Origin of the sequence: Citrobacter sp. Cpo148 (assembly GCF_030332375.1) — a bacterium.
In the GTDB taxonomy this organism is placed as follows: domain Bacteria; phylum Pseudomonadota; class Gammaproteobacteria; order Enterobacterales; family Enterobacteriaceae; genus Citrobacter; species Citrobacter portucalensis.
On the sequence record NZ_JAOWHY010000034.1, the window covers coordinates 343321 to 399753 of the forward strand.

59 protein-coding genes, 3 pseudogenes, 1 riboswitch and 1 other annotated feature (2 of these 64 cut by a window edge) are annotated in these 56433 nt (G+C 50.9%); of the genes and pseudogenes, 30 read left to right on the plus strand and 32 right to left on the minus strand.

Annotated elements, in window-relative coordinates; genetic code table 11:
• From OGY10_RS03390 to ugd, 6 genes and pseudogenes are all read left to right on the plus strand, one after another.
• Positions 1-811, plus strand: the 3' portion of a protein-coding gene (locus OGY10_RS03390) for a glycosyltransferase family 4 protein (RefSeq protein WP_286576266.1). It extends 272 nt beyond the left edge of the window; 811 of the gene's 1083 nt are visible here — the last part of the coding sequence; its start codon lies off the left edge, out of view; it ends in the stop codon at positions 809-811.
• Between the two features lie 11 nt (positions 812-822).
• Complete coding sequence (locus tag OGY10_RS03395) at positions 823-1923, plus strand: glycosyltransferase (RefSeq protein ID WP_286576268.1); 1101 nt, start codon at positions 823-825, stop codon at positions 1921-1923.
• On the plus strand, positions 1901-2977 hold the full coding sequence (locus OGY10_RS03400; RefSeq protein WP_286576270.1) for a glycosyltransferase: 1077 nt from the start codon (positions 1901-1903) through the stop codon (positions 2975-2977). Before OGY10_RS03395 ends, OGY10_RS03400 begins: the two co-directional genes overlap by 23 nt.
• 103 nt (positions 2978-3080) lie before the next feature.
• A pseudogene (galE, locus tag OGY10_RS03405) lies at positions 3081-4090 on the plus strand (UDP-glucose 4-epimerase GalE).
• 121 nt (positions 4091-4211) lie between these two features.
• On the plus strand, positions 4212-5618 hold the full coding sequence (gene gnd, locus OGY10_RS03410) for an NADP-dependent phosphogluconate dehydrogenase (protein WP_286576272.1): 1407 nt from the start codon (positions 4212-4214) through the stop codon (positions 5616-5618).
• Positions 5619-5853: 235 nt separating this feature from the next.
• Entirely contained in the window at positions 5854-7020 is a 1167-nt protein-coding gene (ugd, locus tag OGY10_RS03415; protein WP_286576273.1) for a UDP-glucose 6-dehydrogenase, read from the plus strand.
• Positions 7021-7080: 60 nt separating this feature from the next.
• Here the strand turns inward: ugd and OGY10_RS03420 are convergent.
• A pseudogene (locus tag OGY10_RS03420) lies at positions 7081-7376 on the minus strand (protein CapI); the annotation flags it as partial.
• A 159-nt stretch (positions 7377-7535) separates the two neighbouring features.
• Between OGY10_RS03420 and wzzB the strand changes: the two are divergent.
• Positions 7536-8519, plus strand: coding sequence for an LPS O-antigen chain length determinant protein WzzB (gene wzzB, locus OGY10_RS03425; RefSeq protein WP_286576274.1), 984 nt, complete (start codon positions 7536-7538; stop codon positions 8517-8519).
• 55 nt (positions 8520-8574) lie between these two features.
• On the opposite strand, the gene hisIE is transcribed toward wzzB, so the two are convergent.
• From hisIE to hisL, 9 genes are all read right to left on the minus strand, one after another.
• The gene (hisIE, locus tag OGY10_RS03430; protein WP_286576275.1) at positions 8575-9186 is read right to left on the minus strand and encodes a bifunctional phosphoribosyl-AMP cyclohydrolase/phosphoribosyl-ATP diphosphatase HisIE; all 612 of its coding nucleotides are present in this window, start codon (positions 9184-9186) and stop codon (positions 8575-8577) included.
• The gene (hisF, locus tag OGY10_RS03435; protein WP_000880132.1) at positions 9180-9956 is read right to left on the minus strand and encodes an imidazole glycerol phosphate synthase subunit HisF; all 777 of its coding nucleotides are present in this window, start codon (positions 9954-9956) and stop codon (positions 9180-9182) included. The genes hisIE and hisF overlap by 7 nt, the downstream gene beginning before the upstream one ends.
• Positions 9938-10675: a 1-(5-phosphoribosyl)-5-[(5-phosphoribosylamino)methylideneamino]imidazole-4-carboxamide isomerase gene (hisA, locus tag OGY10_RS03440; RefSeq protein ID WP_149607971.1), complete on the minus strand. Its 738-nt coding sequence runs from the start codon at positions 10673-10675 to the stop codon at positions 9938-9940. The genes hisF and hisA overlap by 19 nt, the downstream gene beginning before the upstream one ends.
• Positions 10675-11265: an imidazole glycerol phosphate synthase subunit HisH gene (gene hisH, locus OGY10_RS03445; RefSeq protein ID WP_008785165.1), complete on the minus strand. Its 591-nt coding sequence runs from the start codon at positions 11263-11265 to the stop codon at positions 10675-10677. The genes hisA and hisH overlap by 1 nt, the downstream gene beginning before the upstream one ends.
• Positions 11265-12332: a bifunctional histidinol-phosphatase/imidazoleglycerol-phosphate dehydratase HisB gene (hisB, locus tag OGY10_RS03450; RefSeq protein WP_003834194.1), complete on the minus strand. Its 1068-nt coding sequence runs from the start codon at positions 12330-12332 to the stop codon at positions 11265-11267. Before hisB ends, hisH begins: the two co-directional genes overlap by 1 nt.
• Positions 12329-13408 (minus strand): histidinol-phosphate transaminase, encoded by a 1080-nt coding sequence (hisC, locus tag OGY10_RS03455; RefSeq protein ID WP_048224388.1) that lies wholly within the window; start codon positions 13406-13408, stop codon positions 12329-12331. The genes hisB and hisC overlap by 4 nt, the downstream gene beginning before the upstream one ends.
• Positions 13405-14709, minus strand: coding sequence for a histidinol dehydrogenase (gene hisD / locus OGY10_RS03460; protein WP_191227050.1), 1305 nt, complete (start codon positions 14707-14709; stop codon positions 13405-13407). The genes hisC and hisD overlap by 4 nt, the downstream gene beginning before the upstream one ends.
• A 127-nt stretch (positions 14710-14836) precedes the next feature.
• Positions 14837-15736, minus strand: coding sequence for an ATP phosphoribosyltransferase (hisG, locus tag OGY10_RS03465; protein ID WP_003834191.1), 900 nt, complete (start codon positions 15734-15736; stop codon positions 14837-14839).
• A 45-nt stretch (positions 15737-15781) separates the two neighbouring features.
• Positions 15782-15904 (minus strand) — a sequence feature (His leader region).
• On the minus strand, positions 15880-15927 hold the full coding sequence (gene hisL / locus OGY10_RS03470; protein WP_100250077.1) for a his operon leader peptide: 48 nt from the start codon (positions 15925-15927) through the stop codon (positions 15880-15882). (Overlaps the previous feature by 25 nt.)
• Before the next feature lie 174 nt (positions 15928-16101).
• Between hisL and OGY10_RS03475 the strand changes: the two genes are divergently transcribed.
• The 4 genes and pseudogenes from OGY10_RS03475 to plaP all read left to right on the plus strand — a co-directional run bounded on the left by OGY10_RS03475 (position 16102) and on the right by plaP (position 19528).
• Entirely contained in the window at positions 16102-16926 is an 825-nt protein-coding gene (locus OGY10_RS03475) for an SDR family oxidoreductase (protein ID WP_136392093.1), read from the plus strand.
• A gap of 41 nt (positions 16927-16967) precedes the next feature.
• A pseudogene (locus OGY10_RS03480) lies at positions 16968-17952 on the plus strand (LysR family transcriptional regulator).
• Between the two features lie 162 nt (positions 17953-18114).
• Positions 18115-18177, plus strand: a complete 63-nt coding sequence (gene yoeI, locus OGY10_RS23700; RefSeq protein WP_099045591.1) for a membrane protein YoeI — start codon at positions 18115-18117, stop codon at positions 18175-18177.
• Positions 18167-19528 (plus strand): putrescine/proton symporter PlaP, encoded by a 1362-nt coding sequence (plaP, locus tag OGY10_RS03485; RefSeq protein WP_003834188.1) that lies wholly within the window; start codon positions 18167-18169, stop codon positions 19526-19528. The genes yoeI and plaP overlap by 11 nt, the downstream gene beginning before the upstream one ends.
• A gap of 58 nt (positions 19529-19586) precedes the next feature.
• On the opposite strand, the gene sbcB is transcribed toward plaP, so the two are convergent.
• The gene (gene sbcB, locus OGY10_RS03490) at positions 19587-21011 is read right to left on the minus strand and encodes an exodeoxyribonuclease I (protein WP_048215987.1); all 1425 of its coding nucleotides are present in this window, start codon (positions 21009-21011) and stop codon (positions 19587-19589) included.
• 399 nt (positions 21012-21410) lie between these two features.
• Between sbcB and phsA the strand changes: the two genes are divergently transcribed.
• The 7 genes from phsA (at position 21411) to OGY10_RS03525 (ending at position 28684) form a co-directional block, all read left to right on the plus strand.
• The gene (gene phsA / locus OGY10_RS03495; RefSeq protein ID WP_191227051.1) at positions 21411-23684 is read left to right on the plus strand and encodes a thiosulfate reductase PhsA; all 2274 of its coding nucleotides are present in this window, start codon (positions 21411-21413) and stop codon (positions 23682-23684) included.
• 14 nt (positions 23685-23698) lie between these two features.
• Positions 23699-24277, plus strand: a complete 579-nt coding sequence (gene phsB / locus OGY10_RS03500; protein ID WP_191227052.1) for a thiosulfate reductase electron transport protein PhsB — start codon at positions 23699-23701, stop codon at positions 24275-24277.
• Positions 24274-25041: a thiosulfate reductase cytochrome B subunit gene (gene phsC / locus OGY10_RS03505; RefSeq protein WP_286576279.1), complete on the plus strand. Its 768-nt coding sequence runs from the start codon at positions 24274-24276 to the stop codon at positions 25039-25041. The genes phsB and phsC overlap by 4 nt, the downstream gene beginning before the upstream one ends.
• 139 nt (positions 25042-25180) lie before the next feature.
• A complete protein-coding gene (gene dacD / locus OGY10_RS03510) occupies positions 25181-26353 on the plus strand; it encodes a serine-type D-Ala-D-Ala carboxypeptidase DacD (protein WP_032941959.1) in 1173 nt (390 codons plus the stop codon).
• 123 nt (positions 26354-26476) lie between these two features.
• The gene (gene sbmC, locus OGY10_RS03515; RefSeq protein WP_008785156.1) at positions 26477-26944 is read left to right on the plus strand and encodes a DNA gyrase inhibitor SbmC; all 468 of its coding nucleotides are present in this window, start codon (positions 26477-26479) and stop codon (positions 26942-26944) included.
• 107 nt (positions 26945-27051) lie between these two features.
• Positions 27052-28110: an FUSC family protein gene (locus tag OGY10_RS03520; RefSeq protein WP_008785155.1), complete on the plus strand. Its 1059-nt coding sequence runs from the start codon at positions 27052-27054 to the stop codon at positions 28108-28110.
• Between the two features lie 238 nt (positions 28111-28348).
• Complete coding sequence (locus OGY10_RS03525) at positions 28349-28684, plus strand: DUF496 family protein (protein ID WP_003834176.1); 336 nt, start codon at positions 28349-28351, stop codon at positions 28682-28684.
• Between the two features lie 40 nt (positions 28685-28724).
• On the opposite strand, the gene OGY10_RS03530 is transcribed toward OGY10_RS03525, so the two are convergent.
• The 21 genes from OGY10_RS03530 to pduA all read right to left on the minus strand — a co-directional run bounded on the left by OGY10_RS03530 (position 28725) and on the right by pduA (position 45485).
• On the minus strand, positions 28725-29591 hold the full coding sequence (locus tag OGY10_RS03530; protein WP_191227054.1) for an L-threonine kinase: 867 nt from the start codon (positions 29589-29591) through the stop codon (positions 28725-28727).
• 92 nt (positions 29592-29683) lie between these two features.
• The gene (locus OGY10_RS03535) at positions 29684-30898 is read right to left on the minus strand and encodes an acetate/propionate family kinase (RefSeq protein WP_191227055.1); all 1215 of its coding nucleotides are present in this window, start codon (positions 30896-30898) and stop codon (positions 29684-29686) included.
• The gene (gene pduV, locus OGY10_RS03540; protein ID WP_191227056.1) at positions 30883-31335 is read right to left on the minus strand and encodes a propanediol utilization protein PduV; all 453 of its coding nucleotides are present in this window, start codon (positions 31333-31335) and stop codon (positions 30883-30885) included. Before pduV ends, OGY10_RS03535 begins: the two co-directional genes overlap by 16 nt.
• A 4-nt stretch (positions 31336-31339) precedes the next feature.
• Positions 31340-31690: a propanediol utilization microcompartment protein PduU gene (gene pduU, locus OGY10_RS03545; protein ID WP_008785151.1), complete on the minus strand. Its 351-nt coding sequence runs from the start codon at positions 31688-31690 to the stop codon at positions 31340-31342.
• Positions 31690-32244 (minus strand): propanediol utilization microcompartment protein PduT, encoded by a 555-nt coding sequence (gene pduT / locus OGY10_RS03550; protein WP_057101331.1) that lies wholly within the window; start codon positions 32242-32244, stop codon positions 31690-31692. Before pduT ends, pduU begins: the two co-directional genes overlap by 1 nt.
• A gap of 2 nt (positions 32245-32246) precedes the next feature.
• Positions 32247-33602, minus strand: a complete 1356-nt coding sequence (gene pduS, locus OGY10_RS03555; RefSeq protein ID WP_191227057.1) for a cobalamin reductase PduS — start codon at positions 33600-33602, stop codon at positions 32247-32249.
• On the minus strand, positions 33599-34711 hold the full coding sequence (locus tag OGY10_RS03560; protein ID WP_125363435.1) for a 1-propanol dehydrogenase PduQ: 1113 nt from the start codon (positions 34709-34711) through the stop codon (positions 33599-33601). Before OGY10_RS03560 ends, pduS begins: the two co-directional genes overlap by 4 nt.
• Positions 34712-34721: 10 nt before the next feature.
• Entirely contained in the window at positions 34722-36107 is a 1386-nt protein-coding gene (gene pduP, locus OGY10_RS03565; RefSeq protein WP_032943900.1) for a CoA-acylating propionaldehyde dehydrogenase PduP, read from the minus strand.
• Complete coding sequence (gene pduO / locus OGY10_RS03570; protein ID WP_079935272.1) at positions 36104-37111, minus strand: two-domain cob(I)yrinic acid a,c-diamide adenosyltransferase PduO; 1008 nt, start codon at positions 37109-37111, stop codon at positions 36104-36106. The genes pduP and pduO overlap by 4 nt, the downstream gene beginning before the upstream one ends.
• 8 nt (positions 37112-37119) lie before the next feature.
• Positions 37120-37395: a EutN/CcmL family microcompartment protein gene (locus OGY10_RS03575; RefSeq protein WP_003030211.1), complete on the minus strand. Its 276-nt coding sequence runs from the start codon at positions 37393-37395 to the stop codon at positions 37120-37122.
• Between the two features lie 3 nt (positions 37396-37398).
• Positions 37399-37890: a microcompartment protein PduM gene (gene pduM / locus OGY10_RS03580; protein WP_174771383.1), complete on the minus strand. Its 492-nt coding sequence runs from the start codon at positions 37888-37890 to the stop codon at positions 37399-37401.
• Entirely contained in the window at positions 37887-38519 is a 633-nt protein-coding gene (locus OGY10_RS03585; protein WP_191227058.1) for a phosphate propanoyltransferase, read from the minus strand. The genes pduM and OGY10_RS03585 overlap by 4 nt, the downstream gene beginning before the upstream one ends.
• The gene (locus OGY10_RS03590) at positions 38519-38983 is read right to left on the minus strand and encodes a BMC domain-containing protein (RefSeq protein ID WP_191227059.1); all 465 of its coding nucleotides are present in this window, start codon (positions 38981-38983) and stop codon (positions 38519-38521) included. Before OGY10_RS03590 ends, OGY10_RS03585 begins: the two co-directional genes overlap by 1 nt.
• A gap of 24 nt (positions 38984-39007) precedes the next feature.
• Positions 39008-39283, minus strand: a complete 276-nt coding sequence (pduJ, locus tag OGY10_RS03595; protein WP_001057752.1) for a propanediol utilization microcompartment protein PduJ — start codon at positions 39281-39283, stop codon at positions 39008-39010.
• 19 nt (positions 39284-39302) lie between these two features.
• Complete coding sequence (locus tag OGY10_RS03600) at positions 39303-39653, minus strand: glycerol dehydratase reactivase beta/small subunit family protein (protein ID WP_003834139.1); 351 nt, start codon at positions 39651-39653, stop codon at positions 39303-39305.
• Positions 39643-41475 carry a diol dehydratase reactivase subunit alpha gene (locus OGY10_RS03605; RefSeq protein ID WP_286576286.1) on the minus strand — a complete coding sequence of 611 codons (1833 nt, stop codon included), beginning with the start codon at positions 41473-41475 and terminating at the stop codon, positions 39643-39645. The genes OGY10_RS03600 and OGY10_RS03605 overlap by 11 nt, the downstream gene beginning before the upstream one ends.
• A gap of 15 nt (positions 41476-41490) precedes the next feature.
• Positions 41491-42009, minus strand: a complete 519-nt coding sequence (pduE, locus tag OGY10_RS03610; protein ID WP_003030243.1) for a propanediol dehydratase small subunit PduE — start codon at positions 42007-42009, stop codon at positions 41491-41493.
• Positions 42010-42023: 14 nt separating this feature from the next.
• Complete coding sequence (gene pduD, locus OGY10_RS03615) at positions 42024-42698, minus strand: propanediol dehydratase medium subunit PduD (protein WP_003834131.1); 675 nt, start codon at positions 42696-42698, stop codon at positions 42024-42026.
• 10 nt (positions 42699-42708) lie between these two features.
• Positions 42709-44373, minus strand: a complete 1665-nt coding sequence (gene pduC / locus OGY10_RS03620; RefSeq protein ID WP_286576287.1) for a propanediol dehydratase large subunit PduC — start codon at positions 44371-44373, stop codon at positions 42709-42711.
• A gap of 18 nt (positions 44374-44391) precedes the next feature.
• A complete protein-coding gene (pduB, locus tag OGY10_RS03625; protein WP_003834129.1) occupies positions 44392-45204 on the minus strand; it encodes a propanediol utilization microcompartment protein PduB in 813 nt (270 codons plus the stop codon).
• On the minus strand, positions 45204-45485 hold the full coding sequence (gene pduA / locus OGY10_RS03630) for a propanediol utilization microcompartment protein PduA (protein WP_003030255.1): 282 nt from the start codon (positions 45483-45485) through the stop codon (positions 45204-45206). The genes pduB and pduA overlap by 1 nt, the downstream gene beginning before the upstream one ends.
• A 525-nt stretch (positions 45486-46010) precedes the next feature.
• Here pduA and pduF point away from each other — a divergent pair.
• The 12 genes from pduF to OGY10_RS03690 form a co-directional block, all read left to right on the plus strand.
• On the plus strand, positions 46011-46820 hold the full coding sequence (gene pduF / locus OGY10_RS03635) for a propanediol diffusion facilitator PduF (protein WP_086550129.1): 810 nt from the start codon (positions 46011-46013) through the stop codon (positions 46818-46820).
• A 203-nt stretch (positions 46821-47023) separates the two neighbouring features.
• Positions 47024-47935: a transcriptional regulator PocR gene (gene pocR, locus OGY10_RS03640; protein WP_191227061.1), complete on the plus strand. Its 912-nt coding sequence runs from the start codon at positions 47024-47026 to the stop codon at positions 47933-47935.
• 332 nt (positions 47936-48267) lie between these two features.
• Positions 48268-48442: riboswitch (cobalamin riboswitch) on the plus strand.
• Positions 48443-48530: 88 nt separating this feature from the next.
• Positions 48531-49910 (plus strand): cobyrinic acid a,c-diamide synthase CobB, encoded by a 1380-nt coding sequence (locus OGY10_RS03645; protein WP_079935269.1) that lies wholly within the window; start codon positions 48531-48533, stop codon positions 49908-49910.
• Complete coding sequence (gene cbiB, locus OGY10_RS03650; RefSeq protein ID WP_191227062.1) at positions 49907-50866, plus strand: adenosylcobinamide-phosphate synthase CbiB; 960 nt, start codon at positions 49907-49909, stop codon at positions 50864-50866. The genes OGY10_RS03645 and cbiB overlap by 4 nt, the downstream gene beginning before the upstream one ends.
• 10 nt (positions 50867-50876) lie before the next feature.
• Positions 50877-51509, plus strand: coding sequence for a cobalt-precorrin-8 methylmutase (locus OGY10_RS03655; protein WP_032943893.1), 633 nt, complete (start codon positions 50877-50879; stop codon positions 51507-51509).
• Positions 51506-52642 (plus strand): cobalt-precorrin-5B (C(1))-methyltransferase CbiD, encoded by a 1137-nt coding sequence (cbiD, locus tag OGY10_RS03660; protein ID WP_191227063.1) that lies wholly within the window; start codon positions 51506-51508, stop codon positions 52640-52642. The genes OGY10_RS03655 and cbiD overlap by 4 nt, the downstream gene beginning before the upstream one ends.
• Positions 52636-53241 (plus strand): cobalt-precorrin-7 (C(5))-methyltransferase, encoded by a 606-nt coding sequence (locus OGY10_RS03665; protein WP_003834111.1) that lies wholly within the window; start codon positions 52636-52638, stop codon positions 53239-53241. Before cbiD ends, OGY10_RS03665 begins: the two co-directional genes overlap by 7 nt.
• Complete coding sequence (locus OGY10_RS03670; RefSeq protein WP_008785138.1) at positions 53231-53800, plus strand: decarboxylating cobalt-precorrin-6B (C(15))-methyltransferase; 570 nt, start codon at positions 53231-53233, stop codon at positions 53798-53800. Before OGY10_RS03665 ends, OGY10_RS03670 begins: the two co-directional genes overlap by 11 nt.
• Entirely contained in the window at positions 53793-54566 is a 774-nt protein-coding gene (locus OGY10_RS03675; RefSeq protein WP_003030275.1) for a cobalt-precorrin-4 methyltransferase, read from the plus strand. The genes OGY10_RS03670 and OGY10_RS03675 overlap by 8 nt, the downstream gene beginning before the upstream one ends.
• On the plus strand, positions 54547-55602 hold the full coding sequence (gene cbiG / locus OGY10_RS03680; RefSeq protein WP_003834107.1) for a cobalt-precorrin 5A hydrolase: 1056 nt from the start codon (positions 54547-54549) through the stop codon (positions 55600-55602). Before OGY10_RS03675 ends, cbiG begins: the two co-directional genes overlap by 20 nt.
• The gene (locus OGY10_RS03685; protein WP_032943891.1) at positions 55602-56327 is read left to right on the plus strand and encodes a precorrin-3B C(17)-methyltransferase; all 726 of its coding nucleotides are present in this window, start codon (positions 55602-55604) and stop codon (positions 56325-56327) included. The genes cbiG and OGY10_RS03685 overlap by 1 nt, the downstream gene beginning before the upstream one ends.
• A protein-coding gene (locus tag OGY10_RS03690) for a cobalt-precorrin-6A reductase (RefSeq protein ID WP_286576293.1) crosses the window boundary here: on the plus strand, positions 56324-56433 show its 5' end (the start). The gene runs 676 nt beyond the window's last position; 110 of the gene's 786 nt are visible here — the first part of the coding sequence; the start codon lies at positions 56324-56326; its stop codon lies off the right edge, out of view. The genes OGY10_RS03685 and OGY10_RS03690 overlap by 4 nt, the downstream gene beginning before the upstream one ends.

A 56433-nucleotide genomic window follows, 5' to 3' on the forward strand; every position in this document is an offset into this window, starting at 1 on the left:
TGTTGAGTCAATGCTTTCTCTTTATTCTGTACCCTCCACAGCTAACATAAATATACAAACTATATGTTGGGAACACTTTAACTATAAAATAAATTTAAATAAAAGATCACGAGATTTATCGAGATACTTGGCTGCTCGCTATTGTGATACAGTAATTACTCTTACTAATCGAGATAAAAATTATTGGGAATCGAATTTAGATTGTAAAGCGAATATAAAAAGGATTTATAATCCTGTACCATTTGATAACAATGGCATACTGGATTTTTCATCATCGTCTCGCATAGCTTTAGCTGTAGGTAGACTAACTCATCAGAAAGGATTTGATTCTTTAATAAAAATTTGGGCTCAAACACATCCATATAATAAAGATTGGGTATTGAAAATTGTCGGAAATGGAGAGGATGAAAGTCAACTCAAAAAGCTATGCCAAAACTATAGTACTAAAAATATAGAAATTTTACCCGCAACAAAAAATATTGAGAAATTATATAAAGAAGCATCGTTATATTTAATGACTTCACGATATGAAGGATTCCCTATGGTTCTGCTGGAGGCTCAGGAATTTGGTCTGCCTATTTTATCCTTCGATTGTGAGACCGGTCCAGCAGAACTCATTGACCATGGTAATACTGGTTGGTTGATAAACGATCAGGATTATTCTGCATTTTCGGAAGAGTTGATAAACGTTATCAAATTATTCGATCAGGATTATGAATCCTTTTGTAAAATCCGTAAGAATTCATATAAGAATTCACAGAAGTATCATATTGATGCTATTGGTCCGCAATGGAAAGAATTATTGAAGTAAAAAGGAAAGTCATGAAAAATATTTGTCTGGTGGCTACGAGTTTGGGTATGGGGGGGGCTGAGAAACAAGTATGTGACTTGGCAAATAGTTTTTATAAAAAAGGGCACAATGTTACTATATTATGTTTGAATAATTCCATTCTCAATAAACCTATGAGCGATGATATAAAAATACATACCCTATGTTTAGAAAAAAATATGCTGAGCTTTTGTAGAAGTCTCCTTCTTGCTAGAACTATTTTAAAAGAATTTAAGCCAGATATTGTTCATAGTCATATGTTTCATGCTAACATTTTTTCCCGCTTCTTAAGATTAATATATCCTTTTCCTGTACTAATTAGTACTGCACATAGTACTAACGAAGGGGGAAGGCTAAGGATGTTCTTGTATAGAATTACCGATTTCTTGGCTACTATTTCAACAAACGTTAGTCACGAGGCAGTTCAGAGTTTTATTAATAAAGGAGCTGTAAAAGAAGGACGAATGTTAGCATTCTATAATGGCATTGATACAAATACTTTTAAATTTTCCCAGGAATCAAGAAATAATAAAAGGAAAGAGTTAAATTTAAAGGAAGATGATGTGCTTCTTTTGGCTGTTGGACGTTTAACTGAGGCAAAGAATTATAAAAATATGCTAAATGCATTGCGGAGTGTGATTGCTCAGAAAGTGGTACATCTTGCAATAATTGGAACAGGTCCCGATGAACAAGAATTAAATTCGTATGCTGAAAAAATAGGTGTATCAAAGTATGTACATTGGCTGGGTATTCGATTTGATGTAAAAGAATGGATGTCAGCGATGGACTTATACATCATGTCATCTTCTTGGGAAGGGATGCCTCTGGTCATATGTGAAGCGATGAGTTGTGAAGGGTTAGTGGTGGCAACAGATTGCGGAGGGGTAAAAGAAATTATTGGCGATGCAGGATATATTGTGCCAACCAATAATCCAGATGCTTTATCTAATACAATTCTTTCGGCGTTGGAATTGACAACCTTAAAAAGGAGATATTTAGTATCAGCTGCCAAAGAAAGAATAGAGAAAAAGTACTCTTTAGATAATATCTCGAATAAATGGTTGGAATTTTATGAAACAGTTAAAAATAAATAATTTAAATCCTGTCTTAAAAAATGTTGTATTTGTTATTAGTAAGTCTGAAATTGGAGGTGCTCAGGCATGGGTAACTCATTTAAAAGAAATACTAGAGTCAGAATATAATGTTTTCTTAGTCACATCAGATTATGGCTGGTTGACTGATTTTTTTGAACCTGAGCGAGTTATAATAATTCCAGGGCTTGCAAGTATGGGGCGGCCTGATACTATTTTTAAAATTCGAACTGCATTTAAAAAATTTAATGCACATGTTGTTATCTCTAATTCGGCATCAGCCGGATTATATTCGCGTATTGCTAAATTAATATACCGACATAAGCATATATATGTTTCTCATGGGTGGTCTTGTTTATATAATGGCGGTAGATTGAAACCCATTTTTTGTTTTATTGAGAAAATGCTTTCTATAATTACCGATAAAATATTGTGCGTTTCGGACAATGACCAATATAAGGCAATGAAACTAATAGGCATTAATCCGAGGAAAACACTTGTTATCCGAAACGGCGTAAAATCTTTTGAAAAGAAAAAATTTATTAATGAAACTAAAAAGATTTTGTTTGTTGGGCGAATGGTTCATCCTAAGCGACCGGACTTATTAGCTGAAGTTGCAGTGCGTTTTCCTCTCGTTCAATTTTACTTCGTTGGCGATGGACCTCTTTTACCAGAATTAAAAAGAAAGTATGAAAGCATAAAAAATATTTTTTTTCTTGGTGAGATAAAGAATTTTAAGAGTTTTAAGGAATATGATCTTTTTGTCTTATCTTCAGATAGTGAAGGATTACCAATGTCAGCCGTTGAAGCTGCTACGGCAAACTTGCCATTATTGCTGAGTGATGTTGGTGGCTGTTGTGAGTTGATATTGAGAAATTCAGAAGGGCGTACAAATGGACTATTATTTAATAATCATATAACAGATCTTACAGAAAAAATTAATATCATTTTAAATGATTATTTAAATTATTATAAAATGGCTAATGAAATTAGTCATCAATTTGAAATTACGAATAATAAAAATAAATATTTGGACTTAATACATCGTGTCGAATGAATAAAATTCTTATTTTTAGCGAACAACTCTACCTGATAACTATTCCAGTTTTTGTGAAAGTGTTAATTGATGTTTATCAATTTAAAAAAGAAGTAGAGAAATTATGGTATTTTTAATTACAGGCGGCGCGTGTTATATTGGATCGCATGCGGATTTATCATTATTAGAATCAGGATATGAGTTGATAATAATAGATAATTTATCTAACTCATGTCTTGAGTCTATTGAAAGATTACAAAAATTGGTAGGGGAAAGTGTAAAATCCTACATTGGAGACATTCGAAATGGATCCTTGTTGCAGGATGTATTTACTAATCATTATATTGAAAGCGTACTGCATTTTTTCAGGTTTAAAATCTGTCGATGAATCAGTAAGGTTATCTGTAAAATATTATGATAATAACGTGGTAGGGACAGTAAGTTTGCTTAGGAAAATGATGGAGTATAATATATCTCATTTCATTTTTAGTTCTTCTGCTACGGTTTATGGAAGTTCAGAAAATATTCCAATTATTGAAGGCTCAAAGGTTGGGGAAACGACAAATCCTTATTGCGCCTCAAAATTAATGGTTGAATAAATATTAAAAGATCTGACAAATGTTAATCCAGCACTTAGAGTGACCATTTTGCGATATTTTAATCCTGTGGGCGCTCATTGATGGGGGAAGACCCTAATGACATACCAAATAATTTGATGCCCTATATTTGTCAGGTCGCTATTGGCAAACACAAGCAAGTCTATGTATTTGGCAGCGACTATCCTACAAAAGATGGTACTGGTGTGCGTGACTATATTCATGTAATGGATCTTGCGGAAGGCCATGTTGCAGCATTAAAGCATATCAATGAAGGCCCAAATCATAAAATCTATAATCTTGGTACGGCACAGGTTATTCAGTTCTGGATATATTAAATGCCTTTGAACGTTTGACTTCACGTAAGGTTCCTTATGTGTTGAGCGAAAGACGCCCCGGTGATATTGCGGAATGCTGGTCTGATCCGTCTAAAGCACAAAAAGAACTCGGATGGAAGGCGAAGCGTGGACTCGACGAAATGATTCGTGACGCCTGGACCAGGCAGATGAAGGATCCAAATGGTTATAAAAGAGACTGATAATTAAAAGGCATTTTTCGGCAACACTAAAAATTATTCATTTTCTTTATCCTGAGTTAATATCTTAGCCACATTTCAAGCCGCGCCTGGCCGCGGTGACCACACCTGACAGGAGTATGTAATGTCCAAGCAACAGATCGGCGTCGTCGGTATGGCAGTGATGGGGCGCAACCTGGCACTCAACATCGAAAGCCGTGGTTATACCGTCTCCATCTTCAACCGCTCCCGCGAAAAAACTGAAGAAGTTGTTGCCGAGAATCCGGGTAAGAAACTGGTTCCTTATTACACGGTGAAAGAGTTCGTCGAGTCTCTTGAAACCCCACGTCGTATCCTGTTAATGGTGAAAGCGGGCGCAGGCACAGATGCTGCCATCGACTCCCTGAAGCCGTATCTGGATAAAGGCGACATCATCATTGATGGTGGTAACACTTTCTTCCAGGACACTATCCGCCGTAACCGTGAACTGTCCGCAGAAGGCTTTAACTTCATCGGTACTGGCGTATCCGGCGGTGAAGAGGGCGCACTGAAAGGCCCGTCCATCATGCCTGGTGGACAGAAAGAAGCGTATGAGCTGGTTGCGCCTATCCTGACCAGGATTGCTGCGGTTGCTGAAGATGGCGACCCATGTGTAACTTACATCGGCGCTGACGGTGCGGGTCATTACGTGAAGATGGTGCACAACGGCATCGAATATGGCGATATGCAGCTGATTGCAGAAGCCTATTCCCTGTTGAAAGGCGGCCTGAATTTGTCTAACGAAGAGCTGGCTACCACCTTCACCGAGTGGAATGAAGGCGAGTTGAGCAGCTACCTGATCGACATCACTAAAGACATCTTCACCAAAAAAGATGAAGAGGGTAAATACCTGGTTGACGTGATCCTGGACGAAGCGGCGAACAAAGGTACCGGTAAATGGACCAGCCAGAGCTCTCTGGATCTGGGCGAACCGCTGTCACTGATCACCGAGTCTGTATTCGCGCGCTACATCTCTTCTCTGAAAGACCAGCGTGTAGCGGCATCTAAAGTACTGTCCGGCCCGCAGGCTCAACTGGCTGGCGATAAAGCTGAGTTCGTTGAGAAAGTACGCCGCGCGCTGTACCTGGGCAAAATCGTCTCATACGCGCAGGGCTTTTCTCAACTGCGCGCTGCGTCTGACGAATACAACTGGGATCTGAACTACGGTGAAATCGCGAAGATTTTCCGCGCGGGTTGCATCATTCGTGCGCAGTTCCTGCAGAAAATTACTGACGCGTATGCTGAAAACAAAGGTATCGCGAACCTGCTGCTGGCCCCGTACTTCAAAAATATCGCTGACGAATATCAGCAAGCGCTGCGTGATGTAGTGGCTTACGCTGTGCAGAACGGTATTCCGGTACCGACCTTCTCTGCAGCAGTAGCCTACTACGATAGCTACCGTTCTGCGGTACTGCCGGCTAACCTGATCCAGGCCCAGCGTGACTACTTCGGTGCGCACACGTATAAACGCACTGATAAAGAAGGTGTATTCCACACCGAATGGATGGAGTAAGTCTTCTAACGTACACTAGCCCGGTTTTTTGACCGGGCTTTTTTTTATCTCAAATTCTATTGATTTAAGTTGATTGCTTAATATTTTCTTAATATTCCAGGCGTAATCTGATAAAGAAAATCTTAATTGTTTTAACCTTCGTTGACATGATATTCAAAAAAAAGTTAAAACATTATCCTCTTATCAAGATGTACGGCATCATGATTAAATATTAAGATAATACTGAGAGCATGAAATGAAAATCGCCATTTCTGGTACTGGGTATGTTGGTCTGTCAAATAGTCTTCTTATCGCCCAACATCATAAGGTCATTGCTCTGGACATTGTTCCCTCACGTGTCGAGATGCTAAATAATCGGATGTCTCCGATAGTTGATCAAGAAATTGAACAGTATCTGCAATCAAAAGATATAAAATTCGAAGCTACACTAGATAAATACTACGCTTATCAGAGTGCAGAGTTTGTCATTATTGCAACCCCAACAGACTACGATCCTAAAACTAATTACTTTGATACTGGCAGTGTCGAGTCAGTCATACAGGATGTTATTGAAATAAATCCAGATGCCTTAATGATAATAAAATCGACAGTTCCTGTCGGTTTTACTCAATCAATGCGTCAAAAATATAGAACAGATAATATCATCTTCTCCCCTGAATTCCTGCGTGAGGGTAAAGCTCTATACGACAACCTGCACCCGTCTCGTATCGTTATTGGTGAACGTTCTGAACGTGCCGAGCGCTTTGCCGGATTGCTGCTGGAAGGTGCGGTGAAGAAAGATATCCCGACCTTATTTACCGACTCGACTGAAGCCGAAGCCATCAAGTTGTTCGCTAACACCTATCTGGCGTTACGTGTGGCCTACTTTAACGAACTGGATAGCTATGCCGAAAGCCTTGGTCTGAACTCACGGCAGATTATTGAAGGCGTGTGCCTGGATCCCCGTATCGGTAATCACTACAATAACCCGTCATTCGGTTACGGTGGCTACTGCTTGCCAAAAGATACTAAGCAGCTGTTGGCGAATTATGCATCTGTGCCGAATAACATTATTGGCGCAATCGTTGATGCTAACCGTACGCGTAAGGACTTCATTGCAGACTCTATTCTTGCCCGTCAACCTAAAGTAGTTGGCGTATACCGTTTAATTATGAAAAGCGGTTCCGATAATTTCCGTGCATCATCCATTCAGGGCATCATGAAGCGCATTAAGGCAAAGGGCGTGCCCGTGATTATTTACGAACCCGTCGTGGAAGAGGACGAATTTTTCCACTCTCGGGTAGTGCGTGATCTTAATGTGTTCAAAAATGAAGCAGATATTATTATTTCTAACCGCATGGTGTCAGAATTAGCTGATGTTGCCGATAAAGTTTATACCCGCGATTTGTTTGGTAGTGATTAATCTCGTCTCCATAAAAAAGGCCTTAATATAAGGCCTTTTTTATTTTAATCAGGCCAGTAATCAAACTTTGTAGAAATCACGGTACCAGTCAACAAAGTTCTTCACCCCATCTTTTACCGTGGTTTCAGGTTTAAAACCAATTACCTCATACAGTGCTTTAGTGTCCGCGCTGGTTTCCAGCACATCACCTGGCGGTAGCGGTAGCATATTTTTCTTCGCTTCAATACTCAGTGCATCTTCCAGAGCCTGGATATAGTCCATTAGCTCAACCGGTTAACTATTGCCGATATTTTCGACGTGATAGGGCGCATGCTGGCCGTGGGCGTGCGCGTCTCTACGGTCCATTGCGTGTCTGCATCAGTACACTTTTTAAAACGTATCGTATTCCAGTAGTGTTTGAAATACCAATCAAAATCCCTGAAACAATTTGATTTTTTTATCATTAATCCTATGGCATTACCTCAATTTATAGCTAAACTGATTCCAGTTTAAGTCTTTCCTTATCTAGGGTTTCTATGTCTGTAAGTGATAACAACATGTCCGGGCGCAGTCACGATCCGGAACAGATTGATCTGATTGATTTACTGGTACAGTTGTGGCGTGGGAAAGTAACAATCGTTATCGCGATTGTTATTGCCATAGTGCTTGCTGTGGGCTATCTGGCAGTTGCTAAGGAGAAATGGACCTCAACAGCCATTATTACTCAACCGGATGTTGGTCAGATCGCCACATATAACAACGCCCTCAATGTGTTGTATGGTGCCAGTGCGCCTAAGACCACTGAACTTCAGGCAAATGTGATCGGGCGATTCAGCACCTCTTTATCCGCATTGGCTGAAATGCTAGATAATCAGGAAAAACCAGAAAAACTGACGATTGATCAGTCTGTTAAAGGTCAACCACTGCCGTTGGCGATTTCTTATGTGAGTGGCTCACCGGAAGACGCTCAGCGTCAACTGGCTGAATACATTCAACAAACAGATGAAAAGGTTGCTAAAGAGCTGGAGCTTGACCTGGTTGATAATATCAAGTTGCAAACAACCACGATTCAGGACTCTTTGAAAACTCAGGAAGTGGTCGCGCAGGAGCAAAAAGATCTGCGAATTAAGCAAATTCAGGAAGCGCTGCGTTATGCAGAGCAGGCTGGGGTGACTAAGCCGCAAATTCAGCAGACGCAGGATGTGACGCAGGACAGTATGTTCCTGTTGGGTAGTGATGCCCTGAAGTCCATGATTGAGCACGAATCTACACGCCCTTTGATATTGTCTGATAACTACTTTCAGACCAAACAAAAGCTGTTGGATATCGAAAATATTAAGCTTGAAGGGACTGAGTTGCACGCCTATCGCTATGTGATGAAACCAACGTTACCGATTCGTCGTGACAGCCCGAAAAAAGCGATTACCCTCGTGCTGGCGGTTTTGCTCGGTGGGATGATTGGTGCAGGCGTGGTGCTGGGGCGAAATGCTCTGCGTGGTTACAAAGCCAAAGCTGAGTAAGTCTAAAGCTGATAACAAAAAACCGGGCTCTGCCCGGTTTTTTTACGTCTGCAACTTACTGATGACGTTTGCGTAAATTCTCAATCACCGTCGTCAGGTCGAGGTCCTGGTCTTGCAGCAGCACCAGCAGGTGATACATCAGATCAGAAGCTTCATTTGTCAGCTCAAAACGGTCGTTAATGGTCGCAGCCAGCGCGGTTTCTACGCCTTCTTCGCCCACTTTCTGCGCGATGCGTTTGGTGCCGCTGGCATACAGTTTCGCGGTGTAGGAGCTAGCTGGGTCAGCGGTTTTACGTTCGGCCAGCAGTTGCTCAAGCTGATACAGGAACAGCCACTGGTGGCTTGCGTCACCAAAGCAGCTTGAGGTGCCTTTATGGCAGGTCGGGCCAATCGGGTTAACCAGCACCAGCAGGGTGTCGTTGTCGCAGTCAGGCGCAATGCTCACCACATTCAGGAAGTGACCGGAGGTTTCTCCTTTGGTCCACAGGCGCTGCCTGGTCCGTGAGAAAAAGGTCACTTTGCCGCTTTCGATCGTTTTATCCAGCGCCTCCGGGTTCATATACCCCAGCATCAATACTTCACCGGAAACCGCATGCTGCACGATGACTGGCATCAGTCCGTCGGTTTTTTCCCAGTCCAGTTCGCGGCATTGTTGCTTCGTTAACATATCCTGATCTCCACGCCCTGTGTTGCCAGGTACGCTTTTAATTCGCCAATATTGATAATTTGTTTGTGGAAGACGGAGGCGGCAAGTGCGCCGTCAACGTCGGCATCCCGGAAAGCTTCGAGAAAGTGTTCCATGGTGCCCGCACCGCCGGAGGCAATCAGCGGAACGTGGCAAACATCACGCACTTTTTTCAGTTGCTCCAGGTCATAACCGTTACGTACGCCGTCCTGGTTCATCATGTTCAGGACGATTTCGCCCGCGCCGCGTTTTTGGACCTCCTGCACCCAGTCCAGTGTTTCCCACTGCGTGACGCGGGTACGGCTTTCATCTCCGGTATACTGATTTACATGATATTTGCCGGTGTCGGCGTCATACCAGGTATCAATGCCCACCACTATGCACTGCACGCCGAAGCGGTCCGCCAGACGGGTGATAAGCTCCGGTTCGGCCAGCGCCGGGGAGTTGATGGAGATTTTGTCCGCCCCGAAGGAGAGAATGCGCGCCGCATCGTCGATGGATTTAATGCCGCCAGCTACGCAGAACGGAATATCGATCACTTCCGCCACGCGTGATACCCAGCTTTTATCCACTACGCGGCCATCGCTGGACGCGGTGATATCATAGAACACCAGTTCATCTGCGCCTTCATCGGCATAGCGTTTTGCCAGCGGGACGATGTCACCAATAATCTCGTGATTACGGAACTGGACGCCTTTTACCACCTGCCCATCACGGACGTCCAGACAAGGAATTATGCGTTTTGCCAGCATTGAATGGCCTCCTCAACGGTGAACTTACCTTCCAGCAGGGCTCGTCCGACGATCACGCCACGAACACCAGTCCCGCGCAGGGCCGCTACGTCCTCGATTCCGCCAATGCCGCCAGATGACTGAAATGCCACCTGCGGGTATTTGGCGCACACTTCTTCATACAGCGCGACGTTTGAGCCTGCCAGCGTACCGTCGCGGGAGATATCGGTGCACAGCACGTGCTTCAGGCCGACGGGTAAATAGGTCTCAACCAGTTCTTCCAGTGAAACCCCTGAATCTTCCTGCCAGCCACTGACCGCAACCTGTTTATTCCCGTGCTCGTCAATACGAACGTCCAGCGCCAGTACCAGCGCATCGGCACCAAAACGGGCAAACCAGCTCTTGACTATCGCGGGGGATTTTACCGCCGTCGAACCCACCACCACGCGCGCCACACCTGCGTCAAGAAGCGCCGCCACGTCTGCTTCCGTACGCACGCCGCCGCCAACCTGTACCGGAACATTGACGCCAGCGACCAGCGTTTTGATCAGCGGGATCTGGCGCTGTGCCGGGTCTTTCGCGCCGGTTAAATCTACCAGGTGCAGCACTTCAGCCCCCTGGGCTGCATAATCCTGCAAACGGGGGAGAGGATCGTTACCGTAATCACGTTGCTTAGCGTAATCGCCCTGATGAAGACGCACCACCGTGCCGTCGATTAAATCTAATGCCGGAATAATCATTACATCTCCAGAAAGTTTTTCAGCAACTGTGCCCCAGCCGCGCCCGAACGTTCCGGGTGAAACTGTACGCCAAAGAAATTGTCTTTTTGTACTGCCGCGGTAAACGGTTCGCCGTAATTGCACTGGGCGATGGTCCACGGGTTTACCGGCATAGCGTAGCTGTGTACAAAGTAGAAATACGCACCATCTTCAATACCCTGGAACAGACGGTTCCCCGCCTGCGGATAGACGCGATTCCAGCCCATATGCGGCAGCGGCAGACCGAAATCGGTCATCTTCGGGACGTCCTGCTCAATAATGCCCAGCAGGGAAACACCGTTACTCTCTTCGCTGCGACGGCCCAGTAGTTGCATACCTAAACAGATCCCCAGTACCGGTTGCGTACAGGCTTTAATCAATTCGATCAGTTCGCGCTCGCGCAACTGGTCCATAGCCGCCTGCGCGGTGCCGACGCCCGGCAGAAACAGTTTATCGGCGCGCAGCACTACGTCCGGGTCACGGCTGACAACCGGGTCGTATCCGTGGCGTGCGACGGCGGATTTTACCGAATGCAGGTTGGCGCAGCCGGTGTCCAGAATCACCACGTTCATTACAGCACTCCTTTTGAAGAGGGCAGCGTGTCGCCTTCTACACGAATCGCCTGACGCAGCGTACGGCCAAAGGCTTTAAACAGGCTTTCCACGCGGTGGTGATCATTTTTGCCTTTGGTTTTCAGGTGCAGGGTGACGCCCATGGTGTAGGAGAGTGAACGGAAGAAGTGTTCGATCATCTCCGTGCTCAGATCGCCAACGCGCTGGTAGGTAAACTCCGCGCGGTACTCCAGGTGTGGACGCCCGGAGATATCCAGCGCGCAACGTGCCAGACACTCATCCATCGGCAGCACAAAACCAAAACGGTTGATGCCGCGTTTATCGCCTAACGCCAGCTTTAAGGCTTCGCCCAGCGCCAGACCGGTATCTTCAACGGTGTGGTGATCGTCTATATACAGATCGCCCTTGACGGCAATCTCCATGCGAAAACCGCCGTGGGTGGCGATTTGATCCAGCATGTGGTCAAAGAAGCCAACGCCAGTATTGATTTTGCTGCGGCCTTCGCGGTCCAGCCAGACTTTGACGTCAATCTGCGTTTCTTTAGTATTACGCTCAACGTGTGCGTAGCGGTCACGTTTGGTCAGCTGCTCGCCGATCATCGCCCAGTTCAGGGTGTCGCGATGGTAACGCAATCCGCTAATGCCCATGTTTTCAGCGAGCTGAATATCGGTCACCCGGTCGCCAATGACGTAGCTGTTCGCCATATCCATGGCCTGTTCAACCAGATACTGTTCAACCAGCTTCACTTTTGGCTTACGGCAATCACACTCGTCCGCTGGCAGGTGCGGGCAAATCAGTACCTCATCAAACGTCACACCCTGAGAGGTGAAAATTTGCATCATCAGGTTATGCGGACCGTCAAAATCAGTCTGTGGGAAACTCTGGGTTCCGAGTCCATCCTGGTTAGTAATCATAACCAGCTTAAAACCTGCTTTTTGCAGTTTCAGCAAAACGGGAACAACTTCCGGCTCGAAGGCGAGTTTGTCAAAGCGATCGACCTGAAAGTCACTTGGCGGTTCGGAAATCAGGGTTCCATCACGGTCAATAAAAAGATACTTCTGGCTCATACTTGCTCCGCACGTAAGGCGTCAATGACGCGCTGGCTCTCTTCACGGGTTCCGACAGTAATTCGCAGGCAGCCGCTTAACGAAGGTTGTTTATTCTGATCTCGTAAGATAATGCCCTGATCCCACAAAGATTTAAATACGCTACTTGATGCGGTGAAGCGCGCCAGAACATAGTTGGTTTCAGAATCGAATACCTGCTCTACACAGCGAATTGTTTTCAGGTTATCTACCAGATACTGACGCTCTTCCAGGATCTGCTCTACGCGTTTACGCATGGCGGAAATCCCTTGCGGCGTCAGCGCCTGGGCGGCGATATCTGCTACCGGCGTAGAGAGTGGGTAAGGGGCTATCACCTTTAACAGCAGATTGATAACCTCTTCATTCGCCAGCGTAAACCCGCAGCGTAAACCGGCGAGCGCAAACGCTTTGGACAACGTGCGTAATATCACCAGATGCGGATACTCAGACAGCCAGCCTGCCAGCGTGGCCTGTGGGCAAAACTCGATATAGGCCTCATCAGCGACCACAATAGCTTTACCCTGCGCCATTTCGAGCAGTGAACGCAGATCCTGCGGGTTAATTAGCTGGCCGGTTGGGTTATTAGGGCTGCATACGTAGACCACCTTCACGCCATCAAGCTTGTCCGCGATGCCTTGCAAATCCAGTTGCCAGTTATCAAGGGTCGGAACGGTGCGGCACTCAACGCCAATCGTTTCGGCGCTGACGCTGTACATGCCGTAAGTCGGCGGGCAGTAGAGAATGGCATCTTTACCGGGTTCGCAAAAAGCGCGCACCAGCAGTTCGATCCCTTCATCTGCGCCGCGGCTGACCAGTACCTGCTCCGGTTTGACGTCAGCATACTGCGCGTAATTCTCAATCACCGCTTTCGGCTGGCATTCAGGGTAGCGGTTCAGCGTTTGCTGAGTGAGCTGGAACTCAACGGCGGTTGGGTACTCATTCGCGTTGAGCCAGACATCGCCGTTACCACCGAGACGACGGGCAGACTGATAGGGTGTTAACTCGCGAACATTCTTACGAGCTAAATCAGTGACGCTGAGAAAGTTGTCAGTGCTCATGCTTGCTCCTTCAGGGCGTTAACGCGCAGGGTGACGGCATTTTTGTGGGCAGTCAGTCGTTCAGCAGCGGCCAGTATTTCAATGGTTGAGGCCAGGGCCGAGAAACCTTGTGGGTTTAATTCCTGTACGGTCATCCGTTTCTGGAAATCAGCCAGCCCAAGGCTTGAGCAGGTCGCGGTATAGCCGTAGGTCGGAAGAACGTGGTTGGTGCCAGAAGCATAGTCGCCTGCGGATTCCGGCGACCAGTCGCCGAGGAACACCGAACCGGCGCTAGTGATCTCATCAACCAGTTCACGCGCGTTGCGAGTCTGAATAATCAGGTGTTCCGGACCGTAGGCGTTAGATATTTCAACGCACTGCGCCAGATCTTTCGCCACGATTAAGCGGCTGGCGGAGAGTGCCTGACGTGCGGTCTCTGCGCGGGAAAGCTCAGCAAGCTGGCGTTCAACGGCTTTGGCAACGCCTTCGGCAAGCGTAGCGTCTGGCGTCAGAAGGATAACCTGCGAGTCGGGGCCGTGTTCTGCCTGAGATAGCAGGTCAGAGGCAACAAAGTCCGGCGTCGCGCCGCTGTCGGCGATAACCAGCACTTCTGACGGGCCTGCAGGCATGTCGATGGCCGCGCCGTCAAGACGCTGGCTGACCTGGCGTTTGGCTTCGGTCACATACGCATTGCCCGGCCCGAAGATTTTATCAACCTTAGGAATAGATTCGGTGCCCAGCGCCAGCGCGGCAATAGCCTGCGCGCCGCCTACATTAAACACCTCTTTTACGCCACACAGCTGCGCGGCGTAGAGGATTTCATCGGCAATCGGCGGCGGTGAGCACAGTACCACTTTTTTGCAACCGGCGATGCGCGCCGGGGTCGCCAGCATTAATACGGTAGAAAACAGCGGCGCCGAACCTCCAGGAATATACAGGCCCACGGAAGCGATAGGGCGGGTAACCTGCTGGCAACGCACACCCGGCTGGGTTTCGATATCCACCGGCGGCAGGATCTGCGCGGTGTGGAAAGTATCGATATTACGCACCGCCGCCTGCATGGCTTGTTTCAGTTCGTCGCTCAGGCGACTGCTGGCTTGCTGGATTTCTTCCTCGGTCACGCGCAGCGCGCCAACCTCGGTTTTATCGAACTTTGCGCTGTATTCACGCAGCGCCCGGTCGCCGTTATTTTTGACGTTCTCAAGGATCTCAGCCACTGTGCGGCTAATGCTTTCAGAGGCGGAAATGGCCGGGCGCATCAGCAGTTCGCGCTGCTGCTCGGGGCTACAGCTATTCCAGTCAATCAGGGTATTGAAGCTCATGGTCGTTACTCCATTATCGGGTGTTGCCGGATGGCGGCGCTGCCTTATCCGGCCTACAAGACCCGTAATATCAATGATTGTGACAATTCTTGTAGGCCTGATAAGCGAAGCGCCATCAGGCATCAGATCACTCCATCATCTTCTCAATCGGCAACACCAGAATTGAGCTGGCACCGAGCGCTTTCAGTTTTTCCATTGTTTCCCAGAACAGGGTTTCGCTGCTGACCATGTGCATGGCAACACGCTGCTGGTCGCCCGCCAGAGGCAGAATGGTAGGGCGCTCAGCGCCGGGCAGCAGGGCGATGACCTCGTCCAGACGCTCGCTCGGCGCGTGCATCATGATGTATTTGGATTCACGGGCCTGAATAACCCCCTGGATACGGGTTAGCAGTTTGTCGATCAGTTGTTGCTTGGCTTCGGCCATTTCGCCGTCGCGCTGAATCAGACAGGCTTTAGAGCGGTAGATCACTTCTACTTCGCGCAGACCGTTGGCTTCAAGCGTTGCGCCGGTGGACACCAGATCGCAAATCGCATCAGCCAGACCCGCACGGGGAGCGACTTCTACTGAGCCGTTTAACAGACAAGATTTAAACGAAACCCCTTTCTGATCGAGATAACGTTTGAGCAGGTGTGGGTAAGAGGTCGCGATACGTTTACCGTTCAGCGCTGCCGGGCCATCCCAGGCTTCATCAACCGGGGTAGCCAGCGAGAGACGGCAGCCGCCGAAGTCCAGACGGCGCAGAGTAAAATAGCGAGGGTCTTCACCCTGTGCCCGGCGGTTGAGCAGTTCCTCTTCCAGAACGTTTTCCCCGATGATGCCGAGGTCAACGACACCGTCCATCACCAGACCCGGGATATCGTCATCACGCACGCGCAGAATATCGATCGGCATGTTCTCCGCCATCGCAATCAGGCGCTGGGTGTGAAGATTAATTTTAATGCCGCAACGGGCCAGTAATTCGCGTGAATCATCGCTTAAGCGGCCTGATTTCTGCATAGCTATGCGTAAACGGGTGTTGTCTAACATTCTTTATTCCTCGTTATCCTGTCTGAATCAGTTTGGGTCACGCACAAAAAAAAGCCCCCGGAAGAAATCTTCCGGGGGCTTTCTCATACGCTCATGCACCGCTGGAAGATTTAAACGTCTCCCAGCACACATCGCCTGAAAGACTAGTCAGGATGATGGTGATGATGGTGTTTGAATTGAGCGCGTGTCATAAATTTTCTCGATGAATGTTTATTCATTTGATGTCTTTTAACCTAAACCACTTTAGCTACGGAAAGCAAGGGCTTTTTTTGATCATTAATTCATTTCATATTGATACTATGAATTGTCAGCCACCGTGGGCTGGCGTAGCCTTGCGTTATAGGCCAAAAGTCAGGAGAGAAGGCATGAAAAAGGTCGCAATTGTCGGGTTAGGTTGGTTAGGCATGCCGTTAGCCATGTCGCTGGCGGCGAGAGGCTGGCAGGTTACCGGCAGCAAAACCACATTGGATGGGGTGGAAGCGGCCCGCATGAGCGGTATCGAGAGTTATTCGCTGCGCCTGGAACCTGAACTGGTCTGTGAGGCTGACGATCTCGATGCACTGATGGACGCCGATGCGCTGGTTATTACGCTGCCTGCGCGTCGTAGCGGTCCTGGGGAAGCATTTTACTTGCAGGCAATGCAGGAGCTGGTCGACAGCGCGCTGGCGTATCGGATCCCACGAATTATTTTTACCAGTTCGACGTCAGTCTATGGTGACGTGCAAGGCACAGTGAAAGAGGGGACGCCGCGTAATCCGGTCACGGCGAGCGGTCGTGTCCTGAAAGAACTTGAAGACTGGTTGCACAATTTGCCAGGCACGTCGGTGGATATTTTGCGTCTGGCCGGGTTGGTCGGTCCGGGAAGACATCCTGGTCGCTTCTTTGCCGGCAAGACGGCACCAGACGGACATCATGGCGTCAATCTGGTGCATCTGGACGATGTGGTTTCTGCCATCACGTTACTGCTGCAAGCGCCTAAAGGGGGACACATCTATAATATATGTGCGCCTATGCATCCAGCGCGTAACGTGTTCTATCCGCAGATGGCCCGCCAGTTGGGGATGGAGCCGCCGGAATTTTGCGGCGGTACGGATAACGGTAAAGGTAAAGTCATTGATGGCAACCGTATTTGTAATGAGCTTGGGTTTGAGTACCAGTATCCTGACCCGCTGGTGATGCCGATGGAGTGACAATCCAGCAGAGTGCCGCTGTATACCGCCAGGGGGCGAGTATGAAACCACTGCTGGACGTTCTTATCATCCTCGATGCATTAGAAAAAGAGGGCAGTTTCGCGGCGGCGTCGGCAAAATTGTTTAAGACGCCGTCTGCGCTCAGCTACACCGTCCATAAGCTGGAAAGTGATCTTAATATTCAGCTACTCGATCGCAGCGGACACCGGGCTAAGTTCACCCGCACCGGGCAGATGCTGCTGGAAAAGGGGCGGGAGGTGCTGCACACCGTCCGCGAACTTGAAAAGCAGGCGATTAAACTTCACGAAGGCTGGGAGAATGAACTGGTTATTGGCGTAGATGATACGTTTCCCTTTTCACTGCTGGCCCCACTCATCGAATCTTTCTATCAACACCACAGCGTGACGCGCCTGAAATTTATCAATGGCGTGCTGGGCGGCTCCTGGGATGCCCTAACTCAGGGCCGGGCGGATATTATCGTTGGCGCCATGCATGAACCCCCTGCAGCGAGTGAATTTGGCTTTGCACGGCTCGGGGTTTTGGAACAGGTGTTTGTGGTTGCGCCGCATCACCCGCTGGCGCAGGAACAGGAACCGTTAAATCGTCGTACCATTCGCCGTTTTCGCGCCATTGTGGTGGGGGACAATGCGCAGCATGCCAACGTCTCAGGCTCCCAGGTGCTGGACGATCAAGAAGCCATTACCGTTTTTGACTTCAAAACCAAGCTGGAACTGCAAATCAGCGGTCTGGGATGTGGCTATATTCCGCGCTACCTGGCGCAGCGATTTCTGGAGAGCGGCGCACTGATTGAGAAAAAAGTGGTCGCGCAAATTGTCTTTGAACCCGTGTGGATAGGCTGGAATGAACAGACCGCCGGGTTGGCCAGTGCCTGGTGGCGGGATGAAATTTTAGCAAATAGTGCTATTGCGGGGGTGTATGTTAAAACGGCTGCTGACAAATCAATCAGTTAAGAAAAAATATTCTTTTGTGGCCGCTTCAATCTCTTGTTATTTCTCCCCAATTTAGGGCAAAATACGCCGCTTGCAAAAAATGACATTAACCGACGTTTTAATACGCGTCGGTTATTTTTTTGCATCAAACCAATCATTCATAAAAGAGGCCGGGCTTCGTACCGGATAGATACTTACTTAAAAATCGACAGTTGTTGTCGCTGAGGATTAACAAAAAATGGGGCAATTTTTTGCTTACGCGACGGTTTTCGCCGTAATGGGGGATAACCATGTCGCATAACGCTACTCCAAACACCTCTCGCGTGGAATTACGTAAAACGCTTACGCTGGTTCCGGTTGTCATGATGGGCCTTGCCTATATGCAGCCGATGACGCTGTTCGATACATTCGGTATCGTATCAGGAATGACCGATGGTCACGTCCCGACAGCTTACGCCTTTGCACTGATAGCCATCCTCTTTACCGCACTGAGCTACGGTAAACTGGTGCGTCGCTATCCGTCTGCAGGCTCTGCCTACACTTACGCCCAGAAATCCATTAGCCCGACCGTTGGCTTTATGGTGGGTTGGTCATCACTGCTGGACTACCTGTTCGCTCCGATGATCAACATTCTGTTGGCAAAAATTTATTTTGAAGCCCTGGTGCCGTCGATACCGTCATGGATATTCGTGGTGGCGCTGGTGGCCTTTATGACCGCCTTTAACCTGCGCAGCCTTAAATCCGTTGCGAATTTCAACACCGTAATCGTGTTGTTGCAGGTGGTGCTGATTGCAGTGATCCTCGGCATGGTCGTTTATGGCGTGTTCGAAGGGGAAGGTGCTGGTACATTGGCGAGCAGCCGTCCGTTCTGGTCAGGTGATGCACACGTGATCCCGATGATCACGGGCGCTACCATCCTGTGCTTCTCGTTCACCGGTTTTGACGGTATCAGCAACCTGTCAGAAGAAACCAAAGACGCTGAGCGCGTGATCCCGCGTGCGATTTTCCTGACTGCGCTGATTGGTGGCCTGATCTTTATCGTCTCCACCTATCTGTTGCAGCTGTACTTCCCGGATATCTCGCGCTTCAAAGATCCAGACGCTTCACAGCCGGAAATCATGCTGTACGTTGCCGGTAAGTTCTTCCAGGTTGGCGCGCTGATTTTCTCTACCATTACTGTACTGGCGTCCGGTATGGCGGCGCATGCAGGCGTAGCGCGTCTGATGTACGTGATGGGGCGTGACGGCGTGTTCCCGAAAAGTTTCTTCGGTTATGTACACCCGAAATGGCGTACTCCGTCCATGAACATCATTCTGGTTGGTGCGATTGCTTTGCTGGCAATCAACTTCGACCTGGTAATGGCGACGGCGCTGATTAACTTTGGTGCGCTGGTGGCGTTTACCTTCGTTAACCTGTCGGTGATCTCCCAGTTCTGGATCCGTGAGAAGCGTAACAAGACGCTGAAGGACCACTTCCAGTATCTGTTCCTGCCGATGTGCGGCGCGCTGACCGTTGGTGCGCTGTGGGTGAATCTGGAAGAGAGCTCAATGGTTCTGGGTCTGATCTGGGCTGGTATCGGTCTGATTTACCTGGCTTGTGTGACCAAAAGCTTCCGCAACCCGGTGCCGCAGTACGACGAAGATGTCGCGTAATAACGGTATTTAGCTGAAAAAAACGGAGACAAGTTCTCCGTTTTTTTATACGTGGGATTTATACAATCTCTTCGGCGTACTGCCAGAGTGATTTCAGCAGCATCAACTTTTCTTTGTTATCCGCATATTGCTGGCTCAATAACTGCAATTCATTGGCGTAATTTTGCAAAAACTCCGGTGTGAATACCTGGCGACGATGGTCCAGCCAGCGCTGCTGTTCAGCTTCGTCCAGCGTTCCGGGGAAGTTACGTGCACGGTAATTAAACAACAGTTTTTCAATGCGCTTATCGACAAAGGAGATATCCAGCGCCGGTAAATTGCGTGGTTCGGTTTCCAGAACGATTTTCATCGCCGCACGGTCAGCATCGCTGAAAAAGCCGTTATAAAGTTGGGCATCTACGTTATCTGATGGTGTAAAGGGTTCCGCATCTGCGAAGATCGCGACCACTTTGTCGCGTATCTGCGGATTTTCGCGCAGGACTTTGAGATTATCCAGACAGTGCTGGCGGTTAATGCCAAGACGGTCGGCATCTTCCGGACGCAGGGTATTCGCCTGTGCCAGTACCGGGCATTTGTTGATGTGCACAAGTTTAACCGGTACGGCCGGGTTATCACCCAGATCCGCTTTAGACGTGTAGAGCCGCTCGCGCAGGGCGTCACTGTCGAGTTCGAGCAGTGGCGAAATATCACCGGCTAAGTCGACCATAATAACCGCGTTACGATTCTCCGGATGCCACGCCAATGGCGCTACCCAACTGGTGTTGCCGCGCCATGCGCCGAACATACCAGAGACATGGACCAGCGGCTTCATTTGCGGGACATCAATCAGCGCCGCCAGCTTGTGCTTATTACGATGGCTGTAGAGATAATCAAACAGACGCGGCTGGCGCGACTTCACTAATTGCGCCATTGCGATTGTGGCGTATACGTCCGCCATCGCATCGTGAGCATTGGTATGCTCAATACCGTTGGCTTTGGTCAAATGCTCCAGTCGGAAGCTGGGTAAGCCGTCGTCGTTTTCCGGCCAGTTAATGCCTTCAGGGCGCAGGGCATAGCAGGCGCGCATCACATCCAGCAGATCCCAGCGCGAATTATCGTTCTGCCAGCTCCAGGCATAGGGATCGTAGAAATTGCGATACAGGATGTTGCGCGTCACCTCATCATCGAAGCGCACGTTGTTATAACCCAGGATACAGGTTTTCGGCACGGTGAACAGGGCGTGGATGCGTGCAGCAAAAGCGGCTTCATTTTCTCCCTTTTCACGTGCTTCCTGCGGTGTAATACCCGTAATCAACACCGCCTCAGGCTGCGGCAGATAATCGTCCGCGGGTTTGCAATAAAAGACTTCTGGTTCACCGATGATGTTGAAATCATTATCTGTGCGGATAGCCGCAAATTGCGCGGGTCTGTCCAGCGCCGGATGGGTACCAAAGGTCTCGTAATCGTGGAAGAGAAAACCAGGTTGCTGCTTGCCGTCATTCATTGTTCAGTTATGTCCGGGATCAATTTAGCGCTGGTTCAAGAATACCAAAAAATAGCGAGATAATCAGCTATGGCATTATAGAAGCTGGATTGTGTACGCAATAAAATTGAGATAAACAGGACATTAATGGAATTAACTAATAAATTTCGCGCGGTTAAAATAAATTACGGAAATAAAATATCTTGAGGTTGCGGGTTTGTAAATAATCTAACTGATAACCATTATTGTTATTTTCCTCTTCTTTGTTGTGTTCTGGAAACTTTAAAAATCTTTTATAAACAATGGGTTTTTATTTATGTCAATTCGCTGTCATGCATTGTAATGAAATGTGATTGATGTAAAAAATAAATAATCCAAACGCCATATAATTATTGGATATATCTAATAACAGGAGGTTATATGAGCATTAGTCGGCGTAATTTTTTGCGAGGAGTGGGTATAGGCTGTTCAGCCTGTGCGATAGGCAGTTTCCCGCCTGGGGCACTGGCGCGAAATTCTCCGGAGAGCATCAAAGGGAAAACATCCCTGACGCCAAGTTTGTGCGAGATGTGTTCTTTTCGCTGTCCAATTCAGGCTCAGGTGATTAATAATAAAACGGTTTTTATTCAGGGAAACCCTAATGCGCCACAACAGGGGACACGTGTCTGCGCTCGCGGCGGCAGCGGCGTTAGCCTGGTCAACGACCCTCATCGCATTGTTAAACCCATGAAACGCACAGGACCTCGCGGGAGCGGTGACTGGCAGGTTATTAGCTGGGAACAGGCGTATAAAGAAATTGCCGAAAAAATGACGGCAATAAAAACGCAATATGGTCCCCAGGGAGTCGTCTTCTCGTCTAAATCTGGCTCGCTGTCTGGCCATTTATTTCACCTCGCGACAGCTTTCGGGTCACCGAATACCTTTACTCACGCATCAACGTGTCCTGCCGGTAAAGCCATTGCCGCTAAAGTGATGATGGGGGGCGATTTAGCCATGGATATCGCCAATACCCGTTATATGGTCTCTTTTGGCCATAACCTCTATGAAGGGATCGAGGTTGCTGATACGCATGAGCTGATGACCGCGCAGGAGAAGGGGGCGAAGATGGTCAGCTTCGATCCCCGTTTGTCCGTATTCTCCAGCAAGGCGGATGAATGGCATGCGCTCAAGCCGGGCGGCGACTTACCGGTGCTGATGGCCATGTGTCACGTCATGATCAATGAAAATCTGTATGACGCGGACTTTGTTGCGCGCTACACCACGGGGTTTGAGCAGCTGGCAGAAGCGGTACAAGAGACCACGCCAGAATGGGCGCAGCAGCTCGCGGATGTGCCTGCTGATGTCATTGTTCGGGTCACCCGCGAAATGGCCGCCTGCGCGCCTCATGCCATCGTCAGTCCGGGCCATCGCGCGACGTTTTCGCAAGAAGAAATTGATATGCGGCGCATGATTTTTACCCTCAATGTGCTGCTTGGCAATATTGAGCGTGAAGGCGGTTTGTATCAGAAAAAAGCGGCGGCAACTTACAATAAGCTGGCTGGAGAGAAGGTCGCTCCGGTGCTGGCAAAACCCGATGTCAAATTACCCAAGCCAACGGCGCAGCGTATCGATCTGGTAGCCCCGCAGTTTAAGTACATCGCGGCGGGCGGTGGTGTGGTGCAAAGCATCATTGATGCTGTGTTAAACCAGACGCCTTATCCGGTGAAGGGATGGATTATGTCCCGACACAACCCTTTCCAAACCGTAACCTGTCGACCAGATCTGGTCAAAACCGTTGAACAGCTCGACCTTGTGGTCAGTTGTGATGTCTATTTAAGCGAAAGCGCGGCGTATGCCGACTACCTTTTGCCTGAATGTACTTACCTTGAGCGCGATGAAGAAGTTTCAGACATGTCGGGTCTGAATCCAGCCTATGCCCTGCGTCAGCAGGTAGTAGAACCTATTGGTGATGCGCGTCCGAGCTGGCAAATCTGGAAAGAGCTGGCCGTGCAGTTAGGCCTTGGCCAATTCTACCTATGGCAGGATATGCAAACGCGTCAGTTATACCAGCTTAATGGCGATCATGCGCTATCTGCTGAATTGCGTCAGAAAGGGTATCGGGAGTGGGGTGTTCCGTTGCTGCTGCGTGAACCTGAAGCGGTGCGTCAGTTTGTGGAACGCTATCCGGGCGCGGTGGCGGTTGACAGCGACGGTACCTATGGCGAGCAACTGCGCTTTAAATCTCCGTCAGGAAAAATCGAACTCTATTCCGAAGAGCTGGAAACGCTACTGCCTGGCTACGGTATTCCGCGCGCGCGCAATTTTGCGCTTAAAGGCGACAGTGAACTCTATTTTATCCAGGGAAAAGTGGCGGTGCATACCAACGGTGCGACGCAATACGTGCCACTGCTTAGCGAGTTGATGTGGGATAACGCAGTGTGGATCCACCCGCAAACGGCCCGTGAAAAAGGCATCAAAAGCGGCGATGACATCTGGCTGGAAAATGCGACCGGCAAGGAAAAAGGCAAAGCGCTGGTCACCGCCGGAATTCGGCCCGATACGCTGTTTGTTTATATGGGATTTGGCGCCAAGGCGGGAGCCAAAACCGCAGCGACAACGCACGGTATCCATTGCGGTAATTTGCTTCCGCATGTTACCAGTCCGGTTTCCGGTACGGTGGTCCACACCGCTGGCGTTACGCTTCGTCGGGCATGAGAAAGGAGAACATCATGAATCAATCTACAAACCCTTATGTCATGCTGCATGACGAGAAACGCTGTATCGGCTGTCAGGCATGCACGGTTGCCTGCAAAGTTCTGAATGATGTGCCAGAGGGATTTAGCCGTCTACAGGTGCAGATCCGTTCACCCGAACATGAACCCGAGGTGCTGTCCCACTACCAATTTGTTCGCGTTTCCTGTCAGCATTGTGAAGATGCGCCGTGTGTCAGCGTTTGTCCGACCGGTGCATCATTTCGCGACGAAAATGGCATTGTGCAAGTGGATAAGTCTCGCTGTATTGGCTGTGACTACTGCGTTGCCGCTTGTCCGTTCCATGTCCGTTATCTCAATCCGCAAACGGGAATTGCCGACAAATGTAACTTCTGCGCAGATACCCGACTCGAGAGCGGTCAATCGCCCGCCTGCGTTTCCGTTTGTCCGACGGATGCGCTGAAATTTGGTCGTCGTGACGACCCGGAAATTCAGCACTGGATAAATCAAAAAGAGGTTTATCGCCAGCAGGATACGCGTAGCGGTCCGGTGAGTGTTTATCGGCGTAAAGAGATCCATCAGGAGGGTAAAGCATGAATTCTATCTGGGGAGCAGAGCTTAACTATGCGCCGGACTACTGGCCGCTGTGGCTCATTTATGCAGGCGTTGTTGTTGTACTGATGATTGCGGGCCTGGTTATGCACGCGCTGTTACGTCGGATGCTGGCACCCAAGACGGCAACCGGAGAAGAGCAACGGGATTACCTCTATTCTCTGGCAGTCCGCCGCTGGCACTGGGGTAATGCGCTGCTTTTTATCCTGCTTTTGCTGAGTGGCCTGTTTGGGCACTTCTCTGTCGGACCGGTGGCATTGATGGTGCAGATACATACCTGGTGCGGTTTCGCCTTGTTGGCCTTCTGGGTTGGTTTTGTGCTAATCAACGCAACCAGCGGCAACGGTTGTCATTACCGGGTGAAGTTTAATGGGTTGATATCACGCTGCTTGTTGCAAACGCGCTTTTATCTGTATGGCATCATGAAGGGTGAACCACACCCGTTTGCCGCAACGGCAGAGAGTAAATTTAACCCGCTACAACAGCTGGCTTATCTGGCCATCATGTATGCGCTGGTTCCGCTGCTAATCATCAGCGGGTTGTTATGCCTCTACCCGCAGGTGATAGGGGCAGGGCCTGTGATGCTGGTGCTGCATATGGTGTTGGCGATTGTCGGCTTACTGTTCATCTGTGCACATATTTACCTGTGCACGCTGGGTGACACGCCGGGGCAAATTTTCCGCAGCATGATAGATGGCTATCATCGTCATCGTAGCCATCACGCAGAAACGGCACCGCGCAAAGGGTAACGCCAGACGCGGTCGATATCTGAAATCCTTTCCTTACAGCAAGAAAATGTGCCTTATGTCACATTTTCTTGCAATTTATCCATGTTTGTTCGCCAGAACTTCCGTAAAAAGAACGGCTATTTCTCCATTTCCTGAGGACATGCTGTTGAAACGCCGTTTGTTTATTGCCGCTTCACTATTTGCGATGAGTTTTTCGCCCGCGTACGCGACTGACGTCGCCAGTTTCGCTCCACAGCCTCCAGCAATTAATGCCGGGGCGTGGGTATTAATGGATTACACCACGGGCCAAATCCTGACAGCCGGAAATGAACACCAGCAGCGCAACCCTGCCAGCCTGACCAAGCTGATGACCGGCTATGTTGTCGATCGCGCAATCGACAGCAAGCGTATTAGTCCGACAGATATTGTCACTGTAGGACGAGATGCCTGGGCGAAAGATAATCCGGTATTCGTCGGTTCATCCTTAATGTTCCTGAAAGAAGGGGATCGCGTTTCTGTGCGCGATCTGAGTCGCGGGTTAATTGTTGATTCCGGTAATGATGCCTGTGTGGCGCTGGCGGATTACATCGCCGGAGGGCAGCCGCAGTTTGTCGCGATGATGAACAACTATGTGCAAAAGCTGAACCTGCGGGACACGCATTTTGAAACGGTACATGGTCTGGATGCGCCAGGTCAGCATAGCTCAGCTTACGATCTGGCCGTGCTGTCGAGAGCTATCATCCATGGAGAGCCGGATTTCTACCATATGTACAGTGAAAAAAGCCTTACCTGGAACGGAATTACGCAGCAAAACCGTAACGGTTTGTTGTGGGATAAAACCATGAACGTCGATGGTCTGAAGACAGGACATACCTCCGGCGCTGGATTCAACCTGATTGCTTCTGCCGTTGATGGGCAGCGCCGCCTGATTGCAGTTGTGATGGGGGCGGAGAGTGCGAAAGGGCGTGAAGACCAGGCGCGAAAACTGCTGCAATGGGGACAACAGAACTTCGATACCGTGCAGGTTTTACGTAGCGGTAAGCAGGTTGGTATTGAACGGATCTGGTACGGCGATAAAGAAAAAATTAGCCTTGGCACAGAGCAGGATTTCTGGATGGCCCTGCCTAAAGCCGAAGTCGCTAATATCAAGGCAAAATATGTTCTTGATAAGAAAGAACTGGTTGCCCCCATTGCTGCCCATCAACGTGTGGGGGAAATTGAACTCTACGATCGGGATAAACTGGTGGCGCACTGGCCTCTGGTTACGCTGGAGTCTGTCAACGAAGGCGGCGTCTTCTCGCGTTTGAGCGATTACTTCCACCACAAGGCGTAGTTTTTCCTGATGTGCCTGACTGGCAAGAGTGCGAATCTGCTCACATAATAATCACTGATTCCTTGTGGCCGTCATACCTAAAAATTACACTGTATATAAATACAGTGTAATAACGGAGGTTATATGGAGTACGAGATAAAGCAGGTCGAGAAACGCATAATTGCCGGTTTCCATATGGTTGGACCGTGGGAACAAACGGTAAAGCAGGGTTTCGAACAGTTAATGATGTGGGTCGACGGTAAGCAGATCGTACCGCTGGAATGGATAGCTGTTTATTACGACAATCCTGACGTTGTTCCGGCGGAAAAACTGCGTTGTGATACCGTGGTGTCTGTGCCTGAAGGTTTTGAGATCCCAGAAAACAGCGAAGGGGTGATCCAGACCGAACTGGCGGGGGGCGACTATGCTATCGCCGTTGCGCGCGTTGAAAATCATGACTTCGCGACGCCGTGGTATCAGTTCTTTGAGCGCCTGCTGCAGGATTCGACGTATGCGATAGCCGCTAAACCTTGCTTTGAAGTTTATATGAACAATGGCATGGAGGACGGCTACTGGGACATTGAAATGTACGTGCCGGTACAGTCGAAGTAACTGTTATTGGTGTAAATCAGGATGAATGTCCTGGTCATCAGGGTGATGTTTTCACTCAAAAAACAGGTACAATTCTGTTCTTTGCAATTCCCTGACGGAGTGCATGAGTGCGTGCAGATAAGTCACTGAGTCCTTTTGAAATTCGTTTGTATCGTCACTATCGTGTGGTGCATGGTGTTCGCATTGCGCTGGCGTTTCTTTTTACTTTTCTGTTGGTTCGCCTGTTGAACATTCCTGAAGGTACATGGCCTCTGATTACGCTGGTGGTAATCATGGGGCCAATTTCTTTTTGGGGGAACGTTGTCCCCAGAGCGTTTGAGCGTATTGGCGGGACAATTCTGGGTTCGGTACTTGGGCTGGTGGCCCTGCGTCTGGAACTCTTTTCACTTCCGCTAATGCTGATATGGTGCGCGGTAGCGATGTTTCTCTGCGGCTGGCTGGCACTGGGTAAAAAGCCGTATCAGGCGTTGCTGATTGGTATAACGCTTGCGGTCGTTGTGGGCGCCCCCGCTGGTGATATGAACACAGCGTTATGGCGCGGCGGCGATGTTATTCTGGGTTCATTACTGGCAATGCTGTTTACCGGTATCTGGCCGCAGCGGGCATTTATACACTGGCGAATTCAGCTGGCGCATTGCGTAACGGGTTACAATCGGGTGTATCAGGCTGCGCTATCTCCCAACCTGCTGGAGCAACCGCGACTGGAGAAGCATTTACAACAGCTTTTAAGCGATGTTGTCAAAATGCGTGGGCTCATCGTTCCTGCCAGCAAAGAAACCCGCATTCAAAAATCAATCTTTGAAGCTATTCAGACGGTTAATCGTAACCTGGTCTGCATGCTTGAGCTGCAAATCAATGCGCTCTGGGCCAGCCGTACAAGCCACTTTGTTATGTTGAATGCGCATACTTTGCGTGAAACACAGCTCAGGACACAACAGGCGCTACTGACGATAACCCACGCATTGTATGAAGGTAATCCACAACCGGTGCTTGCCAATACGGAAAAACTCAATGACACCGTGGTGGAGTTACGTCAGCTTATTGCTGAGCATAAGGGCGATAATGTCGCTGAAACGCCCATTCACGGCTACGTTTGGCTAAATATGGAAATGGCGCGACAGCTGGAGTTGCTCTCTCATTTGATCTGTCGCGCGCTGCGCAAATAAAGAGCAGATGAGGGGATTGGTTCTACTGCTGCTTCGATTCAGCAACGATTAGAGGTATGATACTGAAAAAGGCTAAAACCATTGGTAACTGCAATGGCTTTACCCTCGATAATTCAGGTTTCAACCATGCATGGTCGATGCAGATGCAACTTGAAGTATGGCGGGCATGAAAGTAATGTTGACCCACTTTAGCCGTTGTTTTAACGAATCCGAATCTCACATTATCAGGGGTGTAAAAATGGAAACTACCAAGCCTTCTTTCCAGGACGTGCTGGAATTTGTTCGTCTGTTCCGTCGTAAAAACAAACTGCAACGTGAAATCCAGGACGTTGAGAAAAAGATCCGTGACAACCAGAAACGTGTTCTGCTGCTGGACAACCTGAGCGACTACATCAAGCCTGGAATGAGCGTGGAAGCGATTCAGGGCATTATCGCCAGCATGAAAAGCGATTATGAAGATCGTGTTGATGATTACATCATCAAAAACGCTGAGATCTCTAAAGAGCGCCGCGACATCTCTAAAAAGCTGAAAGCGATGGGCGAAGTGAAAAACGGCGAAGCGAAAGCCGAGTAACGATTTTATGCTTGTCCGGGTCGCTGCTTAGCGGCGGCCCTTATTGCAGTTCGACCCCGCCAGTTACCATCCGCAACAAATGCTGTTCCGGCCAGTGTTCCGTCAATTTTTTCTGCGTCAGCATCCATTTAATGTAGTCCACATCATGACGCTTTCTGTCGAGCATCAGACCGACTACGCTGCCACTGTGCGCAACGTTGATACCGTATAAATCACATTCTTCTACCAGCGCTAAAAGTGAATCAAAATTTGGTTTAGGTAACAGCAACTGGCTGGCGATCGCGCTCAGCGTGGCGGCTTCACCCATCCGATAAGGATTTTGACTGATACAGGCTTCCTGTACCTTTTCCCATGCGCGTTTCAGCGCTGGAGCGCCTGCCAGTAACCCTGACTGACGTGGAGTACGGTGATAATCAGCAGTAAGCAAGGTTTCCGGGCTTTCGAGAACCAGCAGATCGAGTTGAGGCTGGGCTTCACAGGCAATTTGCGTGGAGGCGTCGTTATGATCGAACAGCGTAAGCTGGCGGAAAACGGTGCTGTCGGTAGGTTCCAGCGAAACGCAAAGCTGCGCCAGAGTGGATTCGTCTAGCTGATGACCCAGATACTGCGCCGTGGCGATTGCCGTGGCGGCGATATCCGCTGTGCTGCTGGCCATCCCTTTAGCGACAGGAATGGTTGACTGGACATCAATTCGAATATCCTGACTCATTTGTGCAGGGTATTGCCAGTGCAGCAATAACCTCTTAACCATCGCCCGCGAAAGTGGGCGTTCATCTGTCAGCGGTGAACCTGAAGTGACCTCAACGGTGCTATACCATTCAACCGGGCAGGAGACCAATTTCTCACTGCCCAGAATCCAGCCCTGGATAAGTTCTCCGCACGATGCGGGACATTGCGCAACAGCCACGTCTTCACCTATGTGATCAGCAATCCTCGGCGCATAGTGTCATGGCGATCGCGCTATTACCATGATTTGCCGCAATTTGCGGTGCGGCAGTATTATGCAGGAATGCCCAATGTCACAGTTTCAGATATCGCTAAACGCATAACGTCTTGCGCAATCATCAGCTCTTCATTGGTATTAATCACCGCTACTTTGACCATCGCATTTTCCGTCTGAATGAAGGTGGCATTACGCTGATTTTTTTCCTCATCAACGGCCAGCCCTAGGAAATTCAGGTTACGACAAATCGCAGTGCGCGCCCGTGCGGAGTTTTCGCCAATACCACCGGTAAACACCAGGGCATCCAGACCGCCCATCTGCATAATATAGCTACCAATGGTGGCACGAATGCGCTCAGCAAAAAGCGTCAACGCCAGCGCCGCCTGGTGATTGCCCGTATCTGCGGCATGTTCAACGTCGCGGTAGTCAGGTGAGATGCCAGAAACACCGAGCAATCCGGACTCATTGTTGAGCAATTGGTTGAGCTGCTGCGGTGTTTTGCCTTCTCGCAGGGCAATCCACGGTAAAATGGACGGATCGATATCGCCACTTCGCGTGCCCATCATCACGCCAGACTGCGGCGTAAAGCCCATTGACGTATTCACCGATTGTCCGCCTTTGATGGCGCAGATGCTGCTGCCGTTGCCCAGATGACAACAAACAACGCGCAGGGCGCTGAGTGGTACACCCAGTTTTTCAGCAAGCTGTGAGCTAACGTATTTGTGGCTGGTACCATGAAAACCATAGCGACGAATACCCAACTCTGCATAGTAACGCCAGGGCAGGGGATAGATGAAAGAAGGCTCATCAAGCGTTTGATGAAAGGCGGTGTCGAACACCGCAACGGCTGGTGTTTTGGGCAATAGCTGGCGGAATACCGCGATCCCCAACGCATTTACCGGGTTATGCAGAGGGGCCAGTTCCGCGAGTCGCTCGATTTCTGCCAGCGTTTCATCAGTTACCAGCGCGGAGTCTTTAAAAGATTCTCCGCCGTGCGCGACGCGATGACCCACGCCGTCGATCTCTTCCAGACTGTTGATAATGTGGTGGTTGAGCAGTTTTTCCAGGAGCAACGTTACGGCTTCACGGTGATCGGCTACGGGCAAAGTCTCCTGCCATTTCTGCGCTGGCGTTTTTAGGGTGACCTGCGCATCAGACAAACCGATACGTTCAATCAACCCCTGACAGATCATTTCACCCTGCGGCATCGCCAGTAGTTGAAATTTAAGCGAGGAACTACCTGCATTAATGGCCATTATTTTGTGAGACATGAAGGTTCCTTTGCATTCAGAAAAATGAACATCTCATCGACCCCAGTATTCTCCAGCGCGCTGGTGACAAATACTTTTTGCGCGCCAGCCTGAACTAACCAACTCTCCACAAGAGAAATACGCTGCGGATTGGCTAAATCGGCTTTGGTAACGAGGCCAATAACGGGTCGGTTCATTGGTCCGGTAAAACCGGGAGAAAATGGTGACCACGGCGCGTTAGCATTGAGTACCAGCGCAATAATGTCTGCTTCACAGGCGCTGGCCAGCAGCGCACTGTACAGGCAGCGGTTCTCAAGATATTCACCCGGTGTGTCTATTGTCGTAGGAGACCAGACTATGGCCTGAGTCTTCTGGTAGTGAAGCGCCTCTCCCCGCATGCACTGCGTGAGCGACGTTTTACCGCACTGGCTGGGGCCAATTAGCATGATACGTTTCATGAGATTACGTCCGGGTGATGGGACACGCGGTAAAACGCATCATTTCGCCGAGCGTTCGGGTTACCTGTTTCAGCGCGTACTCAACGGCGGAAACATCACCCGTCAGTACCACCGCGCCGGTAAACCGGTCGAGAAAACCAATCTCTACCGCCCCTGATTTCGTGGCGATATCACAGGCGATGATTGAGGCTTCGCTGGGGGTAATTGTCAGAATACCGATTGCGGAAACCGCATCTGGTAATCCCAGCTTCTTGAACAAATCTTTACCTGGATTAGCAATAAGATGCGCCAGCGTGACCTGTTTGCCTGGTACATATTCCTGAATCATTCGATCCGTGGTGGGTTGTCTTTCCATTATCCCTCCACCATTTGTCGCCACATGCTTTCATGCGGGCGAGGTATGACCGAGCGGTAAACCAGCAGGCCTTTTTCACCCGCACTTTCACTGGCAACCGTCACTGCGTTATTCACATCGGATACATCGCCAGCAACGACCATGTAGCACTTGCCGCCAATACCAAATGCCATATGGACGCGTACCAGCGTGACGTTGGAGGCTTTAACCGCCCGGTCGGCGGCGCAGATGCAGGCAGCAACGCTCCATGTTTCGACAATACCAACAGCCTGACGCTTATCCACGCTGTTTAGTCCGCTGATTGCGGGGAGTACGCTGGCATGAATGCTGGGGAGTACCAGACTGTCAACGAGCATATCGCCAGCAAGAGATGTTCCAGTGGCAATCGCCTGTTGTACGGCACCTACGTCACCACCGAGCATGAGTAGAAATTTTCCCGGGCAGATGGTCTTGCTGACGAGTAAATTCACATTCGCGCTTTTTAACATGGCATCACCAGCTTCCATCCCTTTGGCAATGCTGGTGAGTTCTAAAATCCCTATAGCCTGAGACATGATTAACCTCTAATTACCGTGATAGATTGCTCAGTGATTTCGCTGACAATACCGTCAATGCTGGCGTGAACAGGCGCGCCTAATGCACCGGACGGCACATCGGCAACGCATTGACCGCGAACAACGCGTTCGCCTTGTTCTACACATGGGATGGCGCTGGCACCAATATGCTGGCGTAACAACAGCGTCGTTTTATCTGTGGAATAATCAGTCTCAGCCAGTGGCGCATCGTGATACCAGTCGCTAAGACCCAGTTTGGTAATAAGGCGCTTAACCGGGATCAGCCGGTACTTCGCCATTTCATCCTCAGGATTTAGCGGCCCTTCATAACGATGGTTGAGTGCCCGCAGCTCGCGTTTCAGCATACGGTTGATGCGCATCGGTGAAATCCCAACCGGGCAGGCTACGCTTTCACACACGTTACATTCTGAACAGGTCAGGGCCGTGAGCAGCAGTTGCGGTGTGGCCGCCTGCTGATAATTAACCGCACGAACCAACAGGTGCGGGGATAATTCATGGCCGATCAAATGCCTTGGGCACAAATCCGTACACAAACGGCACTGCTCGCAAACGGTTTTTGCTACAGAAAGCACGGTGCGTTCATCCTGCATCCGCCGCTGAATTAACGCATGAGACTTAGGCAAAACCAGCAGGCCCCCGGTGGTCTTGCTTACGGGGGTATCCAGTGAAGTAATCAGGCCGCCCATCATCGGACCACCGTTAATAAAGCCGGGATCGTCAACGGTTGCGCCACCGGCCAGCGCCAGAACGTCACGTAAAGACATTCCGATAGGGACATTGAGTGTGATGGGACTGGCGACTGCGCCGTTAACAGTCAGGGTACGACGCGTAACGGGGTACTGCTGCTCAACTGCTCTCGCGATGTTGAGCACGGTCTGGACGTTATTGACCACCACACCGACGCTGACTGGCAGCGCGGCAGGCGGAACTCTCCGACCTGTTGCCATCCAGATGGTCAGAACCTCGTCACCAGCCGGGTAGACATCAGGCAAAATATGTAAGCGGATCCCGGCAGGTAGAAGGGGCGTTAATGCATTGATAGCACCTTGGTATTTCTCCTTGAGCGCAATAATTCCGGCACTGGCTCCCGTCGCCGTCATGGCATATTGAACGCCGCGGATAAGTCGCTCAGCCTGGACGGCCATCAACTGCTGGTCAACTTTCAGCATTGGCTCACATTCAGCCGCATTGACCAGAAAGGTATCGACCTGCGCCTGTAATTTTACGTGAGCAGGAAAGCCTGCGCCTCCGGCTCCGACAACACCCGCTGCGCGAACGCGTTCGCGAATGGTCTGCGCATCATAAAGCGTGGACTCTGCCGTCATGGCTGTCTTCATAATAATTCCTCAAGCAGTTCCTGCATGGCACTGGCATCGGCAACACGAGGATTGGTTTGCAGCGTGACGTCAGCCAGCGCGGCCTGAACCATCGATGGGATACGTTGTGACCAGACTTGCTTTCCGTCTTTAAGCGCGTCAACGAAAGAAGGTAACGTACACTGTTTTTTGAGAAGCTCAATTTGATGAATGAGCGCATTCAGCGCAGCCGTATCGTTCGCATTATCCGGGCATAAATGGCAGGCTTTAGCAAAACGGGCATAGCGCTTCGCAGCTCGCGGATCGCGGGAATTAAAATAAATGACATGGGTCAGCAGCAGCGCATTGGCAAGTCCATGCGGCAGATGAAACTGACCACCCAATTGATGGGCAATCGCATGATTGATCCCCAGTCCAGCCTGACTAAATGCCATTCCCGCGAGCGTTGATGCATTGTGCATTTTCCCCCTGGTTGCCAGACAGTCGCCTTTGCTGACGGCGACAGGCAGGTACTGGAAGACGATTTGAGCGGCTTTTTCAGCCAGTGCGTCTGTGAAGTCGCTGGCCTTCGTGGACACGTAAGCCTCCAGCGCATGCGTTAACACGTCCATGCCGGTATTCGCGGTGATGGCAGGTGGTACGCTGACGACCAACGTTGGATCAAGGATGGCCATGTCCGGGTAAAGCGCATTATTAAACAATGGATATTTAATGCCTTTATCCGGATCGCTAATCACGCAGGCACTGGTTACCTCGGAGCCTGTGCCGCTGGTGGTGGGAATTGCGACACAGGTTTCAATTTCAATACCGAACTGTCGGCTGAACCAGACGATGGCTTTTGCGGCGTCCAGTGCTGAGCCGCCACCAAAACCCATCACGACGTCCGGTCGCAGGGACTGCATTTGTGCAATCCCTTGTACTACCGTGCCGATGGTGGGATCGGGGGTGATATCGCTGAAAATGCTGATGCGGTTATCCGCTGGCAGAGCGTTGCGCAGCTTTTCAATCAGGGGAGAACGCGCGAGAAAACCATCGCAGATAATCCAGATATGCTTATTCGTGAAGCGCTTGAGCACATCCAGACTTCCCTGGCCGCTGTACAATCGAGTTTGCAGTGAAAAGCTTTTCATAACGGCCCCATTAGCGAATAGAAAAACCGTTTGTCAGCACGCAACGACGAGAGCGTGCGAAAGTGCGCGCAGATGTTGTTCCTTCACCGGTTGGCGTCGCAATAGTGAAGGTTGTAAAACCTTCACCACCAACGCCGATCCCGGCGTAAGAGGGGCCATTTTTCACAAAGATGGAGGTCTGAAGCGTGCGCGCGGCAAGGTTCAAACGTGACACATTTTGCGAATGCATAATGGCGGTGTGATGCAATCCCTCTTCAACTTTCAGGGCCAACGTTAATGCACTGTCAAAATCGCTCACCGTTACGACGGGGAGCATTGGCATCAATTGCTCGCTGGTAACCCACGGGTCGTCAGCCTTGACGATGCCTGTCAGTAATCGAGGTGCTTTTGCCGGAACAGGTATTCCTGCTGCTTCCAGTAAGGTTGCCGGGCTTTTACCCACCAGTTTTTTATTGGCTATGCCTTCTGGTAGACAGACAGCGCGCAGTTTGTCTACCTCTTCGCTATTGAGAAGCATCGCACCAAAAGACTGCATCTGTTGAACCAGTCGTTCGGCAACGGCATCAACAACAATCAGGCTCTTCTCGGCAATGCAGGGGAGGTTGTAATCAAAGGATGCGCCATTGATGATATCTTCCGCCGCCTTAACCAGATCGGCCGTTTCATCAACAATGCAGGGTGGATTTCCTGCGCCTGCGCCGATGACTTTTTTCCCGCTTTTCATGCCCATAGCAACAATGCCAGGGCCACCGGTAATCGCCAGAACTGCGATTTTAGGGTGCGCCATCATCTGCTGGGTAGCCTCAAAAGTGGGTTCTGTGACCGTGACGACAAGATTACGAATTCCGCAGCAACGGAAAGCAATATCTTCGATCATGGCAATCAGCTTGAGTGAAACCTTTTTAGCACCCGGATGCGGACTGAAGTAAACGCTATTCCCTGCCGCCAGCATGCTGATGCTGTTGTTAATAATGGTCTCTGTCGGGTTAGTACTGGGGGCGACAGAACCAATCACGCCAAATGGGGAATACTCGAATAACACCATGCCGCCATCGCCGGTTAACGCCGTGGTGGTGAGATCTTCGATACCCGGAGTGTTGTCCAGCGCGGCTTTATTTTTAAGGAACTTATCCTCTTTGTTGCCCATCCCCGTTTCGGCAGCGCTCTCAGCGGCCAGTGAAGCAAGATGAGGCGTCAGTTCTTCGCGTAGGGCGTTTATGATGGCGCTGCGGGTTTTCAATGGACATTGCTGGTAACGCAGAAAAGCCTGATGCGCTGCATCGATAGCTTCGCCAACGGACGGAAAAATACCGTTACCCTGAACTTCTGTTTTTGCCGGGGCGAGTTGCTCACTCAAAATGTTACGAATAAGGGTTTCAAGTTCTGAAGTATTCATTGATGTGTTCTCACGTTAATCGCCGCAATGGCCGTTTCTGCAATGTCCATATCCTGTTCAACGCTTCCTCCGCTGATGCCAAGACCCCCGAGGAGTAAACCCTCACGCCATAATGCGTATCCGCCACCGAAGGTGACGACTTTTCCCTGCATATGGCTTTCCAGACCGTAAAGCGCAGCGCCGGGTTGCACTGCCGATGTCAGCTCATGTGTGGCGGTTTTCATCGCCACGGCAGTCCAGGCTTTTTTGGGTGCCAGTTCGCTACTCACGAGTAAAGCGTCAGGCATGCGCCAGGCCACCATTTGGGTCCCGTTCGCATCAACAATGCTTATGACGACCGGAACCTGAAGTTCTTCTGCTCTCGTCACCGCAGCGCGAGTGAGTTGGTGGAGCTCCTGAAAAGACAGAGACATAGTCGGCTCCTTTATGGCTGGTGCTTGAACGGCAGCGAGATAGCGCTCAGCCACTTTCTGAATGATGTCGTTTTGATGGGCGTCATGATCTTCTGCTCGTGCAAGCGCATATAAGCAGTCGGACAGGCGATTGATATAACGCATCAGCACGTGTCTGACGGATATCTCGGTGGAGAGCTCGACCAGTCGTCTCTCTGCGCGGCGTGCCAGCGTACGGGCAAAGTGCAGTCGGCTGGCGGCTTCGCTGCGGCCAGGTAGAATAAAGCTGCGCAGGGGCGGTACTCTTCCCATTGCGGTATCGATGGCCGCTTCCAGTGCCGCAATTTCTTCTGAGCTGATGTAGCGCTGCTCTGGCGTTGGTTCTTCGCTTTCGCTTGCCAGTTCGGCGCTGAACCAAAAAAGCTGCAGCTGGATATTCTCAAGTAACTGCCGGTGCTGCGGGTTTTTCGCTGCACAAATGCACAGACTTAGCGCCGCATTCAGTTCGTCCAGCGTACCGTAGGCTTCCACGCGTGGATGCGTTTTGCTTACGCGCTGACCGGTAAAGAGGGCTGTTGTTCCGGCATCACCAGTGCGGGTATAAATCGCCATAATTCCTCCTAACGAGAAAGCGTGTCGACAATGCCGACGATAGCCAGATCGATGGCCTCGTTAGGGCCAGAAAAAACGTGTCTGGCGCTGGATCCGCTGCTGAGTAATACCAGTTCGCCGGTCCCTGCGCCGACAGAATCAACAGCGACTTCATCTCCACTCACCGGGGATGCAGGAAGCTCTCCGTCAGCACTTACCCGACGTACCAGCAACAGTTTTTTTCCCACCAGTGATGGGGATTTTTGCGTGGAAACCACAACGCCTGTAACCCGGGCCAGATGCATAGCTCACTCCTGCTTAATTAGTTGGACATTTCGCAGACTGACTGCTTCCTGAGCCAGAGCCGTCACAACACACCGACGGCGCAACACCAGTACGCCATCCCTTAATTGGGCGACGTCGGCATAGCTGAGAAGCTTCTCAGGATGCAAAAAGATGGTTCGTCCCCGTTCGTCATCGAACTCCAGCGGCAGACGTGCGAGTTTTTTCACGGGGATTGCGGGTAACAATCGGTGTTGTAGTGAAATTTTCACGCGGACTCCGCATGCCAGCGCGTCGTGAATCTTTCCCACCGACATGTTGGCTGGGCAGCCTTCGGCAATTTGCTCCAGTAATGGCAGATCCACTTGCTGGAGAAGGAGCGACGAGTACTGGCAGCATACTGTTCGTGAATCGATTTCCCGTAACTGCGCGACGCTAAGAGTGAGCGTGCTTTCCGCGCGTTTTTTTAATCGGGAAACAACCTCCTCGATAATGCGTTGCAGCAGTTCGTTGTTCATCGTGAGGTCACCAGTGTGGCGAATGCCTGGGGATTATCAGCGCCTGCAGCATTGGCTTCGTCTGTATCAATATGCATTTCGAGGCGCATATCCGGCGAAACGCGTACGGCGACGTTATCGAAAATCAGTCGACGTTCATCGCCATTAATGGCGACCGAAACTTTATCGCCATGGGAAACCCGCAGAATCAGAGCATCGAGCGGCGACATATGGATATGCCGTTGGGCGACGATCACCCCAGATGCTAAGTCCAGTTCAGCAAATGGGCTGACGAGACGAACACCGGGTGTGCCCTGAATATTGCCCGACATCCGCAGCGGAGCAGCAATTCCCAACGTGCGGGCGTCGGTACGAGAAATTTCGACCTGGCTGGTACTGCGCAGCGGGCCGAGTAAACGCACATTTTTTAACTGGCCTTTTGGCCCCACCAGCGTGACAGTCTGCTCTGTTGCATATTGTCCTGGCTGCAACAGCCCTTTTTTCTCACTAATGGGGTGATTGGGAAACAAGCGACCGTAATCTTCAGCGCACAGATGAATATGACGATTAGAGATCCCCAGCGGAATCGGGCGCTCGCGCATTTCATCCAGAACCTTAGCGACAGTGGTCTCCAGTTGCTGTTTATCCATTACGCTTCACCTCGTTTGCCAGAGTGAAGACAAAGCGTGCGCGGCTCGCCTTTTTGACGAGGGCAGGCAGGATCAAGACACAAATTGCAGCTAATCAACTCTGCATCTTGTGGCTCTTCGGGGGCTGCATGGTCCACAAATATCTCTTCATGCGGTACGGCTGGTATGGGTTCGGGCGTTGGCTCAGGCTCCAGGACAACGCTATGCGACAGGATCCCATCCCCGGGTCTGGAAATGACTTTGTGAGCCACCAGTCCATCTCGCTGGTCAGCGAAACTGACACCGGTGGAAATGGCCGCCTGGACGGAGGCCACATCCCCTATTATCTTGATCACCGTCCAGCCTGAGCCGTTGGTTTTTTCGAGGCCCACCAGCGTGATGGAGGCGGCTTTCGCCATGACGTCCGCGCAACTGATGGCTAATGCCAGACCACTAACTTCAAGTAATCCCAGTGATTGCTTCACGCTGTGCTCCTTGGTTGCAACGACTTATGCGGATTTAGGTAAAATGGCTTCAACGTCGCTGTGCGGACGCGGGATAACGTGGCAGGATTTCACCTCACCAACGGCGCTTGCGGCTGCGCTTCCTGCATCTACGGCTGCTTTCACCGCGCCGACATCACCGCGAACCATAACGGTGATAAGGCCAGAGCCGATTTTTTCGTAACCAACCAACTGCACGTTTGCGGATTTCACCATGGCATCAGCGGCTTCAATAGCGCCGACAAGCCCTTTTGTTTCAACCAGTCCCAGTGCGTTATTCATACTGCTTTTCTCCTGTGGGTTATGAGTGGCATTCCCGGAACGGAATGCCTTTAACCAGCCGCGCAGCGTTGTTACCAATGCTGCGGCGATCGTGGCTATTTTGTTGATACGTCAGCGTAAAAAGTGGTGCTGATGTGGGTAAGTTTTTGTAGTGCACGACCAGTTTTTCGCGGCTACAGCCAATACCGACCAGCAATGGAGACTGGCAGGCGGCCAACCATGCGTTGTGGATAACGTCAGTTGAGCTACTCTCCTGAATCACAAAGGGGATCCCTTCTTCTTCAATACCCAGCAGTACGTCATTCCAGACGTCAGCACAGTCAGCACTGGTGAAGATAACGATGGCTGGGGTGGTGAGATTACTTTCCATGAGCGAATGCCTTATGCCAGGAGAGAATCAGTCCTGTCGCAACCGCATTGCGCGGACCTTCGGTACCACGAATGTTGCCGCGCCCGGCAACCAGTCGATAATGCGCCAGAGCATCGGTGACCAGCTGTGGAACTTCAAAGTCCAGAGATGAGCCGCCAACCAGCACCACAAAGGGAATATCCCGAATGTTCCCGGTCGGACTGACCTGACGTAGCGCTCTGAGTGCGTTAGTAACGAAAACGCGCTTCTTGGCGCTTCGACGAATGGCCCGTACTTTCTCCAGCGCCAGTTCACCAGGCAGTGGCACCAGTTCATCGGGTTTCACTACGCACACGCGCGCAAAAACCGTTGGTGGGAGAGGCGTAGGGAAGAACTGAACACTGCCGTCTTCGTGGCGAAGGTGGAACAAGCTCTCAACTTTCGCCAACGGATACTTTTTAATCTCTTCAGCGAGATAACGGTCATCCAGGCCCAGTTCACGGGCAATGATCATCGTGACCATATCGCCTGCGCCTGCCAGGTGCGTGGCAATAATTTCGCCCTTAGGATTGATGATAGAAGCGTCGGTTGAACCCGCGCCGAGATCCAGAATAGCCAGTGGTCGTGTTGTGCCCGGAGTTGTTAAGGCTCCCAGAATGGCAGCTTCGGCTTCGGCCCCGCCAACCTGGACATCAATGTTGAGTTTTTGCGTGATTTCCTGGGCAATCATCGCCATTTGCAGGCGGTCTGATTTCACCATGGAGGCTATGCCGACAGCCTGTTCCAGCGAGAACTCACCGGCAAGTCCACCCGTCACGCTGACGGGAACCGAGGTATCGACCGCCAGCAGATCCTGAATAAAAATTTCATGACTGGGTTTGTTGGTTAATTCAGCCATCGTCTGGCGCACATGCTCCAGCATGCCGCCAATATTGGTGCCAGCTTCTCCGGTCACGTTATCCAGTTTTGGGCATTCACCAACCGCTTTCATAATCGCTTCGGCGCCCGCGGCAACGTCGACCCGTACGGTACGACCCTGAGACTGTAGCTCCAGATTTCCGGCAGGAATCGCTCGCGCTTTCACATCACCTGACGGCGTTTTCACCACCACGGCTGAACGGTTGCCGATCAGCGCCCGTGCCATCGGAACAATGTTTTTAGTCTCATCGGCATTGAGGCCAAAGACAGTTGCAATGCCGTAGGGGTTAGAAAGGGTTTCAATGACCTTTCCTGGTACAGCGACCTCAATGGCAGCCAACATCCCCAACGGGATACGGTCGATATGAAGGACTTCATCGACGATGGGCAGGGGGTGAGTCAGACGATTGCTGACCAACACGCCATCGTCCTGCTGCAAAATAACGCCAGTCAACTGGTATCCGGCACGGACGGAGGCATTAATCATCGTAGCGACATCGGCGAAATCAAATGCCGATGACACCACCAAAATATAGGGCGTATCCGCCGGGCGACTGAGAAGGTCTTCCGGCGTAATAGTGACGCCCACGCCTAACCCGACGCCGCCCGGTGTTTTAGGGTTATGGCCGATCATGGTGGATTCAGTGATGATGGTTTCGGTTATTGTTTCCATCGCCACATCGCCAATGACCGGGGTGGCTTCGTTAATACGGATGAGCGAAATATCGCTGACATTGATACCGGCGTTTTTTGCCGCCAGCGTAAGGGCCTCCTGAATGCCAAACACATTACGTAATGTGCCCTTAATTCCGGTGGTTTCTGCCAGCGCGCTGCCGGTGATGCTCAGCACGCCAGACTCATCCAGAGTAGCCAGAGCGACTTCCGTTGATGAGTTGCCTATGTCAATGCCAGCTATATATCGCATGATCCTGTCCCTGAGTTAGTCGTCGCCTTTGAGTTTTTTACGCTCAACGTACAGCGCTGCCGCTTCACGAACGAAAGCTGCACAGATTTTTGCCTGATAACGATTTTCGAGATCGTCGGCGATAGCCATCAGCTCATCTTTTGTTGAGCGGTACGGGCGCAGCGCGTTGTAGATCTCAAGAATGCGATCGTCAGGAACAGCGGTTAGCTCGGCTGCGCGCTCGAAGTTCATCGCCAGCCTGTCACGTCCGGCATCTTTGGCGATTTCCGCCTGCAGGCGCAGTGTTTCAGGGGTGATGCGCATGTCCTGCGCGGTCACTTTGTTGCTCAGAACATTTTCAAGCGTGAAGTCGTCCAGCGTTTTGTTGGTCGCAGTTTTTACCCACTCAGGATGTTTATTCGCGAGAGGGTAATCCGTGACTTTCGCGGTATGTGCTGATGAACTCGCCGCGGGCGGAGTCGCGGACTCGCCTTGCAGGCTGTTCATCCGGCTCAACACATCCCGAACCATCGATTCAATTGCGTCGGTATTCATGGAGGTATCCTTTATCAAAGCGCCACGCGCAGTTCCTGCGGGTTTTTGCCTGTCACAACGTATTTGGTCTCTTTAATGTGCAGAATGGCTGATTTGGCCTGGTACTTAGGACGGGCCATCTGGTCATTCAAAGTAGGGACCGGTTGCGGAGATTCACGCTTGGCATATCGCGCGGCGTTTTTACCGATCTGACGATAGGTTTCCAGCGTCAGAAGCGGTGCCTGAGGGAACAGCTCCAGGTTTGAAAGCGGCGGTAACCCCTGCTGGTGGATAACCGTGGTACCTTTTGACTGGATGCCGATAGAGATCCCGGAACCGCTCAGACGGTTCCCCTCAACGGCGACAAACGCCACATCGGAGGATTTAAAGCAGCGGATAACGCGCGCTTTAATGCCTTCTTCTTCAATACCGGCAATCACTTCGCGCAAGATATTCTTATGCGGGATCCCTACGATATTGACGGTTTGCGAGAGCCCGAACGCCGGCCCTACGGCAATAATCACTTCGTCCTGTTGCTGGCCTTGTTTGGCTTCACCAATCTCGGTCAGAAAGCTGTCTCCCTGTGTCGCCGCAGCCTGAGGTGCGCTTGCCGCTGTAGATGCGCGGAAAGAGACGGGTTTGTCGCTGGTCTGCATTTCAGACAACACATCTTCAATTATCTGGCGCAGCAGTTTTTCATTAATTTCCATTTTTCACCCCTTAGCCAAGCTCGTTGGGATCAAGTGCGCCAGGGATGTTTTTGATCTCTTCCCAGCGTTCGCCTTGCAGGCGATAACCTGTTGCCGGACCGGCATAGTCGTTAACATCATTGACAGCGGATAGCACCTGTCCGTCGCCAACGATAATGGCGGAGGTATGCAGGTAATCCCCGGTTAACTTGGCTTTCTGGATGTTGAGCATGTCCTGAGCGACATCGGTAAATCCGCCCTGAGCTAGGGCTTTCACCACTTCCAGACCGTGACGGTTTTTATTGATGATCTCTTGTGCAAACTTGATGTCTTCAACGATGTTACGTTCCGGCATATCTTTCGAACCGTGGGCGTAAGTCGCAGCTTCCACTTCTTCATCAGTGATTGGTGGTAATCCCATCCCGGCAAAGACGGCCTGCAGCGCACGTGCCGCTTTGTTACGAATGGCGATAACGTCTTCTTCCCGAACCGGGCGCAGACCACCGTCTACTTTCAGATCACGCTGGAGAACGTTGTAGTCGTCAAAATCTTCAGCATCTTCGTTCGAACCCGCAAACATGTTGTCGTAGTTCGGCACCGCGGAATAACCAGAAGAAATGAAGTCAGTACCCGGCAGGAACTGCATCAGCAGACGAGCAGTACGACGCATATCCGAGTGGGTAAAGGTTTGGTCGTTGCTGGAGGCGCATTCCAGATCCAGAGAGGAACAAATCAGGTTTTCAGCCAACACTGCACGAATGCCTGACGGCACGGCGGAAGGGACACCGATGCAGCTTACTGAACCGTTTTGCAGGCCCTGTACGCCCGCAGCTTTGGTGATGTAAATGCAGCGGGCTTCCAGATAAAGCATCGATTTGCCTTCGGCGTAACCCATCTGAACTTCTGAGCCAGAGCCGGAGGTAAAGCGCATTTTCAGACCACGGGAAGCATAGGACGAGGCGAGGAAGCCTTTCGACCATGGCGTGTCATCGCCGTCGGTAAAGACGGGTTCAGTACCATAGACGGAGATGGTTTCCGCGTAGCAGGTGTGGCCTAGCATGCCGAGTTTAAGTTCGGTAGCTTCTTCCAGCGAGCACTGGGTTAATACGCCTGGGCGTCCAACCTGTGAGCCGACTAACAGCGCAATGGCGTTAAATGGCGCATAACGTGCAACGGCAACGGTTGTTTCCTGTTCGTCAAACCCGCGCCATGCGCCTTCAGCGGCATCAGCGGCAATCTGCACCGGGTTATCTTTGACGTTTGTGACGTGCGCTTGTTGAGAGGGTGTACGACGAGCGCGCATTTTCTGCATCGCCATCATCATCTCAACGACGTTCATATGGGACACCACTTCGACAATTTTTGCCGGCGTCATTGCGGTGGTCAGCGGCACTATGTCTTTGCGCTTTACGTTAGGGTCGCAAAGCATATTGGCCAGTTTGACCGAGTCCATCGCCATGACCTCTTCAGCGCGCGCCAGGTTAATGCCATAGCGGGCAATGAAATGGTCGATCAAGTCAAATTCACTGGCGGATTTACCGTCCAGTTCAGTGACTGTACCGTTGACGATTTTAATCGACGGTTTGGGGTCGTTCGGGCTTTCCATCGCAATGAAGCCTTCTTCGATCCACTCCTTAACGAAACCATCCTGATTCACAGGGCGCTTCGCCAGTGCTTCAAATCTTTTCGATCTCATGAATCAGCCTCACTGATATCAGATGTAGGACGGACGATCGTTTTTCGGCTCTGAGCCGAGGGTCCCGAGTACGGTTTTACCGATTTCACGGGCGGAGATAACGGCCTGACGAACAGCGCCAGAGTCACCCGAAATAACCAGAATGGCTTCGTTACTGAAGCTGGTGCCATGGGCAGGGGAGCTGTAGGCCACAACTTCCACGTTGGCGGATTTCAGGGCCGTATCGGCCATCAGGACACCAACAGATGCCGGCGCGCCGACGATAACGCCACAGGCACGGCCAATCGGTGCGCCAAAGGCTTTTTCCAGCGCGTAGCTGGCGCGTGCGGTGTACTGCATTTCGATGTGACCGGCTTCGTTGGCATAAACATCGCCAAAGGTGCGATCAAGTTCTTTCAGTGCGACTTCAATGCCACGTTTCACGTCGGAAACATCGTTGCCACCAAGGATAATCAGCGAGCCATGACCTGCGCCGCCTTTGGTATCACGTGGTAACTCAATACTGACGACTTCAGTATTGGTGGCTTTTACCGCTTCATCGGCGGCCATGATGTGCGGGCCTGCGCCAGTACGGGCACCAAGGATGCCAATGGAGCGATACCGTTTTTCAAGTTTCATTGCGTCCAGTAGGGCGCTGTCTACGTTGGCGATTACCAGACCGACGGTGTCGCCAATCGCGGTACCGACAAACTCCGTTAAACTGCAGCTTTTCTCTGCCATAGCCGTTTCTCGTGTTGGAGGATTATTTTCAGGGATAGCCTGCTGTTCCGGCGTTGCCACGCGAGCAATCACCTGCGCCATGATCTGTTCAACCAGCTCATTGCTGCTCATTAGCTAATTCCCTTCGGTAAGATTTTTTCTACATCGGTATGCGGGCGTGGGATGACGTGTACGGCTTTCACTTCTCCCACATTACGGGCTGCGGCGGCACCTGCATCTGTTGCTGCTTTGACTGCGCCGACATCGCCACGGACAATGACTGTTACCAGCCCCGAACCAATTTTTTCGTAGCCGACCAGCATTACATTGGCTGACTTCACCATTGCATCTGCGGCCTCTATGGCTGCAGTTAAGCCTTTGGTTTCTACCATTCCTAACGCTTCTTGTTGCATAAAGACCTCGCCTGGGTTGTCCCGATTTTCATGACTATAAAAAGAAGCGAGGAAAAAGAATGGCTGAGTTGAAAGTAAGAGTGAAAAAATAGTGGGGTTATGGTGAGATAAAATTGCCATATATCATTATAACAATTTGTTTTTGTTGGTTATTTTTAGTTTAGGTAATGTAACTATTTGGTTATGTTAATTCCATATTTACACTTTTCCGAGTGACAGTTTAAATATCATTTGCTATGCGAGAAAAATGAAATTGTGATGATCGTTTGAAAATGGAATTCTGCTGTTCGCAATATTTTATTATTTTGAAAATGTACTTTTAATAGGGTAAATCCTCGTTTTACCGCCTGCTTTAATAAAGGTGATAGCAAGAATTTGCTATCACAACACGATTTTTAAGGGCATGTCGCTTGCAGATTGCCAACAATTTGCCGATACAGATTTTTATAGTAAGCCTTGAAGTAATCTTCCTGCCAGCAAGGAGTCCGCTGGTAAAGACACGAACTCTGCTTAGAAGGTGTCACAATGAACGATTCACTAAGAGCGCAATGTATTGCTGAGTTTTTGGGTACCGGACTATTTTTGTTTTTTGGTATTGGGTGCCTGAGCGCCCTGAAGGTCGCGGGTGCCAGTTTGGGATTGTGGGAGATCTGCATCATATGGGGCTTGGGGATCTCGCTTGCAGTTTACCTGACAGCCGGGATTTCTGGGGCCCATCTCAATCCTGCTATTACCATCGCACTTTGGTTGTTTGCCTGTTTTCCGGGTCGTAAGGTACTACCTTATTCTGTCGCTCAGATAGCGGGGGCCTTTAGTGGCGCTATGCTGGCCTATTTGTTGTACGGCAGCTTATTTATTGAGTATGAATCAGCCCATCAAATGGTACGCGGTAGTCTGGAAAGCCTGCAACTTGCCAGCATTTTTAGTACGTATCCTGCCGCCGCACTGAGTGTCTGGCAGGCCGCACTGGTCGAAGTGGTGATTACCTCCATTCTGATGGGGATGATTATGGCGCTAACGGATGACGGTAACGGTGTTCCCAAAGGCCCGTTAGCACCACTGCTGATTGGTATTCTGGTTGCTGTTATCGGCGCATCAACCGGTCCACTTACCGGTTTTGCGATGAACCCGGCACGTGATTTTGGTCCTAAATTGTTTGCCTGGATGGCCGGGTGGGGTGATGTTGCGATGACCGGGGGGCGTGATATCCCATATTTCATTGTGCCGATTGTGGCACCTATCATCGGCGCCTGTGCGGGCGCAGCAATTTATCGTTATTTTATTGGCAAAAATTTACCGTGTAATTCGTGTAAGCTGGAGGAAAACGAGAGCTAGCTTCACGAAAGATGTTTATTATTGAAAGGTAAAAACTGTTTTCGTGATCCGGTTTCCTGAACGGCTTAAAAAGTCTCCCAACAATGGGAGACTTTTGTTATGTTCAATGCTGACTTTCATCAGAGCGCTGGATCGCGAGATGAAAATGAATGTGTGAATAATATGTTTTATTTATAACAATAAATTAACTGAGAGGTTTTATCATGATTTCTGCGAGTGCCCTGAACTCAGAACTCATTAATAAAATCGCACAGGATTTTGCACAGGCCACCAGTCTGGCTGTTGTGGTTGTCAATATTCACGGTGATGAAATTTCTGAGCTTTTTAATTTCACTCCTTTTTGCCAGTTGATGCGCCAGCATCCTCAGCATAGTACGCGTTGTCGTATGAGCGACCGCTGTGGAGGGTTGGAAGCCTCTAAATCCGATCAACCCTGCATTTATCGCTGCCATGCCGGGCTTACCGATTTCTCAATTCCGCTGGTCATCGCGGGACACCTGGTAGGGTTCGTGCTTTGTGGACAAGTACGCTTAAGTAACGATGTAGGCCTCGTTGATATTCTGAACGTCGATGATCGCTGGCAAGCCGATCCCGAACTGGTCAACGAGTTCCGTAATGTACCTGAAATGGACTATTCTCGCGTCATTGCTTCAGCGGATTTACTCAAGCTCATCGTCGAAAATTGCCTTAAGAAACAACTTAATTTTGTTGTTATCAAAGATAACCCGCAGCAGTCAGAGCCGGTACGCGCTAACCGTAGTACCAAGCCTCATGACAGTAAAATGAAAAAAGCCCTGCGCTATATTGATGCACATTTATCAGACGATCTACGTCTGGAAGATGTTGCCTCTCATGTTTTCCTTAGCCCGTACTATTTCAGCAAATTGTTCAAAAAATATCAGGGTATTGGTTTTAATGCATGGGTAAACCAGCAAAGAATGGCCAGTGCCAAAGAGCTGCTTTGTCACAGTGACTGGAGTATAGCCAGCATTGCGCGTAATTTAGGCTTTTCGCAAACAAGTTATTTTTGCAAAGTTTTCCGCCAGACCTATCAGGTTACGCCGCAGGCATTTCGCCAGCAAATAAATGTCATTTCACGCGGTGAATCCGCTTAAATAGCAATATTTTGCTATTGCCGATTTTTGATATCGGGCGCTATGTCAGTCATTATAAAATGAAATGTGACAACAGCAGTCAATAAATTGTCATAGCGCAACAAAATAATGGTATTAGAGGGATAAACTGCACCAGTTTTTATTTTTGTGATGAGATACAGTGTCTGTGTGAATGACTTTCTTTATTCTTAGCTGATACTTTCATTCAAAAAGTGAACGTGTGAATAAGTGGGTTAAGGCCAGAAAATTGGTTGAATGAACTCGGAAAGATATTAAATTGAATTATTGTCATGAGGTCGTGAATTTACCTCATAACAGAGAGCTTAATTAACCAGGCTCTTGAACTGACAGGTTTGCCACATTTGTGGTAGGGAAGGGGGTGAGAATCCCCCGCAGCCCCCGCTGCTGTGATGCTGACGACCCCGTATGGACCACTGATCGCAAGATTGGGAAGGACGGGTGAGGATGACGCTAAGCCAGAAGACCTGCCTGTCAGTGACTACCAACAACTTCGGTGGGAAGTGGGTGGTTCAGATGCATACAGTCGAGAGACTGGGTATCTCTACACCCCTACCACCCTGAACAGGATCAGGGTATGGCGGCCAATTTTCACGCATTTGTTCTTGCAGGTACCGGAAGCGGCTGTGGTAAAACCACGGTGACGCTGGGCTTGTTGAGCTTGTTGAAAAAACGCGGTTTGCGCGTCCAGCCTTGCAAAGTAGGTCCTGATTACCTTGATACCGGCTGGCATACAGCGGTATGCGGTACCGCTTCCCGCAATCTTGATAGCTTCATGCTTCCCGTCCCCACGCTGAACGCTCTATTCAACGAGCAGATGCAACATGCGGATATCGCCGTTATTGAAGGTGTTATGGGGCTGTATGACGGCTATGGTACCGACCCAAACTACTGCAGCACCGCCGCGATGGCTAAACAGTTAGGCTGTCCGGTCATCTTACTGGTTGATGGCAAAGCCGTTTCCACTTCAATCGCCGCAACGGTAATGGGTTTTCAGCATTTTGATCCCACCCTGAACATCGCCGGGGTTATTGTTAATCGGGTTAACAGCGAAACTCATTACCAGTTACTGAAAGTCGCAATCGAACGTTACTGCGATGTACCCGTCTTGGGCTACGTACCCCGTATGGATGGGGTTGCCCTTCCCGAACGTCATCTGGGTTTAGTAACCGCACGTGAGTCGGTTATCAATCAGCAACCGTGGCAGGCTTTTGCCGCGACGCTGGAGCAAACCCTTGATATCGACGCGCTTCTGACATTAAGCCAGTCAACCAATCTTCCTGCTGGCGAATGGCCCGCGCTTCCTGCCGCAGACGCCGGAGCAGGGCTAACGGTTGCCATTGCCGATGACGAAGCCTTCAACTTCTACTACCCGGATAACATTACGCTGCTGGAACGTACGGGGCTTAAAGTTGTCCGTTTTAGCCCGTTGCACGACACCTGTTTACCGGACTGTCAGATGATCTGGTTAGGTGGCGGATATCCAGAGCTACACGCTGCGGCGCTGGCTCGCAATGTCTCGATGCTGAATCAACTGCGAGAGGCACATCAACGTGGCGTCGCGATTTATGCAGAGTGCGGCGGGCTGATGTATCTCGGCAGTTCGCTTGAGGACAGCAACGGCGATACCTGGCTGATGGCGGATATCATTCCCGGCCACAGCAAAATGGGGAAACGTCTGACCCGATTTGGCTATTGCGAAGCGCAGGCCGCGCAGCAAACATTGTTAGCTGCAGAAGGCGAAGTGCTGCGCGGACATGAATTCCACTACTCCGATTTTACCCCTGAAACGCCAGCGGTAATGAACTGTCGCAAAGTGCGCGATGGTAAAACGCTGCAAGCCTGGTCCGGCGGCTGGCAGGTCGGAAACACCTTCGCCAGCTATCTACACGTTCATTTTGCTCAACGTCCGCAGATGCTTAACCATTGGCTGGCAGCTGCGAGGAGTGCGCTATGACGATCCTTGCGTGGTGTGTTGCCTGGCTGCTTGATTTTATCATCGGCGATCCGCAGAACTGGCCACATCCGGTGCGCTGGATTGGCAATCTGATATCTGCCGTGCAGCGAATTGTTCGGCGTTACTGTCATAGCGACCGTGCGCTGCGCATTGGCGGTGCGGTGATGTGGATTGTGGTGGTTGGTCTGACCTGGGCGGTGTCCTGGGGCGTGCTGGCACTGGCAGAATCTATTCATCCCTGGTTGGGTTGGGTGGTAGAGGTATGGATGATCTTTACCGTGCTGGCCGGACGCTGCCTGGCAAATGCCGCGCAGGATGTCGAACGTCCGCTACGGGCCGGTGACCTTGCTCAGAGTCGGGAAAAATTGTCATGGATTGTGGGGCGTGATACCTCACAGCTGCAACCGCAGCAGATCAATCGCGCGGTGGTGGAAACCGTGGCTGAAAACACCGTAGACGGCATTATCGCGCCGTTGTTCTTTCTCCTCCTCGGCGGTGCGCCCCTGGCGATGGCCTACAAAGCGGTAAACACCCTTGACTCCATGGTGGGCTACAAACATGAAAAATACCGCGCTATTGGTATGGTCAGCGCGCGTCTGGACGATGTCGCGAACTTTATTCCTGCAAGACTGAGCTGGCTGCTGCTGGGCGTGGCGGCATTTTTATGCCGTAAAGACGGCTCGCGAGCTTTACAGATTGGCTGGCGCGATCGCTACAACCATAGCAGCCCAAACTGTGCGTGGTCAGAGGCATCCGTAGCCGGGGCATTAGGCATTCGTCTGGGTGGTCCTAATGACTACTTTGGCGAGCGCGTTGAGAAACCGTGGATCGGTGATGCACAACGCGACATTTCGGTAGACGACATTTCCCATACGATTCGACTGATGTGGGTGGCATCGACGTTGGCACTGGCGCTGTTTATTGCGCTGCGGTGGCTATGGGTCGGTGTAGCCTGAGGACAACATAATGCAATACATCCAGCAACCCCAGGCGATTGAAGCCAAAAGTTTCGACATTATTGGCAAGATCATCCGTGAAACCCGTCCGGACTATCAGTTTGCCAGTCCGTTACATGAAGCCATTATCAAGCGGGTTATTCACACGACGGCAGATTTCGACTGGCTGGACATTCTGTGGTTTTCCAGTGATGTGCTGGAGCAGTTTTGTGCGGCGCTTAGCCGTTCGAGCGTGATTTACACCGACACCACGATGGCGCTTTCCGGGATCAATAAAACGCTGCTGGCAAAATTCGGCGGTGAATGCCGCTGCTACATCAGCGACCCGCGGGTTGTGCGTACGGCAAAAGAGCAGGGTATTACCCGGTCCATGGCGGCAGTCGACATTGCGGTGAAGGAAGAGGGGGAAAAGTTGTTTGTCTTTGGCAACGCGCCGACTGCGCTGTTCCGCCTGCTTGAGCATGATGTTGCCGTCAGCGGTGTGGTGGGTGTACCGGTCGGGTTCGTTGGTGCTGAAGAGTCGAAAGATGCCCTGACCCAAAGCAATTTGCCCGCCATTGCAGCGTTAGGCCGCAAAGGGGGAAGCAACGTTGCCGCCGCTATCGTCAACGCCATGCTTTATCACATGCAGGGGGCGCGATGAGCGAGGCCTTCGATACGCCGGTGTGGCACAACGGTAAAGCGCTGCGTAAAGGATATACCACGGGATCGTGCGCCACGGCTGCAGCAAAAGTTGCCGCGTTGATGGTATTGCGCCAACACCTCATCCATCAGGTTTCCATCGTGACGCCTTCCGGGGTGACGCTGTGCCTGAACGTGGAGTCACCGCATATCGAAGGGCAGCAGGCAATAGCGGCCATCCGCAAAGACGGTGGAGATGATGTGGACGCCACCCACGGCATGCTGATTTTTGCCCGCGTGACGTTAGACGATAGTGGCGTGATTGCCTTACAGGGCGGTGAAGGGGTCGGTACGGTAACCCGCAAGGGGATTGGCCTGCCGGTGGGCAGTTCGGCGATTAACCGTACACCTCGCCAGACCATTGAATCAGCCGTCCGCGAAGCGATTGGCCCAAATCGTGGGGCGCAGATTGAAATCTTCGCGCCAGAAGGCGAAGAACGGGCGCAAAAAACCTACAACTCTCGTCTTGGCATTCTTGGCGGCATTTCGATTATCGGCACCACGGGTATTGTCACGCCGATGTCAGAAGAGAGCTGGAAGCGTTCACTGTCGCTGGAGCTGGAAATTAAGCGGGCGGCAGGGCTGGAGCGTGTTGTACTGGTGCCGGGAAACCACGGCGAGCGTTTTGTGCGCGAGCAGATGGGTATCGACACCCAGGTGGTGGTCACCATGAGCAACTTTGTCGGTTACATGATTGAAGAAGCCGTACGTCTGGGGTTCCGACAAATCGTACTGGTGGGGCACCCCGGTAAGCTCGTCAAAATCGCGGCGGGGATCTTCCACACTCATAGCCATATTGCCGATGCCCGCATGGAAACGCTGGTGGCCCACCTCGCGCTACTTGGCGCACCGCTGGAACTGCTGACGTTGGTCAGCGAGTGCGATACCACCGAAGCGGCGATGGAACATATCGACGCGTACGGTTTCCAGCACATTTATGACCATCTGGCTCAGCGCATTTGTATGCGTGTCCTGCAAACATTGCGTTTTACCAAAAATCCCCCGACCTGCGATGCCATCATGTTTTCTTTTGATAATCAGATTCTTGGAAGTAATCGTCCGGTCGCAGAGATTGCTGAGGAGATGCAATGTTAACCGTTGTAGGGATGGGCCCCGCCGGTTTGCATTTGATGACGCCTGCGGCACGAGAAGCGGTCGCGACGGCGGATGTTCTGGTCGGTGGAAAGCGGCATTTGCAGCAATTCCCGGATTTTGCCGGTGAACAGTTTGCTCTTGGCGCCAATATCCCGGAACTCCTGAGCTGGATTAGCGCGCACCAGGAGAAGCATGTTGTGGTACTGGCGTCTGGCGATCCCCTGTTTTACGGCATCGGGACGCGCATGGTGGCGCATTTTGGTATTGAGAATGTGCGGATTATTCCCGGCATTAGTGCGGTGCAGTACCTGTGCGCGCAGTCCGGTATTGATATGAACGATATGTGGCTGACCAGTAGCCATGGCCGCAGCGTCTGTTTTGATGAGCTGGCGCGACATAACAAGGTGGCGATGGTGACTGATGCGCTGTGTGGCCCGCGTGAAATCGCGCAGCAGCTCATTGCCCGAGGCAAGGGGCATCGCTGGATGGTGATTGGCGAAAACCTGGCGATGGAAAACGAACAGATCCATTTCCTGCCTGTGCGTGAAGTTAACGCTGACTATGACATGAATGCAGTGGTGATCCTTGATGAAAGATGAGCTGTTTCTGCGTGGAGAGAAAGTGCCGATGACCAAAGAAGCGGTACGCGCACTTGCCCTCTCAAAACTTGAATTACACCGCGCCAGTCACCTGATTGATATTGGTGCCGGAACCGGCAGCGTGTCGATAGAAGCCGCGTTGCAATATCCCGGATTACGTGTAACGGCCATCGAACGTAACCCGGCGGCGCTCAGATTGCTGGATGAAAACCGCCAGCATTTTGCCTGCGCAAATATCGATATTTTTCCCGGCGTTGCTCCCATGACTATCGCGGAAAAAGCCGATGCCATTTTTATGGGCGGCAGCGGCGGCCATCTGACCGAACTGATTGACTGGTCGATGCGCCAATTGCATCCCGCAGGGCGTTTGGTAATGACGTTTATCCTCCAGGAAAACCTCAACACCGCGCTGGCACATCTGGATCATCTTGGCGTACAGGGAGTGGATTGCCTGCAGCTACAGGTTTCCTCGCTTACCACGCTTGGCAATGGTCACTATTTTAAACCGAATAACCCCGTATTTGTTATCGCCTGTCAGAAGGAAGGAAACCATGTCTGAGATTTTTGATCCCCGTAGCGTGTGGTTTGTTGGCGCAGGTCCTGGCGATCGCGAGCTGATTACCCTCAAAGGTTACCGGTTGCTGCAGCAGGCGCAGGTTGTTATCTACGCCGGATCGCTGATTAACACTGAATTGCTGGAGTATTGCCCTGCCGGTGCTGAATGTCACGACAGTGCCGAACTGCATCTGGAGCAGATCCTTGATCTGATGGAAGCCGGAGTGAAAGCGGGCAAGACCGTTGTGCGCCTGCAAACCGGCGATGTCTCGTTGTACGGTTCCGTACGCGAGCAGGGTGAGGAGCTGACCAAACGCGGGATTGACTGGCAGGTGGTACCCGGCGTCAGCGCGTTCCTCGGCGCGGCGGCAGAGCTGGGCGTTGAGTATACCGTGCCCGAAGTTTCACAGAGCCTGATCATTACGCGCCTGGAAGGCCGCACCCCGGTACCAGAGCGTGAACAGCTGGAGTCTTTTGCCAGCCACCAGACATCAATGGCGATTTATCTTTCCGTCCAGCGCATTCATCGGGTGGCTGAGCGTCTGATTGAAGGCGGCTATCCGGCGACCACGCCCGTGGCGGTGATCTATAAAGCGACCTGGCCGGAAAGCCAGACCGTGCGCGGGACCCTGGCGGATATTGGCGACAAGGTTCGCGATGCGGGCATCCGTAAAACGGCCCTTATTCTGGTCGGTAATTTCCTGGGCTCGGAGTATCACTACTCCAAACTCTATGCGGCGGACTTTAGCCATGAATACCGTAAAGCCTGAGTCAATTGCGCTTTTTTGCCTGACTCCTGGCGGCGTTGTGCTGGCGAAACGTCTGGCAGCTATGCTGCCGGTTACCTGTTTTACCAGTGAAAAGCTGCTGGAGGAGGGGTTTATTCCCTTTGAAAACGGCTTTGCGAATACCGCCCGCGAAGCGTTTACGAATTACTCGGCGCTGATTTTTATCGGTGCGACCGGTATTGCGGTGCGCGTACTGGCCCCGCTGGTCAACGACAAGTTTTGCGATCCGGCGGTGGTGGTCATTGATGAACGTGCCCAGCATGTCATCAGCCTGCTCTCCGGCCACGCGGGCGGTGCCAATGCGTTGGCGCGTTATCTGGCGGGCATGTTGGGCGCTGACCCGGTTATCACTACCGCGACGGATGTGAACGATATGGCGGCACTGGATACGCTGGCATTTCAACTGAATGCCCGGATGAGTGATTTCCGTTCGGCGGTGAAAATCGTGAATCAGATGCTGGTCAGCAATAAGCGGGTTGGTCTGTGGTGGGATGACGAACTGACGCAGGATGTCAGCCATTGCGACCGGCGCGGATTTATCACGGTTACCGATCTCAACCAGCTCCCTGAACTGGATGCGTTGGTGTGCATCACCTTACGTACCAATTTACCTGACCTGCCTGTTCCGCACTGGAAGTTGGTGCCACAGCGGGTTGTGGCCGGAATTGGCTGTCGCCGTGATACGCCGTTCCCTCTACTGGCTGCGCTGCTTGCCCGGCAACTTGAAGCTCAACAGCTTGATCCGTTGGCGCTAAAAGCGATTGGCAGCATCACGCTGAAAAAAGATGAACAGGGACTTATCCAACTGGCTTCGTGCTGCCGCGTTCCTTTCGAAACATTTACCGCTGACGCGCTGCGTGAGCATGAGCACCGTTTTCCGGCCTCATCGTTTGTTCGCAAAACGGTGGGTACAGGAAGCGTTTCCGGTCCTGCAGCCTGGCTGTTGAGCCACGGAAAACTGTTAGGCGAGACCCTGCGAGAACAGGGCGTCACTATCACTTTGGGAGTTTCACACTGATGTTAAGCGTAATTGGAATTGGACCTGGCTCGCAGGCAATGATGACCATGGAAGCCGTTGAAGCACTGCAGGCAGCGGAAATCATCGTTGGCTATAAAACCTACACCCATCTGGTAAAAGCGTTCACGGGTGACAAGCAGGTGATCAAAACCGGAATGTGCAAAGAGATTGAACGCTGCCAGGCGGCGATCGAACTGGCACAGGCGGGTCACAACGTGGCGCTGATCAGTAGCGGTGACGCGGGGATTTACGGTATGGCCGGGCTGGTGCTCGAACTGGTCAGCAAGCAAAAGCTGGATGTTGAGGTCAGGCTAATACCTGGCATGACCGCCAGCATTGCCGCCGCCTCTTTGCTGGGCGCGCCGTTGATGCACGATTTCTGCCACATCAGCTTAAGCGACTTGTTAACGCCGTGGCCGGTTATCGAAAAACGCATCATTGCCGCCGGTGAGGCAGACTTTGTTATCTGTTTCTACAACCCGCGCAGTCGGGGGCGCGAAGGTCATCTGGCGCGCGCATTTGAACTGCTTTCCGCCAGCAAAAGCGCACAAACGCCGGTGGGTATTGTGAAGTCTGCCGGACGTAAAAAGCAGGAAAAATGGTTAACCACGCTCGGTGAAATGGATTTCGAACCGGTTGATATGACCAGCCTTGTGATCGTGGGTAACAAAACAACCTATGTTCAGGACGGCCTGATGATCACGCCACGAGGTTATGTGCTGTGAATTACGGTGATGTGCTGGTCATGGGCGGTACGAGCGATGCGCGCATGCTGTGCCAGCAACTGGATGCGGCAAACGTGGCCTACACCCTGTCAGTTGCAACCCCAAC

Coding starts and splice junctions, on each gene's coding strand:
- OGY10_RS03395 (WP_286576268.1), top strand. CDS start 823: ATGAAAAATATTTGTCTGGTGGCTACGAGTTTGGGTATGGGGGGGGCT.
- OGY10_RS03400 (WP_286576270.1), top strand. CDS start 1,901: ATGAAACAGTTAAAAATAAATAATTTAAATCCTGTCTTAAAAAATGTT.
- gnd (WP_286576272.1), top strand. CDS start 4,212: ATGTCCAAGCAACAGATCGGCGTCGTCGGTATGGCAGTGATGGGGCGC.
- ugd (WP_286576273.1), top strand. CDS start 5,854: ATGAAAATCGCCATTTCTGGTACTGGGTATGTTGGTCTGTCAAATAGT.
- wzzB (WP_286576274.1), top strand. CDS start 7,536: ATGTCTGTAAGTGATAACAACATGTCCGGGCGCAGTCACGATCCGGAA.
- hisIE (WP_286576275.1), bottom strand. CDS start 9,186: ATGTTAACGAAGCAACAATGCCGCGAACTGGACTGGGAAAAAACCGAC.
- hisF (WP_000880132.1), bottom strand. CDS start 9,956: ATGCTGGCAAAACGCATAATTCCTTGTCTGGACGTCCGTGATGGGCAG.
- hisA (WP_149607971.1), bottom strand. CDS start 10,675: ATGATTATTCCGGCATTAGATTTAATCGACGGCACGGTGGTGCGTCTT.
- hisH (WP_008785165.1), bottom strand. CDS start 11,265: ATGAACGTGGTGATTCTGGACACCGGCTGCGCCAACCTGCATTCGGTA.
- hisB (WP_003834194.1), bottom strand. CDS start 12,332: ATGAGCCAGAAGTATCTTTTTATTGACCGTGATGGAACCCTGATTTCC.
- hisC (WP_048224388.1), bottom strand. CDS start 13,408: ATGAGCACTGACAACTTTCTCAGCGTCACTGATTTAGCTCGTAAGAAT.
- hisD (WP_191227050.1), bottom strand. CDS start 14,709: ATGAGCTTCAATACCCTGATTGACTGGAATAGCTGTAGCCCCGAGCAG.
- hisG (WP_003834191.1), bottom strand. CDS start 15,736: ATGTTAGACAACACCCGTTTACGCATAGCTATGCAGAAATCAGGCCGC.
- OGY10_RS03475 (WP_136392093.1), top strand. CDS start 16,102: ATGAAAAAGGTCGCAATTGTCGGGTTAGGTTGGTTAGGCATGCCGTTA.
- plaP (WP_003834188.1), top strand. CDS start 18,167: ATGTCGCATAACGCTACTCCAAACACCTCTCGCGTGGAATTACGTAAA.
- sbcB (WP_048215987.1), bottom strand. CDS start 21,011: ATGAATGACGGCAAGCAGCAACCTGGTTTTCTCTTCCACGATTACGAG.
- phsA (WP_191227051.1), top strand. CDS start 21,411: ATGAGCATTAGTCGGCGTAATTTTTTGCGAGGAGTGGGTATAGGCTGT.
- phsB (WP_191227052.1), top strand. CDS start 23,699: ATGAATCAATCTACAAACCCTTATGTCATGCTGCATGACGAGAAACGC.
- phsC (WP_286576279.1), top strand. CDS start 24,274: ATGAATTCTATCTGGGGAGCAGAGCTTAACTATGCGCCGGACTACTGG.
- dacD (WP_032941959.1), top strand. CDS start 25,181: ATGCTGTTGAAACGCCGTTTGTTTATTGCCGCTTCACTATTTGCGATG.
- sbmC (WP_008785156.1), top strand. CDS start 26,477: ATGGAGTACGAGATAAAGCAGGTCGAGAAACGCATAATTGCCGGTTTC.
- OGY10_RS03525 (WP_003834176.1), top strand. CDS start 28,349: ATGGAAACTACCAAGCCTTCTTTCCAGGACGTGCTGGAATTTGTTCGT.
- OGY10_RS03535 (WP_191227055.1), bottom strand. CDS start 30,898: ATGTCTCACAAAATAATGGCCATTAATGCAGGTAGTTCCTCGCTTAAA.
- pduV (WP_191227056.1), bottom strand. CDS start 31,335: ATGAAACGTATCATGCTAATTGGCCCCAGCCAGTGCGGTAAAACGTCG.
- pduU (WP_008785151.1), bottom strand. CDS start 31,690: ATGGAAAGACAACCCACCACGGATCGAATGATTCAGGAATATGTACCA.
- pduT (WP_057101331.1), bottom strand. CDS start 32,244: ATGTCTCAGGCTATAGGGATTTTAGAACTCACCAGCATTGCCAAAGGG.
- pduS (WP_191227057.1), bottom strand. CDS start 33,602: ATGAAGACAGCCATGACGGCAGAGTCCACGCTTTATGATGCGCAGACC.
- OGY10_RS03560 (WP_125363435.1), bottom strand. CDS start 34,711: ATGAAAAGCTTTTCACTGCAAACTCGATTGTACAGCGGCCAGGGAAGT.
- pduP (WP_032943900.1), bottom strand. CDS start 36,107: ATGAATACTTCAGAACTTGAAACCCTTATTCGTAACATTTTGAGTGAG.
- pduO (WP_079935272.1), bottom strand. CDS start 37,111: ATGGCGATTTATACCCGCACTGGTGATGCCGGAACAACAGCCCTCTTT.
- OGY10_RS03575 (WP_003030211.1), bottom strand. CDS start 37,395: ATGCATCTGGCCCGGGTTACAGGCGTTGTGGTTTCCACGCAAAAATCC.
- pduM (WP_174771383.1), bottom strand. CDS start 37,890: ATGAACAACGAACTGCTGCAACGCATTATCGAGGAGGTTGTTTCCCGA.
- OGY10_RS03585 (WP_191227058.1), bottom strand. CDS start 38,519: ATGGATAAACAGCAACTGGAGACCACTGTCGCTAAGGTTCTGGATGAA.
- pduJ (WP_001057752.1), bottom strand. CDS start 39,283: ATGAATAACGCACTGGGACTGGTTGAAACAAAAGGGCTTGTCGGCGCT.
- OGY10_RS03600 (WP_003834139.1), bottom strand. CDS start 39,653: ATGGAAAGTAATCTCACCACCCCAGCCATCGTTATCTTCACCAGTGCT.
- OGY10_RS03605 (WP_286576286.1), bottom strand. CDS start 41,475: ATGCGATATATAGCTGGCATTGACATAGGCAACTCATCAACGGAAGTC.
- pduE (WP_003030243.1), bottom strand. CDS start 42,009: ATGAATACCGACGCAATTGAATCGATGGTTCGGGATGTGTTGAGCCGG.
- pduD (WP_003834131.1), bottom strand. CDS start 42,698: ATGGAAATTAATGAAAAACTGCTGCGCCAGATAATTGAAGATGTGTTG.
- pduC (WP_286576287.1), bottom strand. CDS start 44,373: ATGAGATCGAAAAGATTTGAAGCACTGGCGAAGCGCCCTGTGAATCAG.
- pduB (WP_003834129.1), bottom strand. CDS start 45,204: ATGAGCAGCAATGAGCTGGTTGAACAGATCATGGCGCAGGTGATTGCT.
- pduA (WP_003030255.1), bottom strand. CDS start 45,485: ATGCAACAAGAAGCGTTAGGAATGGTAGAAACCAAAGGCTTAACTGCA.
- pduF (WP_086550129.1), top strand. CDS start 46,011: ATGAACGATTCACTAAGAGCGCAATGTATTGCTGAGTTTTTGGGTACC.
- pocR (WP_191227061.1), top strand. CDS start 47,024: ATGATTTCTGCGAGTGCCCTGAACTCAGAACTCATTAATAAAATCGCA.
- OGY10_RS03645 (WP_079935269.1), top strand. CDS start 48,531: ATGGCGGCCAATTTTCACGCATTTGTTCTTGCAGGTACCGGAAGCGGC.
- cbiB (WP_191227062.1), top strand. CDS start 49,907: ATGACGATCCTTGCGTGGTGTGTTGCCTGGCTGCTTGATTTTATCATC.
- OGY10_RS03655 (WP_032943893.1), top strand. CDS start 50,877: ATGCAATACATCCAGCAACCCCAGGCGATTGAAGCCAAAAGTTTCGAC.
- cbiD (WP_191227063.1), top strand. CDS start 51,506: ATGAGCGAGGCCTTCGATACGCCGGTGTGGCACAACGGTAAAGCGCTG.
- OGY10_RS03665 (WP_003834111.1), top strand. CDS start 52,636: ATGTTAACCGTTGTAGGGATGGGCCCCGCCGGTTTGCATTTGATGACG.
- OGY10_RS03670 (WP_008785138.1), top strand. CDS start 53,231: ATGAAAGATGAGCTGTTTCTGCGTGGAGAGAAAGTGCCGATGACCAAA.
- OGY10_RS03675 (WP_003030275.1), top strand. CDS start 53,793: ATGTCTGAGATTTTTGATCCCCGTAGCGTGTGGTTTGTTGGCGCAGGT.
- cbiG (WP_003834107.1), top strand. CDS start 54,547: ATGAATACCGTAAAGCCTGAGTCAATTGCGCTTTTTTGCCTGACTCCT.
- OGY10_RS03685 (WP_032943891.1), top strand. CDS start 55,602: ATGTTAAGCGTAATTGGAATTGGACCTGGCTCGCAGGCAATGATGACC.